Source organism: Bradyrhizobium denitrificans, from assembly GCF_013179005.1.
Classification (GTDB): Bacteria; Pseudomonadota; Alphaproteobacteria; order Rhizobiales; family Xanthobacteraceae; genus Bradyrhizobium; species Bradyrhizobium denitrificans.
In genome coordinates this window covers 110,335-165,708 of sequence record NZ_JABFDP010000022.1, presented here as the reverse complement: position 1 = coordinate 165,708, position 55,374 = coordinate 110,335, and the positions used below count along the sequence as shown (strand labels likewise).

Below are 55,374 nucleotides of genomic sequence, written 5' to 3'. Positions count from 1 at the left end.
ACCTTGCCGACGCTCCGTCCCGCGTCATGATCACGAATTAACGGCGGCAGGCTAGTCGTGCAGGGCGCAATGCCGGCGAGCGCATCGTGTCGAGCTGGTGGGATGAAGGAATGAGCATCGTCGCAGCAGCCAGGCGTATCAGACGCAATATCGGCTTCTGGGTGACAGCGCTGGGACAGGAGGCGATGGACCTGTCGCTGCGGACGCATGCGGATCTGCGCACGCGGATCGTCGAGAGCCCGGGCACGACCTTGGACGACGCGGCGCTGGCCGCGCTCGTTGCCGACCTCCGCATTGTGGCCGGCAAGACGCTGCCTGCCGGCGATCTGACCTATGGATTATTCTCCGGTCGGCGCGAGGCGCTCGCCCGGTCGATCGTGACGCTGGTGTCCGATGCGACCAGCGGCCAGCCGATCGCCTTCAATGCGCTGGCGGTGATGCAGGTCGCGCGCGACGGCGACACCCAGGAGGTGATCCATCTCGGGCTGGTCATGGTCGATCCGCAGGCGCGGGGCAAAGGGCTGTCCGGCGTGCTCTACGGCCTCACCACGTTGCTGCTGTTCATCCGTGACGGCCTGCGCCCGAAATGGATCTCGAACGTCACGCAGGTGCCGGCGGTGGCCGGCATGGTCTGCGAGACCTTCTCCGACGTCTATCCCTCGCCGCTGCCGCAGGCGCGGCAGAGCTTCGCGCATCTTCAGCTCGCGCGCGGCATCATGCGGGCGCACCGGGCGGTGTTCGGCGTCGGTGAAGACGCCGGCTTCGACGAGACGCGCTTCGTCATCACCAATGCCTATACTGGCGGTTCGGATGCGTTGAAGAAGACCTTCGACGATGCGCCCAAGCACCGCGACGATCTCTACAACGGCTATTGCGCGCGCGAGCTGGACTACGCCAGGGGCGACGATCTGCTGCAGCTCGGGCGCATCGATCTCGCCGCCGCCCGCCGCTATCTCCTGCGCGAAATTCCCTCCGGCTCGCTGCCGGCCCTGCTGGCGGCGTCGGCCGTGCTGGCGCTGCAGCGGATGATCCTGCCGCTGCTGCATTGGCTCGACGACAAGCGTCCGTTCGGCACGCTGCGTCCGCGCCTCCCGTCGGGCGGGACCGCATCATGATGCCGAGCGTCGTCGCCGATTCCGTCGTCAATCTGTGCGGCGCCATCGGGCTTGCGGTGGCCGCCGTGATGCTGCACCGGCGCGACCCCAGGGGACCGCAGACGGCCCGTCTCGTCGCGCTGCTGGCGCTGGTGGCGTCCCTGTTCCTGTTGCGCGGCATCGCCTGGTGGACGGACAACAGCACGCTCGACCGCATCTCGCTGATTCCGGCGGCGCTGATCCCGCTCGGCGCGCTCATCGTCACGGAAGGCCTGCTGCGCCGGCATGCGCATCGCCGGCTCAAGGTGGCCGCTTTGGTCGGCGGCGGGGTGCTCGCACTGGCCGGGGCGCTTGGCCCGGTCGAGCTCGAAAATGTCCACACCGCCATGCTCTCGGCATTTCAGCTCGCCGGCTTTGCCGTCTGCGCGGTGTTGCTGATCGGACGCGGTCGCGCCGACCTGCTCGCCTGGGAGAACCGCGCCATCGACCGCGTCGCCTTCGGCGCGGTCCTCGTCATTCCCTTCATCATCACCGATTTCCGCGTGCTGGCGCCGGACATGCCGGTGCGGCTCGGCGCGCTCGGCGCGCTGCTCGCGGTCACCGCGATCCTGATCGCCGGTGCGAATGACGAGACGCAGCGCCAAGGCGTGCTGCTCACCGTGCTGCGGATCGTCGGGGCGGCCTTGCTCGGCGCGGCCGCAGCCGCCTTGTCGGCGGATGTCGATGCGGCCCAGCTCATGCGCCATTGCGCGGTGGCGGTGGCGGGCGTGCTTGCGATCGGCCTGATGGGCGACGCGTTGCGCGCGGTGTTGGAAGCCCGGCAGCCGGGCGTGCTCGATTCCATCGGCGCATCGGCCGCCACCACGCGCGACGCACTGATCGTCGAGCTCGCGCGCCAGCCGATCTTCGAGAGCGCGCGACGCTATCGCGAGGCGGACCTCGCGGCCTATGATCCGCTGCTGCTACGCGACTTTCTCGCCGCGCGGCGCGTGCTGCGCCGGGCTGACGCGCCCTGGGGGCTGGCTGCGACCGATCCCGCCGTCGAGCGCATGGTGGCGCTGATGACAGCGCGCCATGCGACGCATGTGATCGTGCTGTCGCATGATCCGGTCGACCTCATCGTGCTGGCGGTGTCCGTGATCTCAGCCGATCCGGCCACGGAGACCGCGCTGGCGCTGGTGCGGCGCCTGCTGGTGCAGGCGCCGGAGGCGTCCTGATCGGCACACCGTCTCAGGACGATTGCTTGACGAAGGCCGCGAATGCATCCGCGTAATCGGCATGCCACCGCGACAGTGGCGGCCGGTTCTCGACGATGTCGCCGGCAGCCCACAGGATGCGCCGCTCATCGAGCGCGCGCGGCACGTCATTGTCCGGGCAAAGCACGTAGAAGTCCCCGGCCGAGACGCGGTCCAGCATGACGTCGACCGTCTGCTCCGGCGTCCACGCGCCGGCGGGCTTCTCGACCCGGCCATTGGCGGTGAGCGGGGTGAACACGAAGCCGGGGATGAACAGATGCGCCGTGACCTTGCAGTTCGGCGTGTTGCGCAATTCGTGCTGCAGCGCCTCGGTGAACGCCTTCACACCGGCCTTGGAGACATTGTAGGCGGGATCGCCCGGCGGCGTGGTGATGCCCTGCTTGGAGCCGGTGTTGATGATCAGCGCGGGCGTCCCTTGCGCGATCATATCAGGTGCGAACACCTGCGAACCGTGGATGATGCCCCAGAGATTGACGCCGAGGATGCGCTGCCAATTGTCCTCCGGGCCGAACATCTTGCTGCCCGGCTGGATGCCGGCATTGTTCATCAGCACGTCGACCGCGCCGAACCGCTGCCGTACCTTGGCTTCGAGATCGACCACGCTGTCGCGCCGGCTGACATCCACCTTGGCGGTCATGATGGCCTCGCCGCGTTTGGCCAGAGGGGCGAGCTTCGCGGCCGCCGCGTGCAGTCGGGCATCGTCGACATCGGCGATGCAGACATTCATGCCGAGAGCGGCGAAGCGCCCCGCGGCGGCAAGGCCGATGCCGGAGGCGCCTCCGGTGACGACGGCGGTGTGGTCGGCAGACAAGGCGGGATGGGGCACAAGCGGTTCTCCGGCAGGACACAGGGATGGTCTAAGACGTTTGGACGCGGCCGCAAGATCATGCGGCCCAGGGCATGACAGGTGTTCGCGGCTGCAACGCGGAGCGCATCGGTCCGGTTGCGTCCGCGCGCGATCGGGGTGGAACGGGCTACGGCGCGGCCTTGCCGCGGGTCTTTCTCGGTCTTGCGATGTCGCTGCGCAGCGCCGCGAGATCCTTCCTGACCGCGGAGGCCGCATCGCGCTCGATGCGGCGGTACCGTTCGACCAGCTGCGCGCCGAACGCGGTCAGCGCCGCGCCGCCGCCATTCTTGCCGCCGGTCTGCCGCGCCACCGCCGGCTGCCGGCACACCCGGTTGATCTCGTCGACGAGGTCCCAGGCGCGCTTGTAGGACATGTCCATGGCGCGGCCGGCCGCCGAGATCGAGCCGTGCTTCTCGATATGCTCCAACAGCGCGATCTTGCCCGGCCCGATGCGGCTGCCGTCATCGAGGTCGATGCGCAGGCTGAGGGAGGGAAGGGCGTTCGGTTTCGGCATGGAGGGTCTGCTCGCACAGAAGTCGGGCGGACATTGCCACCATCGTGTTTTGCGAACAAGATGACCGCAATCGACAATCACAACGACTCCGGGGGAGAAATGCTGCCTGCGCTGTTTTCGCCGCTCACGATCGGTCCCTATCACCTCAAGCATCGCGTCGTGATGGCGCCGCTGACCCGCATGCGCGCCGACAGAGCGACGCTGGCGCCGCGGCAGCTCAACGTCGACTATTACGCGCAACGCGCCACGCCGGGCGGGCTGATCATCGCCGAGGCGTCGCCAGTGCTGCCGACCGGCACGGGCAGCCCGAATGTGCCGGGCATCTACAGCGCGGCGCAGGTTGCGGGGTGGAAACAGATCGTGGACGCGGTCCACGCCAAGGGCGGACTCATTTTCCTGCAGCTCTGGCATGTCGGCCGTGTCTCGCATTCCTCGTTCCAGCCCGGCGGCGCGCTGCCGGTGGCGCCCTCGGCGATCGCAATCGGCGACGATCTCAAGGCGATGACCGCGGACGGCAAGGCCGCCGCCTACGAGACGCCGCGCGCACTCGCGACCGAGGAGATCCCCGGCCTGGTCGCCGCCTATGGCCAGGCGGCACGCAACGCGATGGCGGCGGGCTTCGACGGCGTCGAGGTGCATGGTGCGAACGGCTATCTGATCGAGCAGTTCCTGCAGACCCGCAGCAACCAGCGTACCGATCGCTATGGCGGCTCGATCGAAAACCGTTGCCGCTTCCTGCTCGAGGTGACGGAAGCCGTGATCGATGCCTGCGGTGCCGGCAAGGTCGGTGTGCGGCTGTCGCCCTATGGCATCGCCAACGGCTCCGGCGAGGCCGAGCCGATGCCGCTCTACACTTACGCGATCGAGGCCCTCAACAAGCTCGGCATCGCCTATCTGCACCTGATCGAGCCGCGCTCCTCCGGCGCCGGCCGCGCCGACGTCAACTGGCAGAACGTGCCGTCGGCGATTCAGCTGTTCCGGCCGGTCTGGAAGGGCGTGCTGATCGGCGCCGGCGGCTTCACCGGCGAGCCGGCGGAAGCGGCGATCAAGGCGGGCCATGCCGATGCGATCGCCTTCGGTCGCTATTTCATCTCGAATCCGGATCTGCCGACACGTCTGCAGCACGGCTGGCCGCTGACGCCCTATCACCGCCCGACCTTCTATGGCGGCGAGGAGAAGGGCTACACGGATTATCCAGTGTATGACGCGACGGTAACGGCATAGCTCGCTCGCTGTGCCGTCATTGCGAGGAGCGTAGCGACGAAGCAATCCAGAGTCGCGTGCGCCGCCCTGGATTGCTTCGCTTCGCTCGCCATGACGGGGAGAGAGCTCACGTTAACAATCAAGACCGCGCCCGGAGGAAACCTCATCATGAAGAACCGCACCACCGGACGCTCGGCCTTCCTGGCGCTGCTCAAGGACGAGGGCATCACGCATCTGTTCGGCAATCCCGGCACCACCGAATTGCCGATCATGCACGCGCTCAAGGACCATCCGGATCTGACCTACGTCATGGCGATGCAGGAGAGCCTGGTGGTGGCGATGGCCGACGGCTTCAGCCGCGCCTCGGGACGGCTGGTCGCCTGCAACGTCCATGTCGCGCCCGGCCTCGGCAATGCGATGGGATCGCTCTACAACGCGCAGTTCACCGGCACGCCGATGATCCTCACCGCCGGCCAGCAGGAGCAGGGCCATGGCCTGATGGAGCCGCTGCTCTATGGCCCGCTGGTGCGCATGGCCGAGCCGCTGGTGAAATGGGCGGTCGAGGTGACGAGGCTCGAGGATCTGCCGCGCATCGTCAGGCGCGCCGCCAAGGTCGCGACCACGCCGCCGACCGGGCCGGTGTTCATTTCGCTGCCCGGCGATATCCTCAACGCCGAGGCCGGTATCGACCTCGGCCGCAGCACGCGGGTCGATGCGCGGGTGCGGCCGTCCGCTGATGCTTTGCAGGCGCTGGCACAGCGCATCCTGCGGGCGCAGCGGCCGGTGATCATCACCGGCGACGAGATCGTCAAGAGCGACGCGCTGCAAGCCGCGGCGGATTTTGCGTCCGCGCTGGGCGCGCCGGTGCATCAGCAATCTGCGCCCTATGGCGCGCATTTTCTCTCCGAGCATCCCTGCTATATCGGCTCGCTGTCGCGCATCCAGAAGCAGGTGCGGGATCTCCTGGCGCCGCATGACCTCATGATCGTGCTCGGTGCTGATCCGTTGCGGATGTCCGTGCACAGCGAGATCGAACCGCTGCCCGACGGCCTGGCGATCGTGCAGATCGGCCTCGTCGATTGGGAACTGGGCAAGAATTTTGGCGCGGAGATCGCGATCAAGGCCGATGTCCGCGAGACGCTGCTGCAACTGACGCCGCTGCTACGCGAGCGCGGCGGTGCGGCCCTGCAGGCCACGGCGCAGGCGCGCACCGCTGAGCTGGCATCGAAGAACTGGAGCGCGCGCCGCCGCACGCTCGCGGCGCAGATCGAGACGGCGCGCGAGCGGATGCCGATCGATCCCGACTATCTGGCCTTGCAGGTCGCGCAGGCCATGCCGGAGCACGGCATCCTGGTCGACGAGGGCCTGACCTCGGCACGCTACATGACGGCGCTGTTTCCCTATCGCGACCGCTACAATTATCACGGCCTCGCCTCGGGCGGCATCGGCTGGGGCCTGCCGGCCGCGGTCGGCGTCAGCCTCGCCAATCCCGACCGTCCGGTGGTGTGCTATTCCGGCGACGGCAGTGCGATGTATTCGATCCAGGCGCTGTGGACCGCGGCGCATCACAAGCTGCCGCTCTCGGTGGTCATCGTCAATAATGGCGGCTACCGCATCATCAAGCAGCGGCTGTTGTCGTTCCACGGCGATGACAACTACATCGGCATGGATTTCGCTGACCCGGCGGTGGATTTTGCCGGGCTGGCTCGCTCGCTCGGCTGCGAGGCACTGCGCATCAGCGATCCCAGTGAGCTGCAGCCTGTGCTCACGGACGCATTCCGGCGGCCCGGCGCCAAGCTGATCGAGGTAATGGTGAGCAATGCGGTGAATTGAAGGGAACGCCGTTTCCTCCCCGCCGTCGTCATTCCGGGGCACGCGGGTCTACGACCCGCGTGAGCCCGGAATCCATACTCACAGGCGGATGTCGTGATGCGAACTGGGCATGACCTGCCGTGTTTCCTCGTGACGGTCCGTGGTTATGGATTCCGGGCTCATCCAAGTGCAGAACGGCTTCGCGGTCCCGCCCTTGGATGTCCCGGAATGAGGTCCTCACGAGGAACGGCCCAGGAACAATTTTCGAATATCCGAAGACGCGCTCTGTTTCCGAAATCCCGCCTCGATACGGAGGGGCGCATCGCGATCGTGACGACACGCGGCGCGGGGAGCGATGGCCGCTGACGTGCCGCAGCGTGGGGAGACCCGCGCCGACGAACGGCAGGTGGCGGACGTAAAGGCGTGTGATCCTGGCGCCCCGATGCTGGCGCCAAGTCGGCGGGTGATGATCCCGCTGGCGACGGTGGCTATCAAGCCGGTCCCCAAGAGCGCGCTATACACGTGAACACCGTCGCGCGGGGAATGCCGGAGTCCGGCTGAACCTGTGGTGACTGCCGCCTGCTTTTTTGTCTATAGCTTGCGGGCCATGGGTGAGGCCTTCACCCGGCATTCCCCGCGCCCTCCGTCGTTGCGAGGGCATCGCACCGGCAGGCCTCGGACGCCCAGCGCGCCGCGAGAGTCATCGCATATAGGTCGACACCCGCGCATGATCGATCTCTGCGAGGTTCCGGAATCCGAGACATGGCTGATAACACTGAATTCAAAGCGAGCCTCTTCCGCTCGCGACATGATCCCGATATGACCCCGGCGTTGTTGTGACTGGAAAAACGCCATGACCAGGATTGATGCAATTGCCCGAGCCCGTCAGGTCCTGACGAGCGGTGACTTTCTGGCCGAGCTTGGCCGCCGGGTCGCGTATCGGACCGAAAGCCTCAATCCCGATCGCAAGGCCGAACTCGCGGCCTATCTGACCGACGAGCTGACGCCGTCCTTCACCGCACTCGGTTTCACCTCCGAACTCGTGCCCTCACCGAGCGGCCGCGCGCCGTTCCTGATTGCGACCTATCACGAGAGCGACAGCGCGCCCACCGTGCTGAGCTATGGCCATGGCGACACCGTCGATGGCATGGCCGACGAATGGCGCGACGGGCGCGATCCATGGGCGGTGACGCCCGCGGGCAACCGCCTCTATGGCCGCGGCACCGCCGACAACAAGGGCCAGCACAGTATCAACATGGCGGCGCTGCGCGCGGTGCGCGAGGCCCGCGGCGGCAAGCTCGGCTTCAATGCGAAGTTCATCATCGAGATGGGCGAGGAGATCGGTTCGCCCGATCTCGCCAAGGTGGCCGACCTGCATCGCGACGCCTTGAAGGCCGACGTCTTCATCGGCTCGGACGGCCCGCGGCTGTCGACGTCGCGCCCCACCATCTTTCTCGGTTGCCGCGGCGGCATCCGGCTGCATCTCGACGTCAATCTGCGCGAGGGCGGCAATCACTCCGGCAATTGGGGCGGGGTGCTCGCCAATCCCGCCACCATCCTCGCCAATGCGATCGCGACGCTGGTTGACGGCCATGGCCGCATCAAGCTCGACTCGCTGAAGCCGCCGCGCCTCACCAATGCGATCCGCGCCATCCTCGCCGACGTGAAGGTCGAGCCGACCGCCGACGAGCCGGCGCTGTCGGACAATTGGGGCGAGGAGGGCCTCTCCCCCGCGGAGCGGCTGTACGCCTGGAACACGCTCGAGGTGCTGGCGATCTCCTCGGGCAATATCGACAAGCCGGCGAATGCGATTCCCGGCCGCGCGAGCGCCGTGCTGCAACTGCGCTTCGTGGTCGGCACCAAGGTCGACAGCATCGTCGACGATGTGAAGACCCATCTCGCCGCGCACGGCTTCCCGATGATCGAGGTCAGCAAGGCGCAGGGCTTCATGGCCTCGCGCGCCGACATCGACAGCCCCTGGATCACATGGGCCGCCGATTCGATTCGCATGAGCACCGGCAAGGCGCCCGCGGTGCTGCCGAACTTCGGCGGATCGTTGCCCAACGACGTGTTTGCCGACGTGCTGAAGATGCCGACGATGTGGGTGCCGCACTCTTATCCCGGCTGCTCGCAGCATGCGCCGGACGAGCATATCCTGCTGGATGTGACGGAAGAGGCGCTCGGGCTGATGGCCGGACTGTTCTGGGATCTCGGCGAGTTGCGGAAGCCGTTGTGAGCTGGGATGGGCGCACGAGCGCTCGCTGCAGGTGAGATGTTCTTCGCCAACCGCGAGGTGAACCAGAGACGATCCTGCAGCACCTCGTTCTGCAGACGTCGTACCCAATAGGAGAATGCTTCCTTGGAGCCCATCGCTTACGTCAACGGCGCCTTCGTGCCCCTGTCCGAGGCCAAGGTCTCGATCCTCGATCGCGGCTTCCTGTTTGCCGACGGCATCTATGAGGTGGCGGCGGTGCTCGACGGCAAGCTCGTCGACAGCGCATCGCATCTCGCCCGTCTGGAGCGCTCGGTCGGCGAGATCGGGCTGGCATTGCCCGAGAGCCTCGCGCGCATCGAGGAACTGCAAAAGGAGCTGGTTGCGCGCAACCAGCTCGACCAGGGCATGGTCTATCTGCAGGTCACGCGCGGCGCCGACAAGGGCCGCGACTTCCCGTTTCCGAAGGGCGACGTCAGGCCGACCTTGGTGATGTTCGTGACGGCCAAGACCATCGTCGATGCGCCCTCGGCGAAAGCGGGCATCGCCGTCATCACCGTGCCTGACATCCGCTGGGAGCGGCGCGACATCAAGAGCGTGGCGCTGCTGGCGCAGGTCTTGGCCAAGCAGGCGGCTGCCGCCGCCGGCGCGAGCGAGGCTTGGATGGTCGAGGACGGTCACGTCACCGAGGGCGGCTCGTCCACGGCCTTCATCCTGACCCGGGATGACGTGATCGTGACGCGGCCGAACTCGAACGCCATCCTGCCGGGCTGTACCCGCAAGGCGGTGGTGAAGCTCGCCGAGGAGCGCCAGCTCAAGGTCGAGGAGCGGCTGTTCACGGTCGCGGAAGCGCTCGCGGCCAAGGAGGCCTTCATCACCAGCGCGAGCTCGTTCGTGCAGCCGGTGGTCTCGATCGACGGCAAGCCGGTCGGCGACGGCAAGGTCGGGCCCGTCGCGACGCGGCTGCGCGAGATCTATGTCGATTTTGCCCGGGCGACGGCGGTGTAGTTCGGCGACAGAGCAGGTGCAGCATCGAAACTCGTTTGCATTGTCCGGCGCTTTGCTATCGTGGCCAAGCAACAGAAAATGTCAGGGAGGAGTTTCGATGCGTTATCGCTGGGGCGTGCTTGCGGCCGGACTGGTCATGACGGGCGCCGCGTTGAATGGGATCGGGACGGCGTCGGCCGATGACGGCTGGGTGACGCTGGTCGACGGCGACAAGAAGGTCGAGTTCACCGAGGTCGGCAAGGCCAATTGGGCAGCCAAGGACGGCGCGCTCTCGGCCGACAAGCTCGACGGCAAGGATCCGTCCTATCTGGTCACCAAGACCAGCTACAAGGATTTCCAGATCAAGGCCGAGTTCTGGGTCGACGACGCCGCCAACAGCGGCATCTTCATCCGCTGCGACCAGTCGGACAAGATCGACTCCAACATCTGCTACGAGGTCAACATCTTCGACAAGCGGCCCGATCCGAAATACGGCACCGGCGCGATCGTCGACGTGGCGAAGGTCGATCCGATGCCGAAAGCGGGCGGCAAGTGGAATACCTACGAGATCACTGCCAAGGGCACCCGGCTGACCGTGATCCTCAACGGCGAGAAGACCGCCGATGTCGACGACAGCAAGCATGCGGCGGGGCCGATCGCCCTGCAATACGGCTCGGGCGTCGTGAAGTTCAAGAAGGTGCAGATCAAGCCGCTGTAGCGGCCGTGGCCGCTGTCCCGGCCGAGCATTCCGGGCAGCGGCGCTGGCCGCGGCTCGCCCGGTAGAGGCTCTTGCAGTACCAGCGGCGCGCCATCATCTGCAGCGGATGGCGGGCCAGACGGGCCAGCGTCATCAGTTCGAGCATGGCGGGCATTGCGGACTCCCTTTCCTACTTTCCGATATTTGCGAGATGGGGCGGCACTTCGTTTGCGGAAGTGCTGCCCCAGTCGCATCAGCCATGCAGCTTTTTGGCGGTTTCGGCGATCACGCGGCCCTGATAGCGCGCCCCCGCCAGCTCGTTCTCGCTCGGCAGGCGGCTGCCGTCACCGCCGGTGATGGTGGTCGCGCCATAGGGCGAGCCGCCGGTGACCTCATCGAGCTTCATCTGGCCGGCGAAGCCGTAATTGAGGCCGACGATGGTCATGCCGAAATGCAAGAGATTGGTGATGATCGTGAACAGCGTGGTCTCCTGGCCGCCATGCTGGGTCGCGGTCGAGGTGAACGCGCCGCCGACCTTGCCGTTCAGCGCGCCCCTGGCCCAGAGGCCGCCGGCCTGGTCGAGGAAGTTCGCCATCTGCGAGGCCATGCGGCCGAAGCGCGTGCCGGTGCCGACGATGATCGCGTCGTAGTTGGCGAGCTCCTCGATCTTGGCGATCGGGGCGGCCTGGTCGAGCTTGTAGTGCGATGCCTTGGCGACATCGTCGGGCACCAGCTCCGGCACGCGCTTGACGTCGACGGTGGCGCCGGCCTCGCGGGCGCCTTGGGCGACCGCATTGGCCATCGCTTCGATGTGGCCGTAGGCGGAGTAGTAGAGAACGAGAACTTTGGTCATGGCAGTCTCCGTGGGGATGAGGGTGAGCAGAAATGGTTAGGCGGCGTCGACCAGCACCAGCTCGGAATCCTCGAGCGCGGTGATCTTCAGCGTGGCCTCGTCGCGGATAGCGGCGCCGTCACGGGCGTTGACGCGCACGCCATTGACCTCGACGCTGCCGGCGGCCGGCACGAGATAAAGGTGCCGCGCCTTGTCGGCCGCGTATTCGGCGGTTTCGCCGGCCTTCAGCGTGGTGCCGAGCACGCGCGCCTGGGCGCGGATCGGCAGGGCGTCGGTGTCGTCCGCGAAGCCCGAGGCGAGCGTCACGAGCTTGCCGGAGCGGTCGGACTTCGGAAACGGCTTGGCGCCCCAGGTCGGCTGGCCGCCATCGGTGGCGGGCTCGATCCAGATCTGGAAAATGCGCGTCGTGGTCGGCTCGAGATTGTATTCGGAGTGGCGGATGCCGCTGCCCGCACTCATCACCTGGACGTCGCCGGCTTCGGTGCGGCCCTTGTTGCCGAGGCTGTCCTGATGGGTGATCGCGCCTTCGCGGACATAGGTGATGATCTCCATGTTGCGATGGGGATGCGCCGGGAAGCCGGTGTTCGGCGCGATCTCGTCGTCGTTCCACACCCGCAGCGCGCCGTGGCCCATATTGCTGGGGTCGTAATAGTTCGCGAACGAGAAATGGTGCTTGGCCTTCAGCCAGCCGTGGTCGGCGCCGCCCAGCGCCGCAAAGGGCTTCAGTTCGATCATGGGTTTGCTCCGTTGTCGCACGCCGGCCGCGCGCCGCCGTGCTGTTGGGCCTTGGAATAGGCTGGCAGGCGGGGTATATAAATAGAAACTATTGAAACCTATTGTTTCTAAAAATGAGACCATGCCGATGGCGCGACTTCCCGATTTCGAGGCGATGGCGATCTTCGCCAAGGTCGTCGAACTGCGCTCCTTCGCCGGCGCCGCCCAGGAGCTGAGCCTGTCCAAGGCGTCGGTGTCGAAGGCCGTGAGCCGGCTGGAGGAGCGGCTGGGCACCCGGTTGTTCAACCGCACCTCGCGCCGGCTGGCGCTGACCGATGCCGGGCAGCGCCTGTCGGAGCGGGCCGCGCAGCTGCTCGCCGATGGCGAGGCGGCGGAGACTGAGGCGCTGGCGCAGTCGCTGACGCCGCGCGGGCTGGTGCGTTTCGCGGTGCCGATGACCTTCGGTGTGAAGAAGATCGCACCGCTGCTGCCGGCCTTTCTTGAGCAATATCCGGAGGTGTCGATCGACCTGCATATGAGCGACGCGACCGTCGATCTGATCGGAGAGGGATTCGATCTCGCGCTGCGCATCGCGCGGCTGCCGGACTCGTCACTGGTCGCGCGCCGGCTCTGTCCGATGCCGCGCTATACGGTGGCGGCGCCGTCTTATCTGAAGCGGCACGGACGGCCGACGCATCCGATGCATCTCGCCGAGCACAAATGCTTCGGCTACGCCTATCTCTCCACCGCCGGCGTCTGGCACTACAGCAACGCGGCCGGCGAGCAGGCCAGTGTGCGGCCAGCGGGACAGCTGCGCGTCAACAATGGCGAGGCGGTGCTGCCAGCGGTGATCGCGGGTCTTGGGATCGCCGACCTGCCTGATTTCATCATCGCTGATGCGATCGCCTCGGGCGAGGTCGAGGTGATTCTCAAAGGTTGGAGTCAGCCCGAAGGCGCGATGCATCTGGTGATGCCGCCCGGTGGCCCGAGGCCGGCGCGGGTTGAGGTGCTGACGGAGTTTCTGGTCAAGGAGCTCGCAAGGGGGAAGAAGCGATGATCGCGCCGGCCGACGTCAGCCGATCAGGACTGCACCTCGCAGACGTCGACCCATTCGGCTCCCGTCAGCTCCGCCATGCGGTCCGGCGTAATCTTCACCGCGCTGTGCGTCGAGCCCGCGGCCGGTACGACGATGTCGAAGGCCTTCAGCGAGACGTCGCAATACACCGGCAGCGGGGACTTCAAGCCGAACGGGCAGACGCCGCCGACCTCGTGTCCGGTGATGTCGGCGACCTCGTCGAGGCCGAGCATCTTCGGCTTGCCGCCGAACAGCGCCTTGACCTTCTTGTTGTCCATCCGCGCGTGACCGGCGGCGACGATCAGGATGACGCGGTCGCCGACGCGAAGCGAGAGTGTCTTGGCGATGCGGGCAGGCTCCACGCCATAGGCTTCCGCAGCGAGCGCCACGGTGGCGGAGCTCTGGCTGGAAACGAGGACGTCGATGTCGGGGGCTTTTTCGGCGAAGAAGGCGCGGACGGATTCAAGGCTCATGCTGGCTTGCGATCTCAGGCAGGTCGGACAGCGCAGCAATACGATAATCGGGCGCAAAACCCAACTCGTCCATCTGGGTGCGCAGCGCCTTGAACAGGGTCAGCGGCGCCACCAACTCGGTCTTGATGCAGGCTGCAGCCATGGCCTGCGGCGTGACACGCTCGATCCAGGCGACGCTCAATCCAAAGGCCTTGGCGCCGCACACGTCCCACGGATTGGACGACACGAACAGCACATCGGACGGCGCCAGGCCGAGCGTCTGCTCAATCAGCGCATAGGCCTCTGGGCTCGGCTTGAAGATCTGGCGCGCATCGACGCTGATGACGGCGTCGAGCAGCGTGTCGAAACCGCTGGCCTTGACCAGCGCGCCGAGCATCGCGGGGCTGCCGTTGGAGAGGGTCGCAAGCCGGTGAGGCTTCATCGCTGCAAGCGCGGCCCGTGCGTCGGGATAGGGATCCAGATCGAGGTACTTGGCGATGATGCGGTCCAGCGTGGCTGCATCAGCGGGAAGCCCGAGAATGCGCAGCGTGTAGATCAGCGAGTCGCGGGTGACGACGGCAAAATCCTCGTAGCGCTGCATCAGCGAGCGCAGCCACGTGTATTCGAGCTGCTTGATGCGCCAGATCTGGGTGATGATGTCGCCATGGCCGGGGAAGGCCTGTTCGGTGACGGCCGCCACCGACTGGATGTCGTACAGCGTGCCATAGGCGTCAAAGACCACAGCTTTGAATGGCACGGCGCTCACCTGGTCATAAAGAAACAGGCGCGATGGCTGATGGCCACCGCGCCTGCGGATGATAGCACGATCCTCGCTGAGGAGCGCTGTCAGATGCCAAGCAGTTTGCGCGCGTTGGCCTTCAGGACCTTCGGCCGGATCTCCTCGCGGATGTCGAGCTTGGCGAAGTCGGCCAGCCAGCGATCCGGTGTGATCACCGGCCAGTCCGAGCCGAACAGCATCTTGTCCTGCAGAATCGAGTTGATGTAACGCACCAGGATCGGCGGGAAATATTTCGGCGACCAGCCCGAGAGGTCGATATAGACGTTCGGCTTGTGGGTCGCGACCGACAGCGCCTCCTCCTGCCAGGGAAAGGAGGGGTGCGCGAGAATGATCTTGAGGTCGGGGAAGTCGGCCGCGACGTCGTCCATGTACATCGGGTTGGAATATTTCAGACGCATGCCCATGCCGCCCGGCATGCCCGAGCCGACGCCGGTCTGGCCGGTGTGGAACAGCGCGATCGCGCCGCCATCATTGATGGCCTCGTAGAGCGGATAAGCGAGGCGATCGTTGGCGTAGAAGCCCTGCATCGTCGGGTGGAACTTGAAACCGCGGACGCCATACTCCTCGATCAGCTTGCGCGCCTCGCGCACGCCGAGCTTGCCCTTGTGCGGATCGATGCTGACGAAGGGGATCAGCACATCGAGATGGTCGGAGGCGACTTCGAGCATCTCGTAATTGTTGTAGCGGCGGAAGCCGGTCTCGCGCTCGGCATCGACCGGAAAGATCACCGCGGCGATGTTCTTGGAGCGGTAATAGGCCGCCGTCTCCGGTACGGTCGGCGGATGCTTGTGCGGCGACTTGAAGTAGTCGGCCATCTGGGCCTGGAAATCGTCGTAGCCGTCATCCGCATGCATGCCGCAGGGCTCCTCGGCATGGGTGTGGATGTCGATGGCGACGACGTCGTCGATCTTGGGCAGAGCGAGCTTGGGCATGGGCGTTCCCGGCGGTTGGTTCTTGGCTTTGGAAAATTGATTATACGATATAACAAATTTGGCAATCGCCAAATCGGCATCCGGACTGTCTGCCTCGGTCTGGGCTATGGTAGGCCGTCGCTGTTGAAGCCGGGCTTGCCATCATTGACATCCGGCCGGCCGGTGGTTAGAAACCGGCCAGTCCGGGCGACTTGGTCGCTTGCGGAAATCCATTCCTATTTGCCACTTTCGGCCTGTCAAACACGGCCTTTCAAACGCATCAGGATGTCCCATGAAGGTCCGTAACTCGCTGAAGTCGCTGCGTGGCCGCCATCGCGCCAACCGTCTGGTTCGCCGCAAGGGCCGCGTCTATGTGATCAACAAGGTCCAGCGCCGCTTCAAGGCCCGCCAGGGCTGATTCCGGTCGCCTGCGCCGCCTGCTCACAGGCCTTTGACGCGCGTGCTGCTTTGCAGGACGCGCTGTCTGCGTTTAGACTTGGTGCATGGCAAAACGATCTTCCTGGGCGGCTCTGCTGGCCGCTGTCGTCATCTTGGTGCCGCACCTCGCGCAGGCGCAGGCTGAACCTCGCGCGGGGGTCAAGCCGAAACCGCCCGAGGCTCCTGCCAAGCTGCCGAAGGTCGGGGCCGATAAGACCAAGGGGCTCGATTTCCTGTTCGGCGCGCTCAAGGCGGCCCCGGATGACGTCAGCGCCAAGCACGTCGAAGCGCGGATCTGGGCAATCTGGCTGCAAACCCCGAGCGACACCGTCGCCTTGCTGATGTCACGCTCGAAGGCCGCGATGGATGCGCGGCAGAATGAGGTGGCGCTGAAGCTGCTCGATTCCGTCATCAAGCTCCGGCCCGATTATGTCGAGGCTTGGAACCGGCGCGCCACAATCTATTACCTGCAGAATGACTACGGTCGCTCGCTCGCTGACATCCAGCAGGTGCTGCTGCGGGAGCCGCGGCATTTCGGCGCGCTGGCCGGCCTCGGTATGATCATGCAGGATCTCGGCGAGGAGAAGCGGGCGCTGGATGCCTTCCGCAAGGCGCTCGACGTCAATCCTCACCTGGAGAAGGTGCCTGACCTGGTCAAGACCCTGACCGAAAAGGTCGAAGGCCGCGATATCTAGCCGTTCGATCGACCCGCCCGTTCAATGTGCGATTAACCGTGTCGGAATCGGCAGCCTTGCTGCTGACCCCGCGCGAGCCTAACTGCCGCTTGACCGAGACCGGTCGGCAGGAGAGGGCGCAATGATCCGTACGGTGCTGACGGCAGCGCTGGTGATGGCAGTGGCAACGGCCGCCTGGGCCGAGGACAGGTTCTGGGTGGTCGGCAACCGTGCTACCAACAAGTGCGAAATCGTGACTAGCAACCCAGTCGTCACGATCATGGGTGACATCTGGTTCGCATCCGGGCCATTCAAGTCGCTGGACGACGCCAAGCTGGCGCGATCGACCATTAACGCGTGTCCGAACAAGGACATCACGTCCGAGGATTGATCGGCCCAAGATCCGGCGAAGCCGGGTCGGTCCGTCAGTGGAAAGCGGTGCTGCGGCGCTCCGGCAGGCCGTATTGGACGGCGGCAGCATAAAGCTGCGCGATCTCGGCCTCGAGATGCTCGTTGACCAGCAGCAGGGCCTTCAGCGCACCACGGAGATCGCCATTGCAGCTGGCGACGATCTCGTCGATGGCTGCCTCGCTCGAACGGAAACTCATTGTTACCCCCTCCCAAAACTACAAACTAACGCAGGGCTGGTCATCGTTGCTGTGCGCAGCGGGACCTGACTTGACCGCAAGTAATTCATGGCCATTGGCCGATTGCGAGGAAAAGTCCCGACCATGGTTATAAAAAGGCCGACGACGCCATGATGACGGAATCGGCTTGACCGCACGTGAGATTGTGCCGTCCTTCGCGCAACTCTCTCCAAGCGGCGCCGTATCTAGCGGGTGACACGCAGAAAAAACCTAATGATTTCAATAGCAATCGTGGGTGCGATGGGGGCGCTGGCGCTCGCCACGCGGGCCGGTGTGGCGATCGTCGAAAGGCGTTATCCGCCGCAAGGGCAGGCGATCCCTGTTAACGGTGCAACTATCAATCTTGTGGATATCGGCCCCCGCGACGGCCAAAGGCCGCCGCTTTTGCTGATCCACGGCGCCAGTTCAAACCTGGAGGCGATGCGCAGGCCGCTGGGCGATCTGCTGGCGCAGCGGCATCGGGTGCTGCTGGTCGACCGCCCCGGGCACGGCTGGAGCCCGCGCGAGCGGAGCGAGGATTCCACCCCTGCCGCGCAGGCCCGCATGCTGGACGAGGCGTTGGCCCGGGCGGGGATCGGTCCGGTGATCCTGGTCGTTCACTCCTGGAGCGGGGCGCTCGGCTTGCGCATGGCGCTCGACTTTCCCGAGCGGGTGGCCGGGCTCGTGATGCTGGCCCCGGTCGCCTATCCCTGGCGCGGTGGGGTGGGCCAGTACAATGCGGCGGTGACGACCCCGGTGGTTGGGCCGCTGCTGGCCCACACGATCACCCTGCCGCTCGGCCTTGCGCTGATGGCTTCAGGGGCGCGCGGCGTGTTCGCGCCGCAGCAGATGCCGGACGATTTCGTGGACCGGACGGCAACGCCGCTGCTGTTGCGGCCGCAAGAATTCATCGCCAATGCGCGCGATCTCGTCACCCTGAAGCAGTCGGTGACCGAGCAGGCGGCGCGCTACAGCGAGATCCGGGTGCCCGTGACCATCGTGGCAGGTGACGCCGACACCACCGTCTCCACCGCCATCCATTCCCGTCCGCTTGCCCAGGCGATCTCCCAGACGCGGCTGATCGTACTGCCCGGGCTGGGGCATATGGTCCAGAATGCGGTGCCCGATCTGGTGGCCAGCGAGGTCGAGCGCCTTGTCGCGGCGGTGGCGCCGGCCGAAGCGGCCACGCCGTGACCGGGGGCTGGTCAAGCACGTGGCCCACGAAATGCCCGAGGAACTGGCCCAAGAAAAAGCCCCGGCGGGACGCCGGGGCTCGAATCCTCTTTAACCGGTCGGGAGCAGCCCATTACTGCTTCTGCTTGCCGTCCTTGTCGAAGGACGACACATACGCCCACAGGTTGTTGATCTCGTTCTCGCTCTTGATGCCGGCGAAGGTCATCTTGGTGCCCGGGATCTTGGCCTTCGGGTCCTTGATGTATTCCTTGAACACGGCTTCGTTCCAGGTGATGCCCGAGTTCTTGTTCGCATCTGAATAGTTGTAGTCCGGCACAGTGCCCGATTTGCGGCCGTCGAGGCCGTTGAGTTCCGGGCCCACCTTGTTCTTCGCACCTTCGCCGATCGCATGGCAGGGCAGGCACTTGTTAAAGGCGGTCTTGCCTGCGGCGGCATCCTGCGCCAGCGCGGCAGAGGCCACCGACGACGAGGCAATAACGACGAGCGCAGTCAAAGTCAGTTTCTTCATGGATCAGGCTCTGTGGTTACGAGACAAGGTTTGTACGGAGGTTTGTTGCATGGCCTCCGCCCTCACACAAGTCGCTCGTCCCCTTCCGGTTCAGCATTATCGTCGGCTTGTTTGCGCGGCAGCAAACAGTGAAACCCGGCTTGGCCGCCTACCCAAACCGCCGTGGTTGTGATTGATATGGCGGCACAAATCGTTTTCAGGAGATGCGCGCGATGGCGATCATGATGCCGGAAGCTGATCAGGCGGTGTTGGCACGGCGTGACCAGATCGTTGCTGCACTGCGTGCGATCGTACCGGGAGAGGGCGTCATCGACAGCGCTGCCGAAATGCTCCCTTACGAGTCTGACGGGTTGATGGCCTATCGGCAGCCGCCGATGGTCGTGGTGCTGCCGGAGACCACGGCACAGGTGGCCAAGGTCCTGAAGTACTGCCACGAGCAAGGCATCAAGGTGGTTCCCCGCGGCTCGGGAACGTCACTGTCGGGCGGCGCGCTGCCGCTCGCCGACGGCGTGCTGCTCGGGCTTGGCAAGTTCAAGCGGATCCGCGAGATCGACTTCGACAACCGCGTCGTCGTGACCGAGCCCGGCGTCACCAACCTCGCCATCAGCCAGGCGGTCGCGCATGCCGGCTTCTACTACGCGCCCGATCCGTCCTCGCAGATCGCCTGCTCGATCGGTGGCAATGTCGCGGAGAATTCCGGCGGCGTGCATTGCCTCAAATACGGCATGACCACCAATAACGTGCTCGGTTGCGAGATCGTGCTGATCAATGGCGAGGTGTTGCGGATCGGAGGCAAGTGCGCCGAGAACGCCGGCTACGATCTGATGGGGCTGATCACGGGATCCGAGGGGCTGCTCGGCGTGGTCACCGAGGTGACCGTCCGGATTCTGCAGAAGCCGGAGACGGCGCGGGCGCTGATGGTCGGGTTTTCCGAGGTCGAAGCTGCCGGCGAATGCGTGGCGCGCATCATCGGAGCCGGCATCATCCCCGGCGGCATGGAGATGATGGACAAGCCTGCGATCCACGCCGCCGAGGCCTTCGTTCATGCCGGCTATCCGCTGGACGTGGAGGCGCTCTTGATCATCGAGCTCGATGGCCCCGGCGTGGAGGTCGACGAACTGATCGGCCGCGTCGAGGCGATCGCCAATGGCTGCGGCTCGACGACATGTCGCATCTCGACCTCCGAGGCCGAGCGCAACTTGTTCTGGGCAGGGCGCAAGGCCGCCTTTCCGGCCGTCGGCCGGATCTCGCCGGACTATCTTTGCATGGACGGCACGATCCCGCGCGGCGCATTGCCGAAGGCGCTGGCGCGGATCCGCGAGCTGTCGGAGAAGTACCAGCTCGGCTGCGCCAATGTGTTTCATGCCGGCGATGGCAATCTTCACCCGCTCATTCTTTACGACGCCAATAAGCCTGGCGAAATGGAGCGCGCCGAGGCGTTCGGCGCCGACATCCTGCGCTGTTGCGTCGAGCTCGGCGGCGTTCTGACCGGCGAGCATGGCGTCGGCATCGAGAAGCGCGACCTGATGCCGGACATGTTCACCGAGATCGACCTGAACCAGCAACAGCGCGTGAAATGCGCCTTCGACAGCCAGGGCCTGCTCAATCCCGGCAAGGTCTTCCCCACGCTGCATCGCTGCGCCGAGCTCGGGCGCATGCACGTTCATGGCGGCCGGCTCGCCTTTCCCGACCTGCCCAGGTTCTGATGACGGCTTCTGAACGGATCGATCAGTGAACAATTTGAAAGTCACCAACGCCGCCGAGGTCGAGGACGTCGTGCGCGCGGCGATTGCCAGCGAGCAGCCGCTCGACATCATTGGCCACGGGTCGAAGCGGCAGATCGGCCAGCTCACGACGACGAATGCCGTGCTGGATCTGTCCGCCCTCAACGCGGTGATCTCCTACGAGCCGAACGAGTTGATCATCACGGTCCAGGCCGGTGCGCCGCTGGCCGACCTGCTGTCGCTGATCGATTCGAAGAGCCAGCAATTCGCTTTCGAGCCGATGGACACCGGTCCGCTGCTCGGACTGCCTGGCAGGGGCACGATCGGCGGCATGATCGCGGTCGGGCTTGCCGGACCACGCCGCATCCGGGCTGGCGGGGTCCGCGATCACCTGCTCGGGGCCCACGCGGTCTCCGGCTTTGGCGAGAGCTTCAAGACCGGCGGCAAGGTGGTGAAGAACGTCACCGGTTATGACCTCTGCAAGCTGCTGGCGGGCTCCTGGGGCACGCTCGCGGTCATGACCGAGGTGACGCTGAAGGTGATGCCGCGCCCGGAATCCGAGCGCAGTCTGGTGCTGCGCGGGCTGGATGACCTCAAGGCCAACCGGGCCATGACGGCCGCGCTGGGCTCGCCCTTCGACGTCTCCGGCGCCGCCCATCTGCCGGCCTCCTCGCTCCGGCCCGATGTCGATGGGCTTAGTGACATCGGCTCGCCGCGCGAGGCCGTCACCGTGATCAGGCTGGAGGGCATCACCGCCTCGGTCACGCATCGCGCCGCGTCGCTGGCCAAGCAGCTGTCGCCCTTCGGGCCGGTCGACATCATCGCGGATGACGCCTCCGCCAGGTTCTGGAGCGCCGCCCGGGACGTGCTGCCGTTCGCGGCCAACGGTCCGCTCGGGGCCTGGCCGGTGTGGCGGATCGTCTGCCCGCCCGTATCGGGCGCTGCGATCGGACAGGCGCTGACGCGGCCAACCGGCGGGGAGGTGATCTATGACTGGGGTGGCGGGTTGATCTGGGCGGCGCTTCCGCCGCAGCCCGACGCATCGGCGGGCCTGGTCCGTCAGCAGGTGGAGGCGGCCGGCGGTCACGCCACCTTGCTGCGCGCCTGGGACGAGATGCGCCACGCGGTCGACGTGTTTCATCCGCAGCCGGCCGGCGTTGCTGCCCTGGAAGAGCGGGTGCGGGTGTCCTTCGATCCGAAGTCCATTTTCAACCGCGGCCGGATGCGTCGGAGCGTTGCGTCATGAAAACCGAATTCACTTTGGCCCAGCTTGCCGACCCCGATATCGCGGTCGCCGACAAGATCCTGCGCGCCTGCGTGCATTGCGGCTTCTGCACCGCGACCTGTCCGACCTATGTGCTGCTGGGCGATGAGCTCGACAGTCCCCGCGGCCGCATCTATCTGATCAAGCAGATGCTGGAGAAGGACCAGGCGCCGACCGCCGATGTGGTCAAGCATATCGACCGCTGCCTGTCGTGCCTCTCCTGCATGACGACCTGTCCGTCGGGCGTCCACTACATGCATCTGGTCGATCAGGCGCGTGTGCGAATCGAAAAGACCTATCGGCGATCGCTGACTGACCGGCTGCTGCGCAGCGTGCTCGCTTATGTGCTGCCGCGGCCGCGCGAGTTTCGGCTCGCCATGAGCCTGGCGCGGCTCGGCCGGCCGTTCAAGGCGCTGCTGCCCGCGTCCTCGCAGACCCGAGGGCCGGCGCCGAGCCTGTTGCGGCGGCTCAGGGCGATGCTCGATCTCGCCCCCGCGGCGGCCCTGCCGCCGCCCGGGCCGTCCGGCGGTACCGTATTTCCGGCGCAGGGAGCGCGTCGTGGCCGCGTGGCGCTGCTGCAGGGGTGTGCCCAGCAGGCGCTCGCCCCACGCATCAACCAGGCCGCGATCAACGTGCTGACCCGGCACGGCATCGAGGTCGTGCTGGTGAAGGACGAGCAATGCTGCGGTGCGCTGACCCATCACATGGGCCAGGATGCCGATGCGCTGGCGCGGGCGCGCGGCAATGTCGGCGTGTGGAGCGCCGAGGCGAGCGCACGCGGCCTCGATGCGATCCTGGTCACCACGTCAGGCTGTGGAACGGTGATCAAGGACTACGGCCACATGCTGCGCGAGGACCCGCAATATGCGGCTTCGGCCGCGGCTGTTTCGGCCTTGGCGAAGGACATCAGCGAATATCTCGCAGGCCTCGATCTGCAGACCGGAAAGGCGCCGCACGGCGACATCGTCGTTGCTTATCACTCCGCTTGCTCGCTGCAACATGGGCAGAAAATCACGAGCATTCCGAAAGAATTGCTTTCCAACTCGGGATTCGTGGTGAAAGATATACCGGAGAGTCATTTGTGTTGCGGTTCGGCGGGGACCTACAACATTCTCCAGCCTGACATCGCGATGAAGCTGCGCGATCGCAAGGTCGCCAATATCGCGACCGTCAAGCCGAATGTGATCGCGGCGGGCAATATCGGCTGCATGATGCAGATTGCCAGCGGCACGACTGTCCCCGTCGTCCACACCGTTGAACTTCTCGACTGGGCGACGGGCGGTCCGCGACCAGGATTGAATTGAAGGATGGGCGCGTGCGGACAGCCGGCCCGTCTCGCCGGATGATGTGATCGATCGGCGGCAACTGGAGGGTTTCTGATGGCGAAGGACAAGAAGGCCAAGAAGGACAAAAAAGAAAAGAAGGACAAGAAGAAGCTGATGGCGCAGGCCAAGGCGGCCAAGAAGGCGACGAAGAAGTCTGCCAAGAAGGCTGTGAAGAAGACCGCAAAGAAAGCTGCCAAGAAGGCGGTGAAGGCTCCCGCCAAGAAGGCGAAGAAGGCGGTGAAGGGCGCGGCGAAGAAGGCCGCCAAGAGCGCGGCCAAGGCTCCCGCCAAGAAGGCCAAGAAATCGGCGGCGACCAAATCGGTGTCCAAGGCGCCTGCTGCGCCGAAGAAGGCCGCCAAGAAGCGCGCGCCGAAGAAGGCTCCGCTGGTTGAAACCCCCGAAGTGAACGAGGCCGAAGCGGCGTCCGAGACCAGCTGGGCGATGCCGAGCCCAGCGTCCGAGGAGCATGAGACCGGGGAGGGGACCGCGTCGGAGAGCTGATCTCTTCGGCCCGTTCTGACGACCGACCAGACCACATGACGAGGCCGCAGCGGTGACGCTGCGGCCTCGTTGTTTGTTGCCGATCGCGATCGGCTCCTCGTCACTGCGCTCGTCGAATCGTCGTCCGCAATTCTACGGCCGCGCGAATCCGTGACGGAGCCGCCTGTCTCTCACCCCAATTCAGTTGGGACGACGCTGACAGATGCGCATTCATCCTGTGCTCGGGGCAGGTTCGGGATACCGCGTGACACGAAGATTTGTTGTTCAAATGCAACAGGCGCGGACAACCTGCCGTAGAATTGTCAAATCGCCCAAAAAGGCGGCAGATGCCGCGCTTTTTTGCTTCACCTGCGGCGGGACCCTGGCACAAATTGCGTCCGATAGACGCAGCCGGCCTTGTTTGCGCCCTGGGGGGCCGAATGTCGGGCTGATGTTCGAAATTTGGGTGATGGGGATCTTCATGAAGAAGTTGGCTTTGTTGGCAACGGCGCTGGCAATGATGTCCGGATCGGCTTCGGCCGCTGATATGGCGGTGAAGGCCCTGAAGGCGCCACCCGCCCCGGCGTTCGATCCCTGGGACATCGCCTTCGGCGCAGCGATCATGAACGACTACGTGTTCCGCGGCATCACCCAGTCGAACCACAAGCCGTCGGTGGCCGCCTATTTCGAGCCCCGCTTCAACGTCAACAAGGATCTGCAGTTCTACATCGGCGTTGCCGGCGAGAGCATCTCGTTCCCGAACCGCGCTGCTGCCGAGATCGACGTCTACGGCGGTATCCGCCCGACCTTCGGCGCCTTTGCCTTCGACATCGGCGTCTGGGGCTATCTGTATCCGGGCGGCACCTGCCAATTCGGCGGCACCGGCTTCGACGCCTCTGGTCGCTTCCAGGGCGCAGAGTGCGCCGCGAACGCGCTCGCCAACGGCAACACGATGAAGAAGGACGTCAGCTTCTTCGAAGTGTACGGCAAGATGAACTACACGGTGAACGACAATTGGACGTTCGGCGTCACCGAGTTCTACACCCCGAGCTTCCTGAACTCCGGCGCCTGGGGCAACTACGCTTCGGTGACCGGCAAGTATACCGCCCCGAGCACCGTGTTCGGTTCGAGCGGCGTCGGCATGTACGTCTCCGGCGAGTTCGGCCGTCAGTGGTTCGGTACCACCGACAGCTTCTACGGTACGGCTGCGTTCCCGAACGGCATCAAATATGCCGATTACAACACCTGGAATATCGGCGTCGGCTTCACCTACAAGGTCTTCACGCTGGATCTGCGCTACTCCGACACCGACCTGTCGAAGGGCAATTGCAACGCCTTCACGGGTGACTTCACTGCCGGCGGCACCACCAGCGTCACGCCGATCAATCCGACTGGCCTGGGCTCGAAGTGGTGCGGTGCGACTGGCATTGCCAAGCTCTCGGTCGACCTGACGGCGATGACCAACCTGAAGTAAGCATCGTCAGGCGGAACAATTTTTCAAGCAAGGGCGGCAGAGCAATCTGCCGCCCTTTTGCTTGCCCGGTGGTCCGGCTGTTCCTGGCGATCGGCATCGCGGGCTTGGTCGGTACGGAGCTGGTCCGACTCTTATTCGCTCGATAGAAGCCCTGGAGCGCGCTGGTCGTCTGAGATGCGCAGGCCGTGGCGAACTACCCGACCGCGACGACGCTGATTGGGTGAGGCCGAATAATGATCCAGGGCAGGGCGCACGCGCCATGGGAGAAGGACTGAACGGCCGGGCTGGATGAAACAGGCGCGGACCATGCGCGCCTGTTTGGGGGCAGTCTCGTGATCCGGGGACGGCGTCGGCGCGGCTACTCCGCGCCACCCGTCGGGGCGTCCGCCGCTGCCGCCGGCGTGGTTGGCCGCAGCGTGAACCGGTCGCCCTCCCGAATCAGTTCGACCTTGCGGTCATGGAAGTCGTGCAGGGTGGAGCGGTGGCCGATCGAGACGACCGTGGTCTGCGGCAGGCGCTCGGCGATCACGCGATAGAGTCGCGCTTCGCTCGGCTCGTCCAGCGAGGCTGTGGCTTCGTCCAGGAACAGGTATTGCGGGCCATGCAGCAGGGCGCGGGCCATCCCGAGGCGCTGCTGCTCGCCGAGCGACAGCATGCGATTCCAATGCGCGTCCTCGTCCAGCCGGTCCGCCAGCTGCGGCAACCCGACCGCAGCGACCGCATCCTTGACCTGCTCGACACTGAAACTGTCCGGAGCAGCCGGGTAGACGATCGCGGCCTGCAACGTGCCGATCGGGAAATACGGGCGCTGCGGCAGCATCATGAGCTTGGCATGCGCAGGTACGCTGATGGCGCCGCTGCCGAACGGCCAGACGCCGGCGATGGCGCGGAACAAGGTCGACTTGCCGGCGCCGGATGGCCCGGTCAGCAGCGTGCGCTCGCTGCTCTTGATGCTGAACCCGTCGGCCGCGATCAGCGGCAGGCCGTTCGGGAGCTTCAACAGCAGCTGGGCGAGCTCGATGCTGTCGCCGGCATGGTCCACCACGCCGACTGTCTGCGGCTCGCTGGAGAGCGTGGCAGCGCTCTCGATCGACATCTCGAAGCCATCAAGTCGAGCCACGATCGCGCGCCAGTCCGCCAGGGTGCGATAGGCGCTGACGAAGAACGACAGCGCCTTCTGCACGCTCCCGAAGGCCGACGAGGTCTGCAGCATGCCACCTAGCTGGATCTTGCCGGCAAAATAGGCGGGGGCGGTCAGGATAAAGGGGAAGATCACGGCGGCTTGCGAGTAGCTGGCCGTGAAGGCGGTCAGCCGCTTGGTCCGGCTCATGATGTTGTACCAGTTGTCGATGACGCTGCCGAAGCGATCCATCAGGCGCCCGCGCTCGGCATGCTCGCCCCGCAGCAGCGCGATCTGCTCGGAATTTTCGCGAACGCGCACCAGATTGAAGCGGAAATCGGCTTCGAAGCGCTGCTGTTGGAACGACAGGTTCACCAGGGGCGAGCCGATCCAATGCGTCAGTGCCGTGCCGAAGATGGCGTAGATCAGCGCCGCCCACACCAGATAGCCCGGAATGGCGAATTCCTGGCCGCCGATGGTCAGCGGAGCGGCCTCGGAAAGCCCCCACAGGATCACGACGAACGAGGCCAGTGTGACGATCGAGCTCAGCAGGCCGATCGTGATGCTCAGCGTCTTTTCGACGAACATCTGCACGTCATCGGCGATGCGCTGATCCGGGTTGTCGGCTGCGTCGCCCTTAAGCTGCATGCGGTAATGGTTGGCCCGGTCGAGCCATTGGCTGAGATAGACCCGCGTCATCCATTGGCGCCACCGGATCTGAAGCCATTGATTGAGATAGAGCTGGTAGACGGAGAGTGCGACGCTGACGCTTGCCAGGACGATGAAGACGCCGAGCTCCCAGGTGAAGGTGCTCCAATTGCGGTCCTGAAGCGCATTGTAGAACCGATTATACCACTGGTTCACGAGCACATCGATGGCGACCAGCGAAAGCTCGATGGCGATCACGGCGGCGAGCAGGGAGCGGCCGGCGACCTTGTCCTCGGAGCGGAAGTAGGGAATGGCGATCCGCCACACGATGGCGAGGGTCGAGCGCAGATTGTTCACAGAGAGTCTGCTCCTGAGAAAATGGCTTAACGGACTGGACAAGAACGAGATTTTCGCAGTCTCGGCAGGCTGTCTAGACTAAAGTCGTAACTCCGCCGCTGCCCACTGGCTTGTCGGTCGCGTGCGGCAAACCGTAGCATGCTGCATACAAGAGGCACCGCCGCTGCTGCCAGATTTCGCGAGAATTTGAGCAGAGTGGGGCGTTGTCGGCTTTGTGATCTCGTTTTTGCGGCTTTCTTGCCCGGCGCGACGGGCGAGCAGACCTGGTCCGTCCCGCCGGATCTGGTCCAACAACAAGAATGTGGGGGGAGAAGTCACGATGTGGAATCAAATCTACGACCCGTTGGGGAGCCCCGCGCTGTCGACGCTGGCGGCGGCCGTGCCGGTGGTGACGCTGCTGGTGCTGATCGCCAGCGGCAAGGTGAAGGCGCATATCGCGGCGATCATCGCCGTGATCCTGACCAACCTGATCACGATCTTCGTCTTCACGATGCCGGCCAACATGTCGCTGCGCGCGACGTTCCTCGGCGTCGTGACCGGCTTCTTCCCGATCGGCTGGATCGTGCTGAACGTCATCTTCCTCTACCAGGTCACGGTCTCGACCGGCCGCTTCGAGCTCTTGAAGCGGGCGATCGGCGGCGTCACCGAGGACCGCCGTCTGCAACTCCTGCTAGTCGCCTTCTCGTTCGGCGCGTTCTTTGAGGGCGCGTCGGGCTTCGGCACCCCGGTGGCGATCACCGGCGCCGTGCTGATCGGACTCGGCTTCTCGCCGCTGGCTGCCTCCGGCCTGTCGCTGATCGCCAACACGGCGCCGGTGGCCTATGGCGCGCTGGGCACGCCGATCCAGGGCCTCGCCTCGGTGACCGGTCTCGACCCCTACATTCTCGGCGCCATGGTCGGCCGTCAGCTGCCGGTGTTCTCGCTGATCGTGCCGTTCTGGGTGATCTGGGCGTTCGCGGGCTGGAAGGGCATGAAGGACGTCTGGCCGGCGATCCTCGTCACCGCCATCTCCTTCGCTGTGCCGCAGTTCCTGATTTCGAACTACGTCAATCCGTGGATCGTCGACATCGGCGCTTCGCTGATCTCGATGGGCGCGCTGATCCTGTTCCTGAAGGTCTGGCAGCCGCGCCAGCTCTGGCTGTCGCCGGCGCTGCGTGGCCGTGACGAATCGGCCGCCACGATGGCGGCGCAGAAGCCGCTCGACCGCACGCCGCTGACGCAAGCCGAACTGTGGGGCGCGCTGCTGCCCTGGATCATCGTCTGCGTGATCATGCTGATCTGGGGCAATGGCGCCTTCAAGAGCTGGGCGAATTCGATCTTCACCTGGAGTTATCCGGTCCCGGAGCTCGATAAGCTGATCAACAAGATGCCGCCGGTGGCGGCGAAGCCGACGCCTGAAGGCGCCGTCTTCTCGTTCACCTATCTGACCTTCACCGGCACCGGCATGCTGATCGCTGCGATCATCTCCGGCTTCCTGATGGGGGTCGGGCCGGGCAGACTGATCGCCGAATATGGCCGCACCATCCGGCTCTGCGCGATCTCGCTGATCACGATCTCGGCCATGCTGGCGATCGGCACGCTGACCCGGCTGTCCGGTGTGGACGCGACGCTCGGCCTCGCTTTTGCGGCGACCGGCGTGCTCTACCCGTTCTTCGGCACCCTGCTCGGCTGGTTGGGCGTGGCGCTGACGGGATCGGACACCGCCTCCAACGTGCTGTTCGGCAATCTGCAGAAGATCACCTCGGAGCAACTCGGCCTGTCGCCGGTGCTGATGGCGGCCGCCAACTCGTCCGGCGGCGTCATGGGCAAGATGATCGATGCGCAATCGATCGTGGTCGCCTCGACCGCCACCAATTGGTACGGCCATGAGAGCTCGATCCTGCGCTACGTCTTCCTGCACTCGATCGTGCTGGCCTGCTTGGTCGGCCTGTTCGTGACCTTGCAAGCCTATGTCTATCCGTTCACCGCGATGGTGCTGAAGTAGCGCCGGCACGTTGCTAAAAAGATCCCCGCGTCGCCCAGGCGGCGCGGGGATTGCTATGTTTGGGTCACATTTGTGCGGGAGCCGTGCGCGTCAATGCGAATCGTGACCGCTGGTGGCCGATCGCGTGTCTGGAGTTCGAGGGGGCATGGTGAGATCTGGACTTTTCGCAGCCGGCTCGGCCGCGGTTCTGTTGCTGGCGTCGATTGTGGCCCGTCCTGCCGCGGCGGATGAGGGCTTTCCGTTCGGGATGGAAATGACACTCGACGCGCTGCCCCAGCCGGGCTCGAAGCGGGTGCCGGATCTCGACATCGGCGACAATGGCGAGACGGTGCTGGAGCTCTGGTGCAAGGGCGGGAAAGGTCAGTTCTCGGTTGCGGGCAACAGCATCATCTTCATTGCCGGCAAGATCGAGGATCGCAACTGCCCCGCCGCACGGGCCCAGGCCGATGACGAACTGATCGCGGCCCTCGGCGCGGCGACGAATTGGAAGCGTCAGGGCGACCTGATCACCTTCATCGGGCCGAAGACCCTGCGCTTCAGGTTGAACACCAATTGAGCCGAGACGACCGTTTCCAAAGACCACGTCACATCAATCGGCGTGCAGGCCTCGCTGTCACCCTGCCCCTCCAGGGGAGGGTGAGACCGACATCGCGGCGCCTGCCGTCATGGCTCGCGCGCTACTTCCAGACCGAGTTGTCCGCATCCCAGCGCTTGGCCTTCAGGGCCTTCGCGAGTTCCTCGATGGCGCCGCCATCGTCGCGGGTGTCGCTTTCCTCGTCGCCGGAGGATTCGTCGGACAGGACCAGCTTGCCGCCCGCGGCCTCATCGATGGTGGTCGTGGTCGGGCTGCTGATCCACAGCATCAGCGCGTCCGTGCCACCCGGCTTGTCGGCGGAGACCAGGCCGCTGACCTCGATGACATCGGTGAGCTCGAGCGCGGGCATCAGCTGGCTCGGCCGCTTCAGAGTGAGTTTCAGTTTTCCGGTCACCGGGTTCCAGGCCGCGCTGGTCGGCTTCGCCGCGTAAGTCTTGGCCAGCACGTCCGAGATCGCGGCCGCCAATTTGTCCTTGTTGATCTTGTCGCCGTCACGCCAGTCGGCCGCGGCAAAGCGGATGGCCCGGTCCATCTCGACCATGCCAGCGGTCCAGCCAGCGGTCACGACGCCGTTCATGGCGCGCGCCTTGGCGATCAGGGCTCCGGCCCGCTCCGGATCGACGGTCATGCTGATGGTCTGTTCGCCTGCCCGCAAGGCGTCGCAGGTGACGTTCAGGCTCGACAGCGAGACCTCGACATCCTGGCCCTTCAGGCTTTTCAGGAAATCGACCACGGCGTCGAGCTTGAGGCGGACCGAGACCGCTTCAGGCGAGACGTCGGTGAAATCCTTCGGCTGCGCGCTGATGCCGTCGTCGCTCGACTGGCTCTCCTGGAACTCTTTCTCGCTGATGTCCGAATTGTCGGTCGACGCCACCTCGGTGACGGTCTTGCCGATCGTGATCTGGCCCCGGAACTCGAACGTGTCGCCGTTCGGCTTGCGTGTCAGCTTGACCGAGACTGGCTCCTTGGCGCCGTTGCTCTGGGTGGTGCCGGTCAGCGACTGGCCGTTGACCGCGAGATTGACGACGAAGCGGTCCTTGCGGTCGGAATTCTTCGCGGTGGGATAACAGACGTCGAGGGTTGCCCCGGTGACGGTCTTGCCCTGCCGCGATTCCTTCAGGATGACGTCTGCGTTGCCATCCATCAGGCCGTCGAGCGCCGTGAAGTAGCGTGTCTCGTTGGCCGGGGCCGCCTTGCTCCCGCTCTTGGCCTGGGCCCAACCGAGTTCCGGCGCAGCCGCTGCAATCACGGCAAGCGCAACCAAAATCGCGCGCATCTGAAAATCCTTGTGGGAGCAGAATCGGCGCTAGCTGTAGCGCCGATTTGCGATCGCTGCACCCCCGTCCGGACACTCCGCGAAAAAGAAGGCCGCCCGGAGGCGGCCTTCCTGAACGATCATGCTGGGTCAGGACGGGCTCAGAAGCCCATGCCGCCCATGCCACCCATGCCGCCGCCGGCCGGCATGGCCGGAGCCGCTTCCTTCGGCAGCTCCGCGACCATCGCCTCGGTGGTGACCAGGAGGCCGGCGACCGACGAGGCGTCCTGCAGCGCGGTGCGGACCACCTTGGCCGGGTCGATGATGCCCTTGGCGACCATGTCGACATAGTCCTCGCTCTGGGCGTCGAAGCCGAACGTCTCGGACTTCTCTTCCAGGATCTTGCCGACCACCAGCGAGCCTTCTACGCCGGCGTTCTCGGCGATCTGGCGCACCGGAGCCTCGAGCGCCTTCAGCACGATGTTGATGCCGGCCTGGACGTCCGAGTTCGGGTTGGTGATGCGGCCGACCGCTTTCTTGGCGCGGAGCAGCGCGACGCCGCCGCCGGGAACGATGCCTTCCTGCACAGCCGCACGGGTGGCGTTGAGGGCGTCTTCGACGCGGTCCTTCTTCTCCTTGACCTCGATCTCGGTCGCGCCGCCGACGCGGATCACCGCGACGCCGCCGGCGAGCTTGGCCAGACGCTCCTGCAGCTTCTCACGGTCGTAGTCCGAGGTGGTCTCCTCGATCTGCGCCTTGATCTGGCCGACGCGCGCCTCGATGTCGGCCTTCTTGCCGGCGCCGTTGACGATCGTGGTGTTCTCCTTGTCGATCACGACCTTCTTGGCGCGGCCGAGCATCTTGATGGTGACGTTCTCGAGCTTCATGCCGAGATCGTCCGAGATCAGCTGGCCGCCGGTCAGGATCGCGATGTCCTCGAGCATGGCCTTGCGGCGGTCACCGAAGCCCGGCGCCTTGACGGCTGCGACCTTGAGGCCGCCGCGCAGGCGGTTGACGACCAGGGTGGCCAGCGCCTCGCCCTCGACGTCCTCGGCGATGATCAGCAGCGGACGGCCCGACTGCACCACGGCTTCGAGCACCGGCAGCATCGCCTGCAGGCCCGACAGCTTCTTCTCGTGCAACAGCACGTAGACGTCGTCGAGCTCGGCGGTCATCTTCTCGGCATTGGTGACGAAGTAGGGCGACAGGTAGCCGCGGTCGAACTTCATGCCTTCGACGATGTCGACCTCGGTCTCGAGCGACTTGTTCTCCTCGACCGTGATCACGCCCTCATTGCCGACCTTCTGCATCGCCTGGGCGATCATCTTGCCGATGGCGGCGTCGCCATTGGCGGAGATGGTGCCGACCTGGGCGACCTCGGCGGAGGAGGCGACCGGCTTGGCGCGCTTCTCGATGTCCTTGATGACCGCGGCAACCGCGGTGTCGATGCCGCGCTTCAGGTCCATCGGGTTCATGCCGGCAGCAACCGCCTTGGCGCCCTCGCGGACGATCGCCTGGGCGAGCACGGTCGCGGTGGTGGTGCCGTCGCCGGCCAGGTCGTTGGTCTTGGAGGCGACCTCGCGCAGCATCTGCGCGCCCATATTCTCGAACTTGTCCTCCAGCTCGATCTCCTTGGCGACGGTGACGCCGTCCTTGGTGATGCGCGGAGCGCCGAAGCTCTTCTCAATGACGACGTTGCGGCCCTTGGGGCCGAGCGTCACCTTGACGGCGTTGGCGAGAATGTCGACGCCGCGCAGCATGCGGTCGCGCGCGTCGCCAGCGAATTTGACGTCCTTGGCTGCCATGTAAAATCTCTCCTGGAGTGGACCTCGATGGTCAGCGGCGTGATCGCCCGTCTGTCACCGGATCAAGATTGTGAGCACTGTCGCCCCGGGCGGCTCACGGCCGCCCCGGGCGGTCGGGATCAGGCGACGACGCCCATGATGTCGGACTCCTTCATGATCAGGAGTTCCTCGCCGTCCAGCTTGACCTCGGTGCCGGACCACTTGCCGAACAGCACGCGGTCGCCGACCTTGACGTCGATCGGGATCAGCTTGCCGCTCTCGTCACGGCCGCCGGGGCCGACGGCAACGACTTCGCCCTGCGAGGGCTTTTCCTTGGCGCTGTCGGGAATGATGATGCCGCCCTTGGTCTTCTCTTCGGCGTCGATGCGCTTAACCACGACGCGGTCGTGCAGGGGACGAAACTTCGATTTGGCCATGACGGGTCCCTTTTGGGATGCTTCGATAACGGTTGCTGGCGGAGGAAATCTGAATGCGGCCACATTTGGCGCCAACGTGGTGCCAACTGACTCGCGGCTTTAGCAATCGTGCCCTCCGAGTGCTAAAGACCGTCCGGGGAAATATGGCTTGCCGCCGATCCTGTCAAGCAAAGGCGGACGGTTAAGCGCTTCTTGAGGCTGTTAGGGGATGTTGTCCTAGCCAAGACATGTTAGTGGAGCGGCGTCGTCATCCGACGTCGTTGCTCTTGCGTGCGTTTTGCGCTTGGTTGCCAGACGGGGCGGCCATGATCTTGTTCCTAAGGGGATGCCATGACGAGTCCACGGTGCGTGCGGCCGGTTGCCAATCTCGCGATCGCGTCGGCGCTCACGATGTTTCTGGGAGCGTGCGCAGGTGGCTTCAACCTGTCGCCGTCGACCCCCGCGGCGCCGCCGGAGATGGCGGTGGAGCCCGAGCGGCCCGCGACGATCCGTCCTGACGAGATCGTGGGCAAATGGGGCCTGGCCTCGTATCAGAATCCGAACGATCGGGCGCGCACTGAAAAGATGGCGCTGGCTCAATGCAAGCAGCCCTACACGATCGGTCCCGGCACGGCCGGCGGCGTCGTGATGCACCTGGCCGACCAGGCGACCCCCCAGGAGTTGCGGCTGAAGGGCTCTGCCAGCGGCAAGAATTATATCGGTCCCGAAGGTCCCCCCGGCGGCGAGCAGGACCGCGAGGTCATTTCCTTCGATGGCCGGGTCCTGGTCACCCGGTTCGTCGACAAGGATGCCGGAACGCGTTACGGCAACATGGTCTATGTGCGCTGCGGACCGCGGGCCTGACAATCCGTTCCCATCGTGCCGTTCCCATCGTGACTGATGAACGAAAAACGCCGGCGCGAACGCCGGCGTTTTTTGTGAGGCGCACCTGCCGGAGCCTTCGCTCCAGGCGCGGCCGCAAGCTTAGTTGAACATCGCGTCGATATCGTCCTGCGAGGCGTGGCCGACATCGCCTTCCGCCTTCGGGCCGTTCAGCAGCCTGGCGTCGCCCTCGCGTGTGTCGACGATCGGCGGCACATGCGCCTTGATGGCGTCGACGCCGCCCCAGATGTCCATCATCACCACGATGTGGTGCTCGATGAACTTCATGGTGGTCATGACCTTGTTGATGCGCTGGCCGGTCAGGTCCTGGAAGTTGCAGGCCTCGAAGATGGAGACCACGCGCTCCTGGATCTCTTCGCTCAGGATCTTCTGCTGATCCGCCGAATCCACCTTGCCGAGCGCGCTGGCGGCCTGGTCGATGGCTTCCGCGGCTTCGAGGATCTGCTGGGTCGCCTGTTCGGTGCCGCCGACGACGGCGCCGAGCTCGCCGTTGACCTTGGCCATCTCCTCGCCATTGAAGCTCTTGGCATGGAGGGTCGCGATCTCGCCCTTGGTGCGATTGATCGCATCGTGGATCAGGTCCAGTTCGACCTTCAGCTTCTCGCACTGCTCGATCTGAGCGCGATAGGTCTCGAGCAGCGCGCGCGCTTCGGCGACCTCGCGGGCAGCGGATTCTTCGATGGCGGCGTTGGCCGTGTTGCTCCCACCGCTGCGGATGGCATTGGCCATCTGGGCGCGGATGGCGCGGAGTTCGTCCATGATTTCCTTGTGGTTGGGGCCGATCTCGCCACCCACGAAGTCTGGCTCCGGCATATGGCCGACGATTGCTTCTTCGATACGGAAACGCTTGCGAACCGGCATGAGAGTATCCCTGACCTTCTACTGCGCTCAGTTCTACTCGGATGCTATTTAACATCGCGTTCACGGCAGGAACCCGATCCCGCAACGCTCGCGTGCGCTATGCATCAACGATTAACCATGCGTCTCCGCCCTTCACGCAAAATAAACGCTAGCGATCGAATCCGCCCTCATCTGCGTCGATGGTGAATCCAGGCGGCGCTATCGTTTACCAAAGCGATCGGGTTTTGCTCTTTATTGACGATGCGCGGCCGATCTCGGGGTCTTCCGCGCGACGACAGTCTCCAGACGAAACAGTACAGAGTACGTCGATGTTCAAATCATTCTCCACGGCGCTGCTGGCCGGCGCATGCTTTTTCTATGCGGGTCTGGATCGGGCCGCAGCGCAGGGATTTCAGCAGCCGACGGTGATCTATAGCGGCCCGCCGCAGCAGACGGCGCCGGTGCGCACCGCCTATGTCGAACGCTCGCGCATGGGTGGCGGCTTCATCGAATTCCTGTTCGGCGATCCGCAGGGCGGCCGCGGCGCTCAGCCGATGTACCAGCAGCAGCCGTCCTACTACCAGCCGCAATATCCGACGGCGCCCGGCAGGGCACCGCAGGCAGTGCCGGACGAGGAGGCCTATGAGCAGACCCAGCGGCCGCTCGACCCGAAATACGAGAAACAGATCGTTGACTATGATGGCAAAGAACGGCCGGGCACGATCGTCGTCGATACGCCCAACAAGTTCCTTTATCTGGTGCAGGGGGAGGGCAAGGCGCTGCGCTACGGCATCGGCGTCGGCCGCCCGGGCTTCACCTGGTCGGGTGTGAAGACGATCTCGGCGAAGCGGGAATGGCCGGACTGGACCCCGCCGCCTGAGATGCTGGCGCGGCGGCCCGACCTGCCGCGGCACATGGAAGGCGGCCCGGAAAATCCGCTCGGCGCCCGCGCCATGTATCTCGGCTCGTCGCTCTACCGCATCCATGGCTCCAACGAGCCGTGGACCATCGGAACCAACGTATCGTCCGGCTGTATCAGGATGCGCAACGAGGACGTCATCGATCTCTACGGACGCGTGAATGTCGGGACCCGCGTGATCGTGATCTAGACGAGCGTTTCCTTAGAATCCGACGGCCCGTGCTGGTTTGAGCTCTCGTCGTCTGCAACGCTGTCATGCTCGGCGAAGGCGGAGCATCCCGTATGCCGCGGCAGAAGGGATCGAACTGAAACGTCGCGGCGTACTGGATCGTCCGCCTTCGCCTTCGCGGACGAAGACAGCGGGGGTCCATACGTCCATATCAACGGGACCAAGACTTTGGAAACCGTCGTCCAGAAGCATCGATCGTCTAGTGTGACGGTCACCAAGCAAGAGGCCGCCCTCGGGGGCGGCCTTCGTCGTTCAAGTCCTGGCGCAGGACGATGACGCGTCACGCATAGTCGCTGCCGCCATTGTCATCGTTGCCGTAACCGTCGTCGGCGTCGAAATCGGCGTCGTCGCCATTGCCGCTGTCGTCGTAGTTCGCCTGATCGAACAGGCCGGCCCGACCGCCGCCGTCGCCCGAACGGCCGATGTCGTCGACACCGGCGTCGCGCGCCAGCGAGCCACCCGACTGGTCGCTCCACGGGTTGGCGCCACCGCCACGCTCCTCGATGATGGTCGTGTCACCGAATGCCTGGTGCGAACCGCCACCCATCATCGAGCGGATGCCGCCGAGCAGCAGGGAGCCGCCGACCATGCCGGCCGCCGCCGCCGCCGCGGTCCCGAGGAACGAGCCGCCTCCGCCGCCGAACATGCCGCCCCGCGGCTGGCCGAAACCGCCTTGATCATAGGGGCCGGGCTGACCGGGATAGCCGGGCTGTCCCTGATAGCCCGGAGGCATGGCCTGGCCGTTGTTCCAGACCGGGCGGCTCGGGGCCGGCGGCGGAACGTTGGGAACGGAGCCGCGGCTGCTGGCCGAGCCGAAGATGCTGTCGCGCATCGAATCGAGGAAGCCGCCGGACTGAGGCTGCTGCGCCTGTTGGGCGTGCTGCAACTCCTCGATCCGCGCATTGGCGCGTTTCAGAGCCTCGTCCTGGACCAGGACCGTCTGCACCAGCGCATACACGGCGTTTGGAGCCCGCTGCAGCGCCTGGGAGATCGCGGCGGCCGCGTCCGGGTCACGCGGCGCACTCTCCAACTTGGCAAGCCGGTCGAACAGTTCGTCGATGAGTTGGCGTTCTTGCGGTGTCATGTGGTTCTCCTGTCGCTTGCCGGTTCCAGCGAAGCGCGGCCAAGATTTAGGGGGACTTTGTGGTCCGGCCAGCCGGGCCGTGGATTAAATTTCCGTGGGCGATTTTCCCCATGCGACAAAGCGTCATTGGAATAGCGAGGACTTGGGAGTTGCGAAGGACTCGCGACGCCGGCGCCACTTTGCTGCGAAAGGGAACGCTGTTCCGCGCGGTTTTGTTCGTCGCCGGAATGAAGATCTGGTCAGGCCAGCGTCACCCCGCGTCGCTCGAGCAGGTCCGGAAAGTGCTCGCCGGCGAGATAAGCGTGCTCATGCTCCCGTTGCACCGTCAACGGATCGAGCTCGATCAGGACGTCGTCCACGAAGCCAGGATGGCACATGACGAGCCCGTTCTCGGGCAGGGCGGTCAGGAAGCCGTCCATCAAGGCGCCGAAGTCCGACGCTTTGGTGAAGTCGTAGGCGCCCGCAAAAGCGGGGTTGAAGGTGATGTCGACGCGCTTGGCATGCTTGCGGAATTGCGCGCTCAGCGCGTCCAGCAGCAGGGCCTTCGGCGCCGTCAGTCGCGGCATCAGCGGCCCAGGGCGGCCGCCCTGGCGGACCCAGGCCGATGGCGCGGCGTCCTTGACCGCCGCGAGAAAGCCCTCGCGCACCTGCGGATACAGCTGCGCATGCTGGTGACCATCGACGAAATCGGGGGCGCGGCCGAACAACTCGCTGAAGGCGGCAAGCTGGACCATCACCTCGGCGCGGATCATCTCGGGATCGAGCCGGCGGGTCACCCCGGCGCGTAGCAGCTTTGGAAAGGGCGGAAACATGCCGCCCTCGGCAGGCCGGAAATGCATCGTCAGCGGCCGGAACGGCGCTGTCAGCGTCACGTGCAGGCCGATGGCGCAGCGCGAACTGTCGGCCGCGACCTTGGTCAGCTCCGTCACCTCGTCGCGACCGATCGCTGCGCCGACCATCATCACCGAGGTCGCGTTGAGACGCCCACGTCCGATCAAGTCGCGGATGGCGCGATTGACCCCTGGACTGATGCCGTAATCATCGGCGCACAGCCAGATGCGCCGGTGCGGCGCCCCGCTCATTCGGCGGCAGTCCTTTCGGCGCCGTCGCTCCGCGTGTCGAGCGCGGCGCGCTTCTCGCTGTGCTCGGCGACGAAGTAGATCGGGCGCGCCTTCAGCTCCGAGAGGATCTTGCCGATATACTCGCCCATGATGCCGATCATGATCAGCTGGACGCCGCCGATGGTCATCAGGCCGACCATCAGCGAGGGATAGCCGGGTACGGACTTGCCGGTGGTCAAGGTCTCCCAGAGAATCGACAGACCAAACAGGAAGGCCGCCGAGGCGAGCAGGATTCCCAGCAGGCTGGCGAAGCGCAGCGGCGCCACCGAGAACGAGGTGAGGCCCTCGATCGACAGGCCGAGCAGGCTGGTCACGTTGAACCTCGTGACGCCATGGGCGCGTGCCGCAGGTTCGTAATCGACGCGGATTTGGCGGAAGCCGATCCAGCTCGCCAATCCCTTGAAGAAGCGGTTGCGCTCGGGCAGCTGGCGCAGCGCCGCCACGGCGCGCGGCGACAGCAGGCGGAAGTCGCCGGCGTCCTCCGGGATCTTCTGCCGCGCGCCCCAATTGATCAGCGCATAGAAGCCGTGCACCGCGACCCGCCGTAGGAACGGTTCGTTGTCGCGGTGCGCCTTGGCCGTGTAGACGACGTCATAGCCGTCCTTGATCCAGTGCGTGACGAGCTGCTCGACCAGGGCCGGCGGATGCTGGCCGTCGCCATCCATGAATAGCACGGCGCCGCGGCGGGCATGATCGAGGCCGGCCATCAGCGCCGCCTCCTTGCCGAAATTGCGCGACAGCGACACCACCTGAACGTCGAGCGCGTCGGCCTGCAAGGTGCGCGCGATGGCGAGCGTGTTGTCGCGGCTGCCATCGTCGACATAGACGAGTTCGCAGGCGAGGCCGAAGCGCTGGCGCAGCGTGCGGGCGAGGTTGTTCAGCCGCTCGTGCAGCGCCGTCAGTCCCGCGCCTTCATTGTAGACGGGGATAACGATCGACAGGCCCTGCGACGCGGCATCGGCCGCGGTCGTGGTCAGGTCGGACACGTCAGTTCCCAGCATCGCTCAGAGTCCTCGTTCGCCTACCAACATATGGTAGCAGCCGCCGCCTGTCGCTACGATGAACGGCGATTTATGATCGCAGGAAGGCCTCGAGGCGGGCAAACAGCGGATTCTCGCGGTCGAGCACGTAGTCGAGCGAGGCGACCGATACGGTCTCGGCCCCGTGCGCGCGGAGGAAGCTGCCCAGCGCGTAGATTTGCGCTGGCGGACAATGCAGGGTCAGCATGCCTGACGACGTTGGCCCGCCGAACGGCGCCACGACGCCGAACCGGTTGTGGGCCTCGGTCAGCATTGCTGCGTCGCACCCTTTGAAGCGTGTGCGCACCTCGCGGTACTTGCTGGCACGGGCGCGGGCATGGATGTGGTCGAGAATGATCCGGGCGCTCTCGCGCGGTCCGTCGGACCAGTCGGCATCGCGGGAGGCGACGAGATTGGCCTGGCTGCGCAGGATCACGCCGTCGTCCAGCACCTTCAGCCCGTTGGCGGCCAGCGTCGAGCCGGTGCTGGTGATGTCGACGATCAGCTCGGCCGTGCCGACCGCGGGAGCGCCCTCGGTCGCGCCGGCACTCTCGACGATGCGGTAATCGACGATGCCATGGGCGGCAAAGAAGCTGCGCGTCAGGTTGATGTATTTGGTGGCGACCCGCATGCGGTGATTGTGCCGGGCGCGAAAGCCGGTGGTCACGTCATCGAGATCGGCCATGGTGCGAACGTCGATCCACGCCTGCGGCACGGCGACGACGACATTGGCGCCGCCGAAGCCCAGCGTATCGATCAGCAGCACGCGTTTGTCGGCGTCCGGAATGCTCTCGCGCACAAGATCCTCGCCGGTCACGCCGAGATGCACGCTGCCGCGCGCCAGTTGCGAGGCGATCTCACTCGCGGACAGATAAGCGATCTCGACATTGTCGAGGCCTGAGATCGTGCCGCGATAGTCGCGCGCGCCGCCCGTCTTCGACAGGGTCAGGCCGGCGCGTCCGAAGAACGCTTCCGCATTTTCCTGCAGGCGCCCTTTGGACGGAACGGCGACGACGAGAGGGCCGCTCATGATGCTCTCCCACGCTGGGTCGTGCGGTGACTGCTGCCCTGGGCGAGACCCTCGACCCAGATCGAGAAGCCGACCGCGGGGATCGGTGCCGCCGCGCCGAGCCGGCTCAGCAGCCCGTCATAGCGGCCGCCGGCGACCAGGGGCTCGTCGCCGCCATTCTTGCGGTGCAATTCGAACTCGAAGCCGGTGTAGTAGTCGAGGCCGCGGCCGAACGCCGTGGCGAAGCGCACCTGACCGAGGTCGATGCCGCGCTTGGCCATGAGATCGACGCGCGCCTCCAGCGCGTCGATCGCGCTGGCGATGTCGAGCTTCGCGTCCGCGGCGAGCGCGCGGAGCTGTTTGACGGAGTCTATCGGATTGCCGGCGATCGCCAGGAAGCGCTTGATCGTGTTGAGCGCGTCGCGCGGCAGGGCGCCGCCTTTGAGGGTCGATTGTTCCAGGAAGCGATCGGCGATCTCGGCCACGGTGCGGCCGCCGACGGCGGTGGCGCCGGCGATCGACATCAGGTCGGTGACGAGGGCCAGCGCCGCCTTGCGATCCGAACCGGCGAGCGCGGCGAGGACACCCTCATATTCGTTACGCGTCGCTGCCGATGCGACTGCCAGGCGCTCGAGATCCTGTTCCAGCGTGACTTTGCGGTTGAAGTCCTTGATCAGCCGCCGCCGCCACACCGGATAGAGGTCGAGGGCGTCGATCAAGGCGGTGAACAGCGCGACATCGCCGGTGCGGATCTCGACCTCGGCGAGGCCCGCCGCTGCCGTCGCTTCGATCGCCAGCGCCAGCATTTCCGCGTCCGCGGCGGGCTGATCCTTGCGGCCGAACGACTCGATGCCGGCCTGCAGGAACTCGCCGGGGCGGCCGCTACGGTATCTAAATACGGGGCCGAGATAGCTGAAGCCCGCGGGATGGCCGGCGCGGGCGGAGGCCAGATAGTCCCGCGCCACTGGAATGGTCAGGTCGGGGCGCAGGCAGAGCTCCTCGCCGCTCGCGTCGGTCGTCAGGTAGAGGCTCTTGCGGATGTCTTCCCCGGACAGATCGAGGAACGGTTCGGCTGGCTGCAGAATCGCCGGCTCGGCGCGGTCATAGCCGGCCTGGGCGAACGACTGCAGCAGCGTGTCGGCCCAGGCGGCGGGGCCGGTTGAAGCGGGTCCGGTCATCTCGATCTGGTTCCACTCGGGGTGAGCGCCGCCCGGCGGGCAGCGGCAGCCCCTTAGCATGGCCATTCCGCGGTTTCGACCATGAATGGGCGCGGCGGACGACAATTGGGGACGGGCCTTAACGGCTCTGACTGCGCCAATCGCCCAAAGTGGCCTGGATCAGGGCGAGGGCAGCCACCCCCGCAGTGTCGGCGCGCAGGATGCGCGGCCCGAGCGCGACCCGGAGTACAAGTGGCTGCCGCAGCAGCAATTCCCGCTCCTCGCTGGCAAAGCCGCCTTCGGGACCGATCAGCAGGTCGATGCCGGCGTAATCGCTGCCGCCGCGCAGCGCCTGCAGCGGATCGGCGACGTCAGCCGCCTCGTCGCAGAACACGAGCAGGCGGTCCGGCGGGCGCTGCGCCAAGAAACGCTCGAGCGACACCGGCTCACGCACCTCTGCCAGGCTGAGGATGCCGCATTGCTCGGCCGCCTCGATGACGTTGGCGCGCATGCGCTCGCCGTTGACGCGGGACACCTGGGTGTGCCGTGTGATCACCGGCGCAAGCGACGAGACGCCCATTTCGACCGCCTTCTGGACCATGTAGTCGAGCCGCGCGTGCTTCAGCGGCGCGAAGACATAAGCGAGGTCGGCGAGCCGGTCTTGTGGCCGGGTCCGATGCTCGATCGTCAAGCTGTCGGGCCGCTTGCGGCCGCCGATCAGACCCTGCCATTCGCCGTCGCGGCCGTTGAAGACCAGGACGCGGCCGCCGGCGCCAAGGCGGAGCACATTGCCGAGATAGTTGCTCTGGTCGCGGTCCAATTCGACATGGGCGCCGTGCTGCAGGGGCGCATCGACATACAGGCGCGGCGCGTTGAAGTCGTATTCGGGCATGTTGCTTCGACCGTGAAGAAAAGGCGTCCCTACCAGCGCCGAAGCAGGCGGATGACCCGCGCCCGGCCGCATTGGCGATGGCGCCTTTTGGCCGCGCTGTCGACAGATTTTACCGGTTGGATCGGCAGCGACGTGGTGGCCGTCCGGTGTTCGGACGCGATGTCCCGGCGGCGTCCGGGACGCCTTGGCGAGGAGAACAGCCGGTGATCGACAAGAACTGGACCTGGGCGTTCGCCGCCATCATCGCGCTCACGCTCACCGGGGCCTGTCGCGCCGACGACAAGGCGGTCGCGGGGCAGGCGGGGGCGGCCACCCCGCCGCGGGCCGCCGGCCCCGGCGGGCCGGCCACTGCCGGCTTTCGCCCCCCTGAAAGCTGCTTGAAGGAGTTTACGCCGCTGCGGGACGAGACAGCCCGCCGCGCCAAGCTCATCAAGGCGGCGACCGAGCGTCGCTTTGCGCCTGGCGAGGCCTGCCAGCTGGTCCATGAGTATGAGCTGGCTCAGACGAAGATGATCGATTACGCGGTTGCACATGCCTCGACGTGCGGGATTCCGCCCAAGATCACGGATCAGCTGAAGGCCAATCACGAAAACACCCTGGCCGTGATGCGGAAGGTCTGCACGGCGACGTGATCCGGAGGCGGCTTGTTCCGGCGATGCCGGGATGGGATTGTCGCTGACGACAGGTCGGAGCCGGATTCTGCGTAGAGTTCGCAACTCTGCGGTTCGCTCCGCCCAGGACGAGGAATCTGTGGCCATTCTGAGGCGGAGCTGCGTCCCTGCGCCGCAGAGGTGACAAACTCCGCGGTTGTGCCAAGCGGGCGGGAATCGTAAAAGGCCCCGGATCGGATCGTGCTTTCGTCCGGAAGTTTTGAGGAACTTTGGTCTTGCCGGAGAACCAGCCCTTGATCGCCCGCCATTCGTTGCTGTCGCTTGCCGTGCTGATCGGCCTCTGCTCGGGGCCGGCGCTGGCACAAAGCGCATTCCCGGCCTTGCCGGGTGAATCCCGCCCTGCCGCCAATAACAGCTCGGCCTTTCCACCGATCGGTGGCAGGCCTGCCGCGCCGGCGGCGGCGCCCACCGCCTTTCCGAGTACCGGAGCGCCGGCGTTCGGCAGCGGCGGTGGTGGTTTCCAGCCGCCCGCCATGGCCGCGCCCCAGGGCGGTCCGCCGGACAACTGCATGAAGGAATTCATCCCGTTGCGCGAAGAGGCGGAGCGGCGCGGCAAGCTGATCAAGGCCGCGAGCGACCGCAAGGCCTCTCCGGATGAGGCCTGCAAGCTGATCGGAAATTTCGGCAAGGCCGAAGTGAAGATGATCAAATATGTCGAAGCGCATGCTGCAAGTTGCGGCATTCCGCAGCAGATCGCAGAACAGCTGAAGACGGGTCACAAGGGTACGGAAGCCCTTGAGAAGAAGGTTTGCGCCGTGGCCGCCCAGATGCAGACGCGGGGCAGCCCGGCCGCGCCCAGCCTGAGCGATGTGCTGGGGAGCTCCGCCGCGCTGCCCGAAGCCAACACCGGCAAGAAGGGCGGGTCGGCGTTCGACACCATGACCGGCAACGTTCTCACCCGATGAGCGACACCGCCGTCCGCGTTGCTGACGCGACCGGCAATTGGGTCGACACGCTGGCGCCCGTCTGGAGCCGGCCCTATCTGCGGCTGGCCCGCTATGATCGCCCGATCGGATCCTGGCTGCTGTTGATGCCGTGCTGGTGGTCGGCCGCGCTGGCGGCCGGCATGTCGGGACAGCTCACCATGCTGCCGGCCTGGATCGCGCTGTATTTCGTCGGCGCGTTCGCGATGCGGGGGGCCGGCTGTACCTGGAACGACATCACCGACCGCGATCTCGACGCCAAGGTGGAACGCACGCGCTCGCGGCCGATCCCGGCCGGGCAGGTCGGCGTCAAGCAGGCGCTGGCCTTCCTGGTCGCGCAGGCGCTGATCGGCCTGATAGCATTGCTGCAGTTCAACCGTTTCGCGATCCTGACCGGGATCGCATCGCTGGTCATTGTCGCGATCTATCCGTTCATGAAGCGAATCACCTGGTGGCCGCAGATGGTCCTGGGGCTCGCCTTCTCGTGGGGCGCGCTGATGGGATTTGCGGTCGCTTTCGGCCGCCTCGATGCCACGGCGCTGTTGCTCTACGCCGGCTCGATCGCATGGGTGATCGCCTACGACACGATCTACGCGCATCAGGATGCGGAGGATGATGCGTTGATCGGCATCAAGTCGACGGCGCGGCTGTTCGCCGACCGCACGCATCTGGCGCTCATCCTCTTCTACGGGCTGGCCGTGGTCTTGATCGGCGCCGCGCTCGTCACTGCCCACGCTGGCGTGGCTGCCTGGATCGGGCTTGCCGGTTTCGCGGCCCATCTCGGCTGGCAGGTCCACCGGCTCGACACCGCCGATCCGGCGCTGTGTCTGCGCGTGTTCAAGTCGAATCGCGATGCCGGGCTGCTGCTGTTCGCAGCCCTGCTGGTCGACGCGGTCTTGCGCGTACTGTGATCAGTTGCGCGCGATGATCTCGCGTTCGCCGCGATAGATCGACGCCGGATTGAGCAGGTGGCCGACGCGGCGGCGCATCAGGAAACGCGGACGGCGGTCGCGGATCGCGTTGCGGCGACGGCGGCGCGGCGCGGCTTCTCTGTGCGTGTCCTGAAGCTGCGGCAGCGCGAACGTTTCGCTCCACATCGCCCAGGCTGCAGCGATCTCGCTCGGGTCGTCGTCGACGCAGAGAGGGATGGTGAGCGACGGGTCGCGGTGGACGAGAACCAGCATCATCCGCGAGTCGTCGAGCTCGCGAAGCGCGATGCCGAGGAAGTCGCTGACGCGGAGGTTCACGGCCATGCGCATGCCGCTGACGGCACGGCGCAGCACCACGCGCTCCCGGTGCAGTTCGACCTGCCGGATTCCGCCATCGGCACGGGTATCGTGCGCGCTGAACGAGACGGGCAGGGAAAGAGGGTCGAGCCGCACGGCGCGGCCCGACCCTGCGGAATGGCTTCCGCCTGTTGCTGTTTGACGCCTCACGGCTTGGTCTCCCCGCCGGGATTATGTTCCCGGTCGATGCGTGAGACCTTGCCACGCACCCCGCCCGTTTCAGCTTAAGAAGCCTGGTTAATCAGCGGTGACGCATGATCCTCTTACCGTCATGATTGACAAGCGCTTGCCCCGCATGATTGACGAGACCTTGCCGATTTGCCGACAATCCGACGTGCCGTCCGCCTGCCTGCTTGAAGTCGGCGTGAACAGGCCACATTTCGTTTGGATTGAGTCGTCCTCGTCGCCACCAGACATCGATCGGAATTTGTTCGTGACCTCTTCCCCCTCAGCTCCTGCTTCGTCGACCTCCGTTCATTCCGATCTTCTCGATCAGTCCGCGCTCACGGCGCTCGCCCAGCGGCTGGTCGAGGCTGCACGGAAGGCCGGCGCCGATGCCGCCGATGCGATCGCGGTGCGCGGCGTTTCCCAGGGCGTCGAGGTCCGCGACGGTCGTGTCGAGGAATCCGAACGCTCCGAAGGCGACGATGTCGGGCTGCGCGTCCTGGTCGGCAAGCGCCAGGCTGTGGTGTCGACCAACGACGTCAGCGGCGACGGTGTGGCACGGCTGGCGGAACGGGCCGTCGCCATGGCCCGCGTGGCGCCCGACGACAAATATGTCGGCCTCGCCGATCCCGCGCTGCTGGCCCGCAACATTCCCGAGCTCGACCTTCTCGATCCGCAGATCCCTGTGATCGCCGAGTTGGAGCGGCGTGCCCAGGAGGCGGAAGCTGCGGCGATGGCGGTCAAGGGCGTAACCAAATCGGGCGGAGCGTCGGCTTCGGCCGGCATCGGCGGCATGGTGCTGGTCACGAGCGACGGCTTTCATGGCGCGTATCTGCGCTCAAGCCAGAGCATCTCGACGACCGCGATCTCCGGTGAAGGCACCGGCATGGAGCGCGACTATGACTACACGGCGGCGCCGCACGGCGCCGATCTGCTGGCCCCGGCGGCGGTCGGCCGCAGCGCCGGTGAGCGTGCCGTGGCGCGCGCCAATCCGCGCAAGGTCGCGACCTGCCAGGTGCCGGTCGTGTTCGATCCGCGGGTGTCCGGTTCGCTGGTCGGCCATCTCGTCGGCGCTATCAACGGCGCTTCGATCGCGCGCAAGACCAGCTTCCTGAAGGACAAGCTCGGCGCGCAGCTGTTTGCCAAGGACATCCGCATCATCGACGATCCGCTGCGTCCGCGTGGCCTGCGTTCGCAACCGTTCGACGCCGAGGGCGTCCAGGTGAAGAAGACCGCGCTGGTCGACGATGGCGTCCTGACGACGTGGCTGCTGGATTCGGCGACGGCGCGCGAGCTTGGGCTGGCCACGACCGGGCATGCCCATCGCGGGGTGTCGTCCTCGCCATCGCCGGGTCCGTTCAACCTGCATCTCGAAGCAGGCGTGGTGACGGCCAAGGAGCTCATCTCGGACATCAAGCAGGGCTTCTACGTTACCGACCTGATCGGCTCCGGCGTCAACGGCGTCACCGGCGACTACAGCAGGGGCGCGTCCGGCTTCTGGATCGAGAATGGCGAGATCACCTATGCGGTGAGCGAGGTGACGATCGCCGGTCATCTGTTCGAGATCTTCAAATCGATGACGCCCGCCAGCGACCTGGAGTTCCGCTATGGGGTCAATGCGCCGACGGTGCGCATCGAAGGGTTGACGCTTGGCGGACGCTGAGATCGAGAAACCGGCCGGGACGAACCTTGCGGCGGATGCCGGGCTTCTGAAGCAGGCGGTGCGCGAGGCTGGCGAGCTGGCGCACGCGATGTTCGGCACCGAGCTGCGCAAATGGACCAAGGGGGCATCGTCCCCGGTGTCCGAGGCCGACATGGCCGTCAACGAGCTTCTCGAACGCCGGTTGAGGTCGGCCACGCCCGATTACGGTTGGCTGTCGGAAGAAAGCGCCGACGATTCCGATCGGCTCGACCGGTCGCGGGTCTGGATCGTCGACCCGATCGACGGCACCCGGTCCTTTCTCGCCAGCCGCCAGGATTGGTGCGTGAGCGTCGCTTTGGTCGAGGACCAGTCGCCGATCCTGGCCGCCGTCTATGCCCCTGTCACCAGCGAGTTCTTCTTCGCAGGCCTGGGACAGGGCACCACGCTCAACGACCAGCCCGTTCAGGCCGCCCAGGGGACTGCACTGGACTTTGCGCGCGTGGCGGGCCCCAAACCGCTGGTTGAGAAGCTGGCTCCGCAATTTGCCCGAATTGAACTCCATCCCCGAATCGGATCATTGGCGCTGCGCCTGTGTCGTGTCGCGCACGGTGCGCTCGATGCCGCTTTTGCAGGCGGGCAAAGCCGCGATTGGGATCTTGCGGCGGCTCATCTGATCGTGCAGGAAGCGGGAGGTAAAATGACCGCATTGTCCGGCGAGACGATCCTCTATAATCGTCCGGAAGTGGTGCACGGGGTGCTGGTAGCAGCGGGCCGCGACCGACATGCTGATATCGTCGCGCAATACCGCCGCTTACCGCCAGGCTGAACGGCTCCGGATCGCACGCTCCACTCGCCAGCAAGGCGCCGATTAGGAATGGTACCGATGACAGATAGCGCCTCGCAGCAGCTCCTTCACCTCGTGATCGGCGGCGAACTCATCAATCTCGACAAGAACGAATTCAAGGATCTCGACAAGGTCGATATTGTCGGCGTGTATCCGAACTATGCGGCGGCTCACGCGGCATGGCGAGCCAAGGCGCAGATGACGGTCGACAACGCCCATATGCGTTATTTCATCGTCCACCTGCACCGGCTGCTCGATCCCGGTCAGGACGCGAAGTAAGACGCAAAGCTTTCGACTTGAAACATCTCGTCCGTAATATGCTGCGTAGCGGCTGGTTCCAGCGCGCCGTTGGGTTTCTCGCGGCCGAGTACCTGCGCCTGGTTTGGCTCACCAACCGCTTCACCTATGATCCGGCGGATGTCTACGACATCGTCGAGCCGCAGATGCCGGCGATCTTCGCCTTCTGGCACGGCCAGCATCTCCTGACACCGTTCATCCGGAACAAGCCGAGCTACCGCGCCAAGGTGCTGATCTCCCGCCATCGCGACGGCGAGTTCAACGCCATCGCCGTCGAGCGGCTCGGCATCGGAACCATTCGCGGCTCGGGGGACCACGGGTCCTCCTTCCACCGGAAAGGCGGGGTGGGGGCCTTCAAGGAGATGGTGCGCGCCCTGGAAGACAACTATAACGTAGCATCGACCGCGGATGTGCCGAAGCGTGCGCGGATTGCGGGCCTCGGCATCATCATGCTCGCGCGTGAATCAGGACGTCCGATCATGCCCTTTGCGATGGTCACGAGCCGCTTCATCCGCCTGAAGAACTGGGACAGCACCACCATCAATCTGCCCTTTGGCCGCGGCGCATTGGTGGGGATCAAGGAAATCAGCGTGCCGCGCGATGCCGACGCCGCGGCGATGGAGCAGGCGCGCCTCGACCTCGAAGCCACGCTGAACGAATGCATGCGCCGCGCCTATCAGATCGTTGGCCGCCCGGATGCCTGCCCGCCGCCCGTGACGGGGGCGTCCAGTGGCTAACACGCTCCCGATGGCCCTGCGCGTGTACCGCGGGTTGTCCTCGGCGGCGGCGCCGCTTGCGCCGGCCTTGATCAGGCAGCGGCTCAAGCACGGCAAGGAAGATCCGGAGCGGACCGACGAACGCCGCGGCCTGAGCCACGACACGCGCCCGCTCGGACCGCTGGTCTGGATTCACGGCGCGAGCGTCGGCGAGGTGCTGGCGGCGGCGGCGCTGATCGAGCGGTTGCGCGCGCTCAACATCCGCATCCTGCTCACCTCGGGAACGGTGACCTCGGCCGCGATCGTGGCCAAACGTTTCCCGCCGGATGTGATCCATCAATACGTCCCCTATGACACGCCACGTTTTGTGGAGCGGTTTCTGGATCATTGGCGCCCATCGCTCGGGCTGTTCATCGAATCCGACCTCTGGCCCAATCTGATCCTCGCCGGCGCCTCCCGGCGGGTGCCGATGGTCGTGATCAATGGACGGATGTCGCCGCGCTCGTTCCCGCGCTGGCGCCGCATGTCCGGCACGATCTCCGCGCTGCTCGGCCGTTTCGACCTTTGCCTGGCCCAGTCGCAGGCCGATGCCGAGCGGTTTTCCGCGCTCGGCGCCCGCAATGTGATCACGACGGGCAATCTCAAGCTCGATGTGCCGGCGCCGCCGGCCGATCCGGTCAAGCTCGAACGATTGATGGCGATGACGCGCGGCCGCCCGGTGATCGTCGCCGCCTCCACGCATCCGGGTGAGGAGGAGATGCTCATCGCGACGCACAAGGCGCTGTCCAGCGCCTTGCCGTCCCTTCTCACCGTGATCGTGCCGCGGCACCCTCAACGTGGATCCGCGATCGCCGATCTCGTCGCCGGCGCCGGCCTGCAGACAGGCCTGCGGTCGCGCGATGGTCAGCCGCTGGCCGGAACCGAGATTTATGTCGCCGACACGATCGGCGAACTCGGGCTGTTCTATCGGCTGGCCTCCATCGTGTTCATGGGCGGCTCGCTGGTCGAGCATGGTGGCCAGAACCCGATCGAGGCCGTCAAGCTCGGCGGAGCCATCGTCCACGGACCCCACGTCTTCAATTTCGCCGAAGTCTACGAAGCGCTCGATTCGGCGGCTGGCGCCCGTCTCGCCCAGGATCAGGTGGCTCTGGTCCGGCAGTTCAGACATCTGCTGGCCGATCCCGAGGCGGGCAACAGCCTGGTCGCTGCCGGCTCGCGCGTCGTCAATCAGCTCGGCGGCGCGCTGGAGCGAACGATGGCTGCGCTGGAGCCGTATCTCCTGCAGGTCAGGCTGGAGATGGGGACCGCGCGAGATGCGTGAGCCGGCCTTCTGGCACCGGCCGCACGCCTGGCAATCGCTGCTGCTGTCTCCGCTCTCGGTGCTGTATGGCGCCATCGCCGCACATCGGATGGCGCAGAGTGGCCTCGATGCCGGAGTTCCCGTCATCTGCGTCGGCAATTTTCATGTCGGCGGCGCTGGCAAGACGCCGACGGTGCTGGCGCTGTCGGTTCTGCTCCGCGAGCTCGGCGAGCACCCGGTCGTGCTGAGCCGCGGCTATGGTGGCCGGCTGGCTGGGCCGGTGGCGGTCGATCCCGCCATCCACGCGGCCGCTGACGTCGGCGACGAGCCGCTGATGATGGCCGCCCACGTGCCTGTCGTGGTGTCGCGCCATCGCGCCGAAGGCGTCGGGCTGGCGAAGACGCAAGGCGCCAGCGTGATCCTCATGGATGATGGCTTTCAGAACCCGTCGCTCACCAAGGATCTCGCATTGATCGTGATCGATGGCGCGCGCGGGCTCGGCAATGGCAGGGTGTTTCCAGCCGGACCGCTGCGCGCGCCCTTGCCGCCGCAGCTCGCGCGCACCGACGCGCTGATCGTGGTCGGCAGCGGCGCCGCTGGTGAGGCGGTCGCAGCCCGCGTCACCGCAGCGGGAAAGCCGGTTTTCAGAGCGCATCTGCAGCCGGACCCCGAGGTGGTCGCAGCGCTGGCCGGGCGGCCGCTGCTCGCCTTCGCGGGCATTGGCGATCCCCAGCGCTTCTTTCGGACCCTGCGTGCGAGCGGGCTCGACGTCGTGGGCGAGCGTGCGTTTCCCGATCATCATCCGTTTTCAACCGATGAGATCGCCGCGCTGGCCGACAAAGCCAGGCATCAAGGCGCGACGCTGGTCACAACCCAGAAGGATCTGGCCCGGCTTCGCGGCCATCGCATTTTGGGCCGATCGGACCCGGTGATCACGGCGTTTCCTGTGACGCTGCAATTCAGCGATCCGACGGCCTTGCGCAGCTTGGTCGCGCACCGGCTCGCGTCGGCGCGGCAGCGTCAGCCATTCGCCTTGAGCGCGCCGGGATAATGTCGCTGCAGCACCGCGCTCGGCAGCGCATAGGCCTCCTGCAGATCGACGCTCCAATATTTCAGCTCATCGAGCGGGATCCGCGCATCGGTCACGGCGCATCGCACGTAGCTTCCTGGCGAAATCACGCGGAAGTCGCCATCCAGATACTGCACCTGCGCTTCCCCCTGGCCCGAGGGGCCGAACTTGTTGAGCACGTCCGTGATCTCCATCCATGTACGCCGACGAGCGCACGAAGGTCATACTTCGTTGATTTCTAACACAGATGGAGGCCGCTGTCGCTTCCGCAAACCCACTGATTTGTGATGCTTCGGCCGGAAACTCCGTGCTAGCTAGAATTTTGGATCTCTGCCGCTCGTCGTGCCCGGCTGGTTTGATGCGCTCCCTCATCACCGTCCTCTCCCTGCTCTGTGCGGTGATCACCTCAGCCGCTGCGGAGCCATTGCCTGCGCCCGTGGCCATTGAGATCCCGTCCGCCGGCTACGTGCTGCATGCGCAGCTTTACAGGCCGAGCAGTGCGGGACCATTTCCCGTCGTCATCGCGCTGCACGGCTGTGGCGGGCTTGCCGGCCGCTCCGATCCCGTGCTGCCGCGTTACCGCGATTGGGCCGAGGAACTCGTCAAGGACGGCAAGGCCGTGCTGCTACCGGACAGCTACGGCTCGCGTGGCCTGGGACCGCAATGCCGGGTCAAGGAACGCCGCATCAGCGGCCGCCGCGAACGCGTCGCCGATATCGTCGCCGCGCAGAAATGGCTGACCCAGCAATCCTGGGTGATGCCGGATCGCGTCAGCCTGCTGGGCTGGGCGAGCGGCGCGAGCGCGCTGCTGTGGGCCGTGCGGCCGCAATTGCCGGACCATGTCTCGCCAGACTTCCGCTCGGCGGTCGCCTTCTACCCGGATTGCCGCGCGTCGTCGGGGCTCGGCTGGAGCGCACGGGTTCCCACGCTGATCCTGATCGGCGGCATGGACGACGTCTATTCGCCACCGGCCTGCCGGCAGATGATCGATGGTGCGCGGGGCCGCAGCGCGCTGACGCGGATCGTGGTCTATCCTGGCGCCTATCACGATTTCGACCGCGTCAATCTGCCGGTGCATATGGTGGCCGGCAGTGATGCGGCGGCGCCCGAGCGCGGCCATGTCGGCTCCGATCCCGAAGCCCGCGCCGACGCCCAGAAGCTCGTCTCCGACTGGCTGGCGCGTTGATGCTCCAAGCTGTTTGCTGGGGCACGATCTTTCGAAAAAAAACCGATTCCGGCTCTTCCAGTCGGAGTTACGCTAGAACAGGCTGCCTTGATCGGCCGGATCGGGTGAGCGCTTCGCTGCCGCCGGCTTGGTCTCGCGTGCGGTCTTGGGCGGCGCTGCCACTGGTGCCGCGCGGCCGGCAGCGGCCGTCGCTGCGACCACGCCATCGGCGAACTCGATCGAGAGCGCGGCGTTGGGGCCGATGCTTGCGGCCTGGTGCAGCGGGTGACCGGCATCATCGCGGACCAGGGCGAAGCCGCGCGCCAGCACGCTGCGATAGGACAACGCCGCCAGCAGCTGGCCGGCGTGGTCGACGCGCGCCGACAGCCGCGAGATCGACGTCGCCAGCGCGCGGGCCGCGCGATCCGCGAGCCGCTCGGTGCGGTCGCGCTCGCGTGCGATCGCTTGTCGCTTGGCCTGGGCATAAGCGAGGCGAGACGCCTTGAAGCGGGCGTCGAGCGCTTCGAACCGCTCGCGACGCCGGTGCAGCAGCGCCCGCGCCGACAGTGACAGCCGCTCCGAGGACACGATGAGACGATGATCGGCCTGCGCGATCTGCCCATGCAGCACGCGCAAGGTCAGCTTGGCGCTGGCCGCCGCGAACTGGCGGAAATGCACATTGGTGTTGGTCTTCAGCGCGCGCGGCAGGCTTGCCGCGGCCGAATCCAGCCGCTGCCGCGGAATGGCGAGCAGCTCGGCTGCTCCGGGCAGGGCGCGCGCGGCCGCACGCAGTTCGTTGCGGCGGCCCTCCTGGCTGCGCTGCCAGCAGACGCTGACGCGGCGGGCGAGGCTCGCGACCTCCTGCATCAGCTCGCTGCGCACCGGCACCGCCATTTCCGCAGCGGCCGTGGGCGTCGGCGCCCGCTTGTCCGCGGCGAAATCGATCAGGGTCACGTCGGTCTCGTGCCCGACCGCCGAGATCAGCGGGATCATGCTCTCGGCTGCGGCGCGAACCACGATCTCCTCGTTGAAGGACCAGAGGTCCTCCAGCGAGCCGCCGCCGCGCGCGACGATCAGCACGTCGGGACGTGGAATCGGGCCGTCCTCCGGCAGATCGTTGAAGCCGCGGATCGCGGCCGCGACCTGCTCGGCCGAGCCTTCGCCCTGCACCTTCACCGGCCACACCAGCACGTGGCGGGGAAAGCGGTCTTCCAACCGGTGCAGGATGTCGCGGATGACAGCGCCGGTTGGCGAGGTGATGACACCGATCACCTCGGGCAGCCAAGGCAGCAGCTGCTTGCGGGCGGGATCGAACAGGCCTTCGGCGCCGAGCTTGCGCTTGCGCTCCTCCATCAGCGCCATCAGCGCGCCGATGCCGGCCGGCTCCAGCGCCTCGATGACGATCTGATATTTCGAGGAGTTCGGATAGGTGGTGAGCTTGCCGGTGGCGATGACCTCGAGCCCTTCCTGGGGCTTGAAGCGCATGCGGCCGTGCACGCCCTTCCAGATCACCGCCTCGATCTTGGCGCTCTCGTCCTTGAGCGCGAAATAGCAATGGCCCGAGGAATGCGGTCCGCGGAAGCCGGTGATCTCGCCGCGCACCCGGACATGGCCGAACTGGTCCTCGACCGTCCGCTTCAGCGCGGAGGACAGTTCGGAGACGGTAAATTCGGGCGCGTTGGGCAGGGCTTCTGCGGGCGGCATCGATCGCTGATTCGGATTGGGGGAGCAGCTGCCAAGGTAGGAGCTTTCGGTCCCGATCGCCAATCAAGCCGTTGGCTTTTCGATAACTCTGTATTATAGAGTACTCTATATAAGGCCGGGCAGGGAGAGAGGCCATGCGGAAGAGCATCACGATCGTGGGGCGGCTCATTGGCTGGGGCCTCGGCCTCGCCGGGGCTCTGGCGCTGGTTCTCGGCGGCATGATCGCAACGCCGCTGGTGCATCCGCCCGAGCTGAAGTCGATCTCGGAGACCGTCGGACGTGTTGATCGCAGCACCATGCCGGCCCTGCAGCGCTTCAGCGCCCGCGACGGCACTGAGCTCGCTTATCGCCACTATCCGGCACGGGCGACGCCGGTCGGAAAGATCGCCATCCTGGTCCACGGCTCGTCGGGCTCCAGCGTGGCCGTGCATGCCCTCGCCGACGGGCTCGCCGCCCACGGCATCGACACGTTTGCCCCCGACATTCGCGGCCACGGCGGCTCCGGCACCCGCGGCGACATCGGCTATCTCGGCCAGCTCGAGGACGATCTCGCCGACCTCGTCACGGAGGTCAGGAAATCGGTTCCGGCCCAGCCTATCGTGCTGCTCGGGCATTCCGCAGGTGGCGGTTTCGCGCTGCGCGCCGCGAGCGCGCCGATCCAGGACCTATTCGCGCGCACCATCCTGCTCTCGCCCTATCTCGGCTATGATGCCCCGACCAACCGCGACAATTCCGGCGGCTGGGCCAGCCCCGACATTCCCCGCATTCTCGCGCTCGGGCTGCTGAGCCGGATCGGCGTGTCGTGCTGCGAGGCGCTGCCGGCGCTGGCCTTCGCCGTCAGGCCGAACTCCGAGAAATATGTCGCCTCGACCTACAGCTACCGCCTGCTGCGCAATTTCGCGACGCGCGGCTACAAGCCCGATCTCACCGCGGCGAAGCACCCGGTGACCCTGATCGCGGGCGCCGATGATGAGCTGATGCAGGCCGACAAATATGCCGACGCTGTGCATGCGGTGGCGCCCGCCGTTGACGTCAGGCTGATCCCCGGCGTCAATCACATGGAGATCGTGTCGGCGCCGCAGGCCGTCAGCGCGATCGCCGAGGACGTGGCTACGCGCTAGAGGGGT

Annotated in this window: 56 protein-coding genes; 32 read left to right on the top strand and 24 right to left on the bottom strand. The window is 65.8% G+C overall.

The window, feature by feature from the left end:
* The first annotated feature begins 110 nt into the window (after positions 1–110).
* Positions 111–1,115: a hypothetical protein gene (locus HL671_RS24800; protein ID WP_172239493.1), complete on the top strand. Its 1,005-nt coding sequence runs from the start codon at positions 111–113 to the stop codon at positions 1,113–1,115.
* A complete protein-coding gene (locus HL671_RS24795) occupies positions 1,115–2,311 on the top strand; it encodes a hypothetical protein (protein ID WP_172239514.1) in 1,197 nt (398 codons plus the stop codon). The genes HL671_RS24800 and HL671_RS24795 overlap by 1 nt, the downstream gene beginning before the upstream one ends.
* A gap of 13 nt (positions 2,312–2,324) precedes the next feature.
* Here HL671_RS24795 and HL671_RS24790 read toward each other — a convergent pair whose 3' ends face one another.
* Positions 2,325–3,176 carry an SDR family NAD(P)-dependent oxidoreductase gene (locus tag HL671_RS24790; RefSeq protein ID WP_012041887.1) on the bottom strand — a complete coding sequence of 284 codons (852 nt, stop codon included), beginning with the start codon at positions 3,174–3,176 and terminating at the stop codon, positions 2,325–2,327.
* A 148-nt stretch (positions 3,177–3,324) separates the two neighbouring features.
* Positions 3,325–3,711 (bottom strand): winged helix-turn-helix domain-containing protein, encoded by a 387-nt coding sequence (locus HL671_RS24785; RefSeq protein ID WP_172239490.1) that lies wholly within the window; start codon positions 3,709–3,711, stop codon positions 3,325–3,327.
* Between the two features lie 99 nt (positions 3,712–3,810).
* Between HL671_RS24785 and HL671_RS24780 the strand changes: the two genes are divergently transcribed.
* From HL671_RS24780 to HL671_RS24760, 5 genes are all read left to right on the top strand, one after another.
* Positions 3,811–4,935 carry an alkene reductase gene (locus HL671_RS24780; protein WP_041751322.1) on the top strand — a complete coding sequence of 375 codons (1,125 nt, stop codon included), beginning with the start codon at positions 3,811–3,813 and terminating at the stop codon, positions 4,933–4,935.
* Positions 4,936–5,082: 147 nt separating this feature from the next.
* Complete coding sequence (locus HL671_RS24775) at positions 5,083–6,747, top strand: thiamine pyrophosphate-binding protein (RefSeq protein ID WP_012041890.1); 1,665 nt, start codon at positions 5,083–5,085, stop codon at positions 6,745–6,747.
* A gap of 832 nt (positions 6,748–7,579) precedes the next feature.
* Positions 7,580–8,962 carry a M20 family metallopeptidase gene (locus HL671_RS24770; RefSeq protein ID WP_172239487.1) on the top strand — a complete coding sequence of 461 codons (1,383 nt, stop codon included), beginning with the start codon at positions 7,580–7,582 and terminating at the stop codon, positions 8,960–8,962.
* 123 nt (positions 8,963–9,085) lie between these two features.
* Entirely contained in the window at positions 9,086–9,946 is an 861-nt protein-coding gene (locus tag HL671_RS24765; RefSeq protein ID WP_012041892.1) for a D-amino-acid transaminase, read from the top strand.
* Between the two features lie 97 nt (positions 9,947–10,043).
* Complete coding sequence (locus HL671_RS24760; RefSeq protein WP_041750451.1) at positions 10,044–10,643, top strand: 3-keto-disaccharide hydrolase; 600 nt, start codon at positions 10,044–10,046, stop codon at positions 10,641–10,643.
* Here the strand turns inward: HL671_RS24760 and HL671_RS24755 are convergent.
* The 3 genes from HL671_RS24755 to HL671_RS24745 form a co-directional block, all read right to left on the bottom strand.
* Positions 10,630–10,797 carry a hypothetical protein gene (locus HL671_RS24755; protein ID WP_012041894.1) on the bottom strand — a complete coding sequence of 56 codons (168 nt, stop codon included), beginning with the start codon at positions 10,795–10,797 and terminating at the stop codon, positions 10,630–10,632. The genes HL671_RS24760 and HL671_RS24755 overlap by 14 nt on opposite strands.
* Positions 10,798–10,875: 78 nt before the next feature.
* The gene (gene wrbA, locus HL671_RS24750; RefSeq protein ID WP_172239484.1) at positions 10,876–11,475 is read right to left on the bottom strand and encodes an NAD(P)H:quinone oxidoreductase; all 600 of its coding nucleotides are present in this window, start codon (positions 11,473–11,475) and stop codon (positions 10,876–10,878) included.
* Between the two features lie 36 nt (positions 11,476–11,511).
* Positions 11,512–12,210, bottom strand: a complete 699-nt coding sequence (locus tag HL671_RS24745; RefSeq protein WP_172239481.1) for a pirin family protein — start codon at positions 12,208–12,210, stop codon at positions 11,512–11,514.
* A gap of 127 nt (positions 12,211–12,337) precedes the next feature.
* Here HL671_RS24745 and HL671_RS24740 point away from each other — a divergent pair, with 127 nt between their 5' ends.
* On the top strand, positions 12,338–13,246 hold the full coding sequence (locus tag HL671_RS24740) for a LysR family transcriptional regulator (protein WP_012041897.1): 909 nt from the start codon (positions 12,338–12,340) through the stop codon (positions 13,244–13,246).
* A gap of 23 nt (positions 13,247–13,269) precedes the next feature.
* On the opposite strand, the gene HL671_RS24735 is transcribed toward HL671_RS24740, so the two are convergent.
* The 3 genes from HL671_RS24735 to HL671_RS24725 all read right to left on the bottom strand — a co-directional run bounded on the left by HL671_RS24735 (position 13,270) and on the right by HL671_RS24725 (position 15,447).
* Positions 13,270–13,737 carry a YbaK/EbsC family protein gene (locus HL671_RS24735; protein ID WP_012041898.1) on the bottom strand — a complete coding sequence of 156 codons (468 nt, stop codon included), beginning with the start codon at positions 13,735–13,737 and terminating at the stop codon, positions 13,270–13,272.
* Positions 13,727–14,473 (bottom strand): haloacid dehalogenase type II, encoded by a 747-nt coding sequence (locus tag HL671_RS24730; RefSeq protein WP_041751323.1) that lies wholly within the window; start codon positions 14,471–14,473, stop codon positions 13,727–13,729. The genes HL671_RS24735 and HL671_RS24730 overlap by 11 nt, the downstream gene beginning before the upstream one ends.
* 89 nt (positions 14,474–14,562) lie before the next feature.
* Positions 14,563–15,447 (bottom strand): 4-hydroxyphenyl-beta-ketoacyl-CoA hydrolase, encoded by an 885-nt coding sequence (locus HL671_RS24725; protein WP_009028889.1) that lies wholly within the window; start codon positions 15,445–15,447, stop codon positions 14,563–14,565.
* A 271-nt stretch (positions 15,448–15,718) separates the two neighbouring features.
* Between HL671_RS24725 and ykgO the strand changes: the two genes are divergently transcribed.
* From ykgO to HL671_RS24710, 3 genes are all read left to right on the top strand, one after another.
* Complete coding sequence (ykgO, locus tag HL671_RS24720) at positions 15,719–15,844, top strand: type B 50S ribosomal protein L36 (protein WP_006611362.1); 126 nt, start codon at positions 15,719–15,721, stop codon at positions 15,842–15,844.
* A gap of 85 nt (positions 15,845–15,929) precedes the next feature.
* Positions 15,930–16,559, top strand: a complete 630-nt coding sequence (locus tag HL671_RS24715) for a tetratricopeptide repeat protein (RefSeq protein ID WP_041750452.1) — start codon at positions 15,930–15,932, stop codon at positions 16,557–16,559.
* A 121-nt stretch (positions 16,560–16,680) separates the two neighbouring features.
* Complete coding sequence (locus HL671_RS24710) at positions 16,681–16,929, top strand: hypothetical protein (protein ID WP_012041901.1); 249 nt, start codon at positions 16,681–16,683, stop codon at positions 16,927–16,929.
* A 34-nt stretch (positions 16,930–16,963) separates the two neighbouring features.
* On the opposite strand, the gene HL671_RS24705 is transcribed toward HL671_RS24710, so the two are convergent.
* On the bottom strand, positions 16,964–17,146 hold the full coding sequence (locus HL671_RS24705; protein ID WP_012041902.1) for a hypothetical protein: 183 nt from the start codon (positions 17,144–17,146) through the stop codon (positions 16,964–16,966).
* Between the two features lie 252 nt (positions 17,147–17,398).
* On the opposite strand from HL671_RS24705, the gene HL671_RS24700 reads away from it, so the two are divergent.
* Positions 17,399–18,358 carry an alpha/beta fold hydrolase gene (locus tag HL671_RS24700; RefSeq protein ID WP_012041903.1) on the top strand — a complete coding sequence of 320 codons (960 nt, stop codon included), beginning with the start codon at positions 17,399–17,401 and terminating at the stop codon, positions 18,356–18,358.
* Positions 18,359–18,470: 112 nt separating this feature from the next.
* Here the strand turns inward: HL671_RS24700 and cycA are convergent, their stop codons facing one another.
* Positions 18,471–18,866, bottom strand: coding sequence for a cytochrome c-550 CycA (gene cycA, locus HL671_RS24695; protein WP_041750453.1), 396 nt, complete (start codon positions 18,864–18,866; stop codon positions 18,471–18,473).
* Between the two features lie 212 nt (positions 18,867–19,078).
* On the opposite strand from cycA, the gene HL671_RS24690 reads away from it, so the two are divergent.
* The 5 genes from HL671_RS24690 (at position 19,079) to HL671_RS24670 (ending at position 25,133) form a co-directional block, all read left to right on the top strand.
* Entirely contained in the window at positions 19,079–20,572 is a 1,494-nt protein-coding gene (locus HL671_RS24690; protein ID WP_012041905.1) for an FAD-linked oxidase C-terminal domain-containing protein, read from the top strand.
* Positions 20,573–20,597: 25 nt separating this feature from the next.
* On the top strand, positions 20,598–21,836 hold the full coding sequence (locus tag HL671_RS24685) for an FAD-binding protein (protein WP_012041906.1): 1,239 nt from the start codon (positions 20,598–20,600) through the stop codon (positions 21,834–21,836).
* Entirely contained in the window at positions 21,833–23,158 is a 1,326-nt protein-coding gene (gene glcF / locus HL671_RS24680; RefSeq protein WP_012041907.1) for a glycolate oxidase subunit GlcF, read from the top strand. The genes HL671_RS24685 and glcF overlap by 4 nt, the downstream gene beginning before the upstream one ends.
* A 75-nt stretch (positions 23,159–23,233) precedes the next feature.
* Positions 23,234–23,680, top strand: coding sequence for a hypothetical protein (locus tag HL671_RS24675; RefSeq protein ID WP_172239478.1), 447 nt, complete (start codon positions 23,234–23,236; stop codon positions 23,678–23,680).
* Between the two features lie 460 nt (positions 23,681–24,140).
* Positions 24,141–25,133, top strand: a complete 993-nt coding sequence (locus HL671_RS24670; protein ID WP_012041909.1) for a TorF family putative porin — start codon at positions 24,141–24,143, stop codon at positions 25,131–25,133.
* 358 nt (positions 25,134–25,491) lie between these two features.
* On the opposite strand, the gene HL671_RS24665 is transcribed toward HL671_RS24670, so the two are convergent.
* Positions 25,492–27,258 (bottom strand): ABC transporter ATP-binding protein/permease, encoded by a 1,767-nt coding sequence (locus HL671_RS24665; protein WP_172239475.1) that lies wholly within the window; start codon positions 27,256–27,258, stop codon positions 25,492–25,494.
* A 319-nt stretch (positions 27,259–27,577) separates the two neighbouring features.
* Here HL671_RS24665 and HL671_RS24660 point away from each other — a divergent pair, with 319 nt between their 5' ends.
* Both HL671_RS24660 and HL671_RS24655 read left to right on the top strand, forming a co-directional pair.
* The gene (locus HL671_RS24660) at positions 27,578–29,242 is read left to right on the top strand and encodes an L-lactate permease (RefSeq protein WP_012041911.1); all 1,665 of its coding nucleotides are present in this window, start codon (positions 27,578–27,580) and stop codon (positions 29,240–29,242) included.
* A 145-nt stretch (positions 29,243–29,387) separates the two neighbouring features.
* Complete coding sequence (locus HL671_RS24655) at positions 29,388–29,798, top strand: META domain-containing protein (protein WP_246579487.1); 411 nt, start codon at positions 29,388–29,390, stop codon at positions 29,796–29,798.
* 121 nt (positions 29,799–29,919) lie between these two features.
* On the opposite strand, the gene HL671_RS24650 is transcribed toward HL671_RS24655, so the two are convergent.
* From HL671_RS24650 to groES, 3 genes are all read right to left on the bottom strand, one after another.
* A complete protein-coding gene (locus HL671_RS24650; protein ID WP_172239472.1) occupies positions 29,920–31,113 on the bottom strand; it encodes a hypothetical protein in 1,194 nt (397 codons plus the stop codon).
* A gap of 140 nt (positions 31,114–31,253) precedes the next feature.
* Entirely contained in the window at positions 31,254–32,897 is a 1,644-nt protein-coding gene (groL, locus tag HL671_RS24645) for a chaperonin GroEL (protein ID WP_012041914.1), read from the bottom strand.
* 119 nt (positions 32,898–33,016) lie between these two features.
* Positions 33,017–33,313, bottom strand: a complete 297-nt coding sequence (groES, locus tag HL671_RS24640; RefSeq protein WP_008961387.1) for a co-chaperone GroES — start codon at positions 33,311–33,313, stop codon at positions 33,017–33,019.
* A 330-nt stretch (positions 33,314–33,643) separates the two neighbouring features.
* On the opposite strand from groES, the gene HL671_RS24635 reads away from it, so the two are divergent.
* Positions 33,644–34,156, top strand: a complete 513-nt coding sequence (locus HL671_RS24635; RefSeq protein ID WP_041750455.1) for a hypothetical protein — start codon at positions 33,644–33,646, stop codon at positions 34,154–34,156.
* A gap of 120 nt (positions 34,157–34,276) precedes the next feature.
* On the opposite strand, the gene HL671_RS24630 is transcribed toward HL671_RS24635, so the two are convergent.
* Positions 34,277–35,056 (bottom strand): protein phosphatase CheZ, encoded by a 780-nt coding sequence (locus HL671_RS24630; protein ID WP_041750456.1) that lies wholly within the window; start codon positions 35,054–35,056, stop codon positions 34,277–34,279.
* A 308-nt stretch (positions 35,057–35,364) separates the two neighbouring features.
* On the opposite strand from HL671_RS24630, the gene HL671_RS24625 reads away from it, so the two are divergent.
* Positions 35,365–36,144, top strand: coding sequence for a L,D-transpeptidase (locus tag HL671_RS24625; protein WP_012041917.1), 780 nt, complete (start codon positions 35,365–35,367; stop codon positions 36,142–36,144).
* Positions 36,145–36,463: 319 nt separating this feature from the next.
* Here HL671_RS24625 and HL671_RS24620 read toward each other — a convergent pair whose 3' ends face one another.
* From HL671_RS24620 to HL671_RS24595, 6 genes are all read right to left on the bottom strand, one after another.
* Complete coding sequence (locus HL671_RS24620; RefSeq protein WP_041750457.1) at positions 36,464–37,267, bottom strand: DUF2076 domain-containing protein; 804 nt, start codon at positions 37,265–37,267, stop codon at positions 36,464–36,466.
* A 239-nt stretch (positions 37,268–37,506) separates the two neighbouring features.
* Positions 37,507–38,349 carry a ChbG/HpnK family deacetylase gene (locus tag HL671_RS24615; protein WP_172239469.1) on the bottom strand — a complete coding sequence of 281 codons (843 nt, stop codon included), beginning with the start codon at positions 38,347–38,349 and terminating at the stop codon, positions 37,507–37,509.
* A complete protein-coding gene (locus HL671_RS24610; protein ID WP_172239466.1) occupies positions 38,346–39,389 on the bottom strand; it encodes a glycosyltransferase family 2 protein in 1,044 nt (347 codons plus the stop codon). The genes HL671_RS24615 and HL671_RS24610 overlap by 4 nt, the downstream gene beginning before the upstream one ends.
* 70 nt (positions 39,390–39,459) lie before the next feature.
* Entirely contained in the window at positions 39,460–40,437 is a 978-nt protein-coding gene (gene hisG, locus HL671_RS24605; RefSeq protein WP_012041921.1) for an ATP phosphoribosyltransferase, read from the bottom strand.
* A complete protein-coding gene (locus HL671_RS24600; protein ID WP_172239463.1) occupies positions 40,434–41,594 on the bottom strand; it encodes an ATP phosphoribosyltransferase regulatory subunit in 1,161 nt (386 codons plus the stop codon). Before HL671_RS24600 ends, hisG begins: the two co-directional genes overlap by 4 nt.
* A gap of 118 nt (positions 41,595–41,712) precedes the next feature.
* Positions 41,713–42,465 carry a 16S rRNA (uracil(1498)-N(3))-methyltransferase gene (locus HL671_RS24595; protein WP_012041923.1) on the bottom strand — a complete coding sequence of 251 codons (753 nt, stop codon included), beginning with the start codon at positions 42,463–42,465 and terminating at the stop codon, positions 41,713–41,715.
* Between the two features lie 203 nt (positions 42,466–42,668).
* Between HL671_RS24595 and HL671_RS24590 the strand changes: the two genes are divergently transcribed.
* The 3 genes from HL671_RS24590 to ubiA all read left to right on the top strand — a co-directional run bounded on the left by HL671_RS24590 (position 42,669) and on the right by ubiA (position 44,970).
* Positions 42,669–43,097: a hypothetical protein gene (locus HL671_RS24590; protein ID WP_307769014.1), complete on the top strand. Its 429-nt coding sequence runs from the start codon at positions 42,669–42,671 to the stop codon at positions 43,095–43,097.
* A 272-nt stretch (positions 43,098–43,369) separates the two neighbouring features.
* On the top strand, positions 43,370–44,041 hold the full coding sequence (locus tag HL671_RS24585; RefSeq protein WP_172239511.1) for a hypothetical protein: 672 nt from the start codon (positions 43,370–43,372) through the stop codon (positions 44,039–44,041).
* The gene (ubiA, locus tag HL671_RS24580; RefSeq protein WP_172239458.1) at positions 44,038–44,970 is read left to right on the top strand and encodes a 4-hydroxybenzoate octaprenyltransferase; all 933 of its coding nucleotides are present in this window, start codon (positions 44,038–44,040) and stop codon (positions 44,968–44,970) included. Before HL671_RS24585 ends, ubiA begins: the two co-directional genes overlap by 4 nt.
* Here ubiA and HL671_RS24575 read toward each other — a convergent pair whose 3' ends face one another.
* The gene (locus HL671_RS24575; protein WP_041750459.1) at positions 44,971–45,495 is read right to left on the bottom strand and encodes a DUF6101 family protein; all 525 of its coding nucleotides are present in this window, start codon (positions 45,493–45,495) and stop codon (positions 44,971–44,973) included.
* A gap of 283 nt (positions 45,496–45,778) precedes the next feature.
* On the opposite strand from HL671_RS24575, the gene HL671_RS24570 reads away from it, so the two are divergent.
* The 6 genes from HL671_RS24570 to lpxK are packed head-to-tail and all read left to right on the top strand — an operon-like array spanning position 45,779 to position 51,360.
* A complete protein-coding gene (locus HL671_RS24570) occupies positions 45,779–47,173 on the top strand; it encodes a TldD/PmbA family protein (RefSeq protein ID WP_012041928.1) in 1,395 nt (464 codons plus the stop codon).
* A gap of 58 nt (positions 47,174–47,231) precedes the next feature.
* Positions 47,232–47,978 carry a 3'(2'),5'-bisphosphate nucleotidase CysQ gene (locus HL671_RS24565; protein WP_012041929.1) on the top strand — a complete coding sequence of 249 codons (747 nt, stop codon included), beginning with the start codon at positions 47,232–47,234 and terminating at the stop codon, positions 47,976–47,978.
* A gap of 57 nt (positions 47,979–48,035) precedes the next feature.
* The gene (locus HL671_RS24560; RefSeq protein ID WP_009031572.1) at positions 48,036–48,275 is read left to right on the top strand and encodes a DUF4170 domain-containing protein; all 240 of its coding nucleotides are present in this window, start codon (positions 48,036–48,038) and stop codon (positions 48,273–48,275) included.
* 17 nt (positions 48,276–48,292) lie between these two features.
* Positions 48,293–49,030 carry a lysophospholipid acyltransferase family protein gene (locus HL671_RS24555; protein ID WP_172239456.1) on the top strand — a complete coding sequence of 246 codons (738 nt, stop codon included), beginning with the start codon at positions 48,293–48,295 and terminating at the stop codon, positions 49,028–49,030.
* Complete coding sequence (locus HL671_RS24550) at positions 49,023–50,330, top strand: 3-deoxy-D-manno-octulosonic acid transferase (protein WP_172239454.1); 1,308 nt, start codon at positions 49,023–49,025, stop codon at positions 50,328–50,330. The genes HL671_RS24555 and HL671_RS24550 overlap by 8 nt, the downstream gene beginning before the upstream one ends.
* Positions 50,323–51,360 carry a tetraacyldisaccharide 4'-kinase gene (lpxK, locus tag HL671_RS24545; RefSeq protein WP_172239452.1) on the top strand — a complete coding sequence of 346 codons (1,038 nt, stop codon included), beginning with the start codon at positions 50,323–50,325 and terminating at the stop codon, positions 51,358–51,360. The genes HL671_RS24550 and lpxK overlap by 8 nt, the downstream gene beginning before the upstream one ends.
* On the opposite strand, the gene HL671_RS24540 is transcribed toward lpxK, so the two are convergent.
* Positions 51,330–51,557 carry a DUF2093 domain-containing protein gene (locus tag HL671_RS24540; RefSeq protein WP_012041933.1) on the bottom strand — a complete coding sequence of 76 codons (228 nt, stop codon included), beginning with the start codon at positions 51,555–51,557 and terminating at the stop codon, positions 51,330–51,332. The genes lpxK and HL671_RS24540 overlap by 31 nt on opposite strands.
* 179 nt (positions 51,558–51,736) lie before the next feature.
* Here HL671_RS24540 and HL671_RS24535 point away from each other — a divergent pair, with 179 nt between their 5' ends.
* Positions 51,737–52,564, top strand: coding sequence for a dienelactone hydrolase family protein (locus HL671_RS24535; protein WP_172239450.1), 828 nt, complete (start codon positions 51,737–51,739; stop codon positions 52,562–52,564).
* A gap of 72 nt (positions 52,565–52,636) precedes the next feature.
* On the opposite strand, the gene xseA is transcribed toward HL671_RS24535, so the two are convergent.
* The gene (gene xseA, locus HL671_RS24530) at positions 52,637–54,247 is read right to left on the bottom strand and encodes an exodeoxyribonuclease VII large subunit (protein ID WP_172239448.1); all 1,611 of its coding nucleotides are present in this window, start codon (positions 54,245–54,247) and stop codon (positions 52,637–52,639) included.
* Between the two features lie 197 nt (positions 54,248–54,444).
* Here xseA and HL671_RS24525 point away from each other — a divergent pair, with 197 nt between their 5' ends.
* A complete protein-coding gene (locus HL671_RS24525; RefSeq protein ID WP_172239508.1) occupies positions 54,445–55,368 on the top strand; it encodes an alpha/beta hydrolase in 924 nt (307 codons plus the stop codon).
* Positions 55,369–55,374: the final 6 nt, after the last annotated feature.

Excerpts from the sequence above, each read along its gene's own strand:
- HL671_RS24595 (WP_012041923.1), bottom strand. The coding sequence starts at position 42,465 with ATGCCCGAATACGACTTCAACGCGCCGCGCCTGTATGTCGATGCGCCC.
- HL671_RS24690 (WP_012041905.1), top strand. The coding sequence starts at position 19,079 with ATGGCGATCATGATGCCGGAAGCTGATCAGGCGGTGTTGGCACGGCGT.
- HL671_RS24760 (WP_041750451.1), top strand. The coding sequence starts at position 10,044 with ATGCGTTATCGCTGGGGCGTGCTTGCGGCCGGACTGGTCATGACGGGC.
- HL671_RS24670 (WP_012041909.1), top strand. The coding sequence starts at position 24,141 with ATGAAGAAGTTGGCTTTGTTGGCAACGGCGCTGGCAATGATGTCCGGA.
- cycA (WP_041750453.1), bottom strand. The coding sequence starts at position 18,866 with ATGAAGAAACTGACTTTGACTGCGCTCGTCGTTATTGCCTCGTCGTCG.
- HL671_RS24625 (WP_012041917.1), top strand. The coding sequence starts at position 35,365 with ATGTTCAAATCATTCTCCACGGCGCTGCTGGCCGGCGCATGCTTTTTC.
- HL671_RS24785 (WP_172239490.1), bottom strand. The coding sequence starts at position 3,711 with ATGCCGAAACCGAACGCCCTTCCCTCCCTCAGCCTGCGCATCGACCTC.
- HL671_RS24710 (WP_012041901.1), top strand. The coding sequence starts at position 16,681 with ATGATCCGTACGGTGCTGACGGCAGCGCTGGTGATGGCAGTGGCAACG.
- lpxK (WP_172239452.1), top strand. The coding sequence starts at position 50,323 with ATGCGTGAGCCGGCCTTCTGGCACCGGCCGCACGCCTGGCAATCGCTG.
- HL671_RS24735 (WP_012041898.1), bottom strand. The coding sequence starts at position 13,737 with ATGAGCCTTGAATCCGTCCGCGCCTTCTTCGCCGAAAAAGCCCCCGAC.
- HL671_RS24630 (WP_041750456.1), bottom strand. The coding sequence starts at position 35,056 with ATGCCGGTTCGCAAGCGTTTCCGTATCGAAGAAGCAATCGTCGGCCAT.
- HL671_RS24770 (WP_172239487.1), top strand. The coding sequence starts at position 7,580 with ATGACCAGGATTGATGCAATTGCCCGAGCCCGTCAGGTCCTGACGAGC.
- wrbA (WP_172239484.1), bottom strand. The coding sequence starts at position 11,475 with ATGACCAAAGTTCTCGTTCTCTACTACTCCGCCTACGGCCACATCGAA.
- HL671_RS24650 (WP_172239472.1), bottom strand. The coding sequence starts at position 31,113 with ATGCGCGCGATTTTGGTTGCGCTTGCCGTGATTGCAGCGGCTGCGCCG.
- HL671_RS24560 (WP_009031572.1), top strand. The coding sequence starts at position 48,036 with ATGACAGATAGCGCCTCGCAGCAGCTCCTTCACCTCGTGATCGGCGGC.
- hisG (WP_012041921.1), bottom strand. The coding sequence starts at position 40,437 with ATGAGCGGCCCTCTCGTCGTCGCCGTTCCGTCCAAAGGGCGCCTGCAG.
- HL671_RS24800 (WP_172239493.1), top strand. The coding sequence starts at position 111 with ATGAGCATCGTCGCAGCAGCCAGGCGTATCAGACGCAATATCGGCTTC.
- HL671_RS24655 (WP_246579487.1), top strand. The coding sequence starts at position 29,388 with ATGGTGAGATCTGGACTTTTCGCAGCCGGCTCGGCCGCGGTTCTGTTG.
- HL671_RS24795 (WP_172239514.1), top strand. The coding sequence starts at position 1,115 with ATGCCGAGCGTCGTCGCCGATTCCGTCGTCAATCTGTGCGGCGCCATC.
- HL671_RS24745 (WP_172239481.1), bottom strand. The coding sequence starts at position 12,210 with ATGATCGAACTGAAGCCCTTTGCGGCGCTGGGCGGCGCCGACCACGGC.
- HL671_RS24620 (WP_041750457.1), bottom strand. The coding sequence starts at position 37,267 with ATGACACCGCAAGAACGCCAACTCATCGACGAACTGTTCGACCGGCTT.
- HL671_RS24700 (WP_012041903.1), top strand. The coding sequence starts at position 17,399 with ATGATTTCAATAGCAATCGTGGGTGCGATGGGGGCGCTGGCGCTCGCC.
- glcF (WP_012041907.1), top strand. The coding sequence starts at position 21,833 with ATGAAAACCGAATTCACTTTGGCCCAGCTTGCCGACCCCGATATCGCG.
- HL671_RS24610 (WP_172239466.1), bottom strand. The coding sequence starts at position 39,389 with ATGCTGGGAACTGACGTGTCCGACCTGACCACGACCGCGGCCGATGCC.
- HL671_RS24780 (WP_041751322.1), top strand. The coding sequence starts at position 3,811 with ATGCTGCCTGCGCTGTTTTCGCCGCTCACGATCGGTCCCTATCACCTC.
- HL671_RS24535 (WP_172239450.1), top strand. The coding sequence starts at position 51,737 with ATGCGCTCCCTCATCACCGTCCTCTCCCTGCTCTGTGCGGTGATCACC.
- HL671_RS24740 (WP_012041897.1), top strand. The coding sequence starts at position 12,338 with ATGGCGCGACTTCCCGATTTCGAGGCGATGGCGATCTTCGCCAAGGTC.
- HL671_RS24660 (WP_012041911.1), top strand. The coding sequence starts at position 27,578 with ATGTGGAATCAAATCTACGACCCGTTGGGGAGCCCCGCGCTGTCGACG.
- HL671_RS24615 (WP_172239469.1), bottom strand. The coding sequence starts at position 38,349 with ATGAGCGGGGCGCCGCACCGGCGCATCTGGCTGTGCGCCGATGATTAC.
- HL671_RS24705 (WP_012041902.1), bottom strand. The coding sequence starts at position 17,146 with ATGAGTTTCCGTTCGAGCGAGGCAGCCATCGACGAGATCGTCGCCAGC.
- xseA (WP_172239448.1), bottom strand. The coding sequence starts at position 54,247 with ATGCCGCCCGCAGAAGCCCTGCCCAACGCGCCCGAATTTACCGTCTCC.
- groL (WP_012041914.1), bottom strand. The coding sequence starts at position 32,897 with ATGGCAGCCAAGGACGTCAAATTCGCTGGCGACGCGCGCGACCGCATG.
- HL671_RS24635 (WP_041750455.1), top strand. The coding sequence starts at position 33,644 with ATGACGAGTCCACGGTGCGTGCGGCCGGTTGCCAATCTCGCGATCGCG.
- HL671_RS24600 (WP_172239463.1), bottom strand. The coding sequence starts at position 41,594 with ATGACCGGACCCGCTTCAACCGGCCCCGCCGCCTGGGCCGACACGCTG.
- groES (WP_008961387.1), bottom strand. The coding sequence starts at position 33,313 with ATGGCCAAATCGAAGTTTCGTCCCCTGCACGACCGCGTCGTGGTTAAG.
- HL671_RS24725 (WP_009028889.1), bottom strand. The coding sequence starts at position 15,447 with ATGCCCAAGCTCGCTCTGCCCAAGATCGACGACGTCGTCGCCATCGAC.
- HL671_RS24775 (WP_012041890.1), top strand. The coding sequence starts at position 5,083 with ATGAAGAACCGCACCACCGGACGCTCGGCCTTCCTGGCGCTGCTCAAG.
- ubiA (WP_172239458.1), top strand. The coding sequence starts at position 44,038 with ATGAGCGACACCGCCGTCCGCGTTGCTGACGCGACCGGCAATTGGGTC.
- ykgO (WP_006611362.1), top strand. The coding sequence starts at position 15,719 with ATGAAGGTCCGTAACTCGCTGAAGTCGCTGCGTGGCCGCCATCGCGCC.
- HL671_RS24755 (WP_012041894.1), bottom strand. The coding sequence starts at position 10,797 with ATGCCCGCCATGCTCGAACTGATGACGCTGGCCCGTCTGGCCCGCCAT.
- HL671_RS24715 (WP_041750452.1), top strand. The coding sequence starts at position 15,930 with ATGGCAAAACGATCTTCCTGGGCGGCTCTGCTGGCCGCTGTCGTCATC.
- HL671_RS24675 (WP_172239478.1), top strand. The coding sequence starts at position 23,234 with ATGGCGAAGGACAAGAAGGCCAAGAAGGACAAAAAAGAAAAGAAGGAC.